Consider the following 56797-nt stretch of genomic DNA (forward strand, 5'->3'; position numbering starts at 1 on the left):
GCCGTATTTGAAAATGGTATTGGCCCGTGACTTGCTAAGGTTATGGGTAACGCCATGAGTTCTTAGACAGGACTAAGCCACAAATCACAAAAGGAGGGTGCTATGAAAACTTTACTTCGAACAGGAATGAGCATGTTAGCGTTGGTTGGAATGTTAATGGTGTCTACCCCCAGCTATGCATTACCAGTGGATGTGACCGTGAGTGCGGGGGACGCGGAAATTGATCCCAATATCCCCGGAGGGTCTTTAACCCTGACGATGGTTGGGTTGCCCACCGTGGCGACGACCGATGCGTTGGTGACGGTGACGGTCCGAGGGGATTTTGATCACTCTTCTGAATTCATCGATTTATCTGTGGATGGGCTTTCTGGTGGTCGATGGCTGGACAACAATGATGGCAATGACATTATTGACGGTCCAGTTGGGGATGTCGGCGGTTTATATACGTTGATTACGGGGACGGCGACCATTTCAATGGCCTTGCTGAACCCGGAATTGGCCGATGGTACATTGAATTTCCTCTTTGATTATCCTCTCAATATTCACGATTTTGGATCAGGCGACTTTGCCTCCGTGCGTATTCAATATGAAACGGTGGATGTGGCCCCGGTTCCGGAACCCAGCACGCTGTTGCTCTTGGGCACCGGCTTAGCGGGGGTAGTAGCCTGGCGCAAGAAACAAGCCCACGCCTAATCTCTGAAGTTTGATATGTTGAAAAAACACCAGGCTGTTCTGGCCTGGTGTTTTTTTGTATTCTAAATAAAAATAGATTCCCGATGACAAATTTCAGGGATGACGGAGTGAAGATCGGAAGGAATTTTTTTTAATTCGGATTTTTTGCCTCTTCCTACCCTAGAACAATGTGTAGATAAATGGTGCGACTGCTGATCCTTCGGTAAATACAATTAAGCTCCCAAGAAGCACCAAGAAGGTGATGATGGGGAGGAGCCAAAATTTTTTCCGTTCTCTTAAAAATTCCCAAAGTTCTTTCGCGAAGTCGAGCATGATGTTTCCTCTAAATATAGTGACGGACCCTGTGTTTGGTCATCTCTGCAATGGGTCCGAGGGGTTCTTCTTAGTTTAATATTGTTTTTTCATATGCTCCCCCTGCCTTGTTTGGCGCGGGGATCGATACGTGGTTTGATCGGGTTTAAGTTTTCGTTGAAGCGAATCTTTCCCCATCATTCGCCGAAAAAGGCCAATAGGGGTAAAGACCAAAAAGTATCCAATGCTCAAAATGATACGCGTGTTGATGAACCCGAGTGCATGGCCGACTTTCATCCAGCCCACAAAAAGTGGTCGTAACACAATGGGGACGATCCCCCCAGCCAAAATTAATAGGCAGCCGAGAGCAATGGCCCACATGCGAATCGGTTCTTGCCGAATGATCAGTGGCCAGAGAGCAATGAGTGTGAATATGCCACCGACCAGAAAGCCAAATGAACGAAGCTGTTTGGGTTGAACTTCGGGTGGATCATGAGAGAGTGTTTGGGTTGCCATATCCGTAATTGCCGATGATCAATCTAAAGCGAATTCTTCCTTCCAGTCGGTTTCTTCTTCCCAGGGTTTTTGGTCTGATTTAAACAGCACGCAATTTTCTAGGACCAGGAGGTCCATTTCCGTTCGCATAAAGCAGCGGAAGGCATCCTCCGGGGAGCAGACGATGGGTTCTCCTCTCACGTTGAACGAGGTATTGACGAGAACGGGACATCCTGTTTGTTTTTCAAAGTTTTGGAGGAGCCGATAGTAACGCGGGTTGGTTTCCTCGTGAACGGTTTGGACCCGCGCAGAATAATCCAAATGCGTAACTGCCGGGATGTCGGATCGTGCCTGATTTAGGAGGTCGATTCCCCAAAGGTTGTCAGGGTTTGGACCCTGGGGGATGCGTCGATGTTTAACGACAGGGGCCACGATGAGCATGTAGGGGCTGTCTGAGTCGAGTTCAAAATAGTCAGTGACGCGTTCTCGCAGGACCGCTGGGGCAAATGGGCGGAAGGATTCCCGATACTTAATCTTAAGATTCATGTTGGATTGCATTTTGGGATTTCGGGGATCACCCAAAATACTGCGTCCACCAAGGGCCCGAGGGCCAAATTCCATGCGTCCTTGAAACCATCCGATTATTTTGCCTTCGGCCAGGGCTTTTGCGACGACGTCGAAAAACTCGCTGTCGGAATATCGGGTGTAAACTGCATCAACGGTGTTCAGGTATTGTTCGATGTCTTCGTTTGAGCACGCCGGCCCAAGATAGGAGCCTTGCATCGCATCTTTTGATGGATGACAGGTGCGTGGATGGTCAAGCATGTGATGATAGACTTGTAAGGCTGCGCCCACGGCCCCGCCCGCATCTCCGGCGGCGGGTTGAATCCAAATTCCTTTGAAGGGGCCTTCCCGCAGGAGACGCCCATTGCCGACGCAGTTCAAGGCCACTCCGCCGGCCATGCATAGATAGTCCATACCAGTTTCGCGATGAACGGTTCGGCCAAGTTGGAGCATGACTTCTTCGGTGACCTCCTGAACGGATCGTGCTAGGTCCATTTCACGTTGCGTGAGCGTGGACTCAGGTGTGCGAGGGGGACCACCAAAGAGGTCGTCAAACTTTGAATTCGTCATGGTTAATCCGGTGCAGAAGTTGAAGTATTCCATGTTGAGCCGGAAGGTACCATCAGGTTTGATGTCGATGAGATGGTCCTTAATCAATTTTGTATAGGTTGGTTGGCCATAAGGGGCGAGTCCCATGACCTTATATTCGCCGGAGTTGACCCTAAATCCTGTGTAATAGGTGAATGCAGAGTATAAGAGGCCGAGAGAATGCGGGAACGGGATTTCCCATTGTGGCGTGATGGAATTCTTGTTGCCCGTCCACACAGAGGTAGTGGCCCATTCACCGACGCCATCCATACAGAGAATGGCCGCTTGTTCGTAGGGAGAGGGATAAAAGGCAGAGGCGGCATGCGACTCATGGTGTTCAGGAAATGACAAGGGTGGAATTGGTCCTGGGCCTTTTAAGGATTCCAAGTTCTCAAATTGCTTCGTGAGTCGGTTTTTGAGGAATAGTTTTTCTTTGAGCCATACCGGCATAGCTTGCCAAAAAGATATCAGGCCCTTGGGTGCATATGAGAGATAGGTTTCAAGAAGTCGTTCAAATTTTAAAAACGGTTTTTCATAAAATGCGATGGTCTCGAGATCGCTTAGGGTAATTTTTCCTTCTTTGAGGCAATACGTGATGGCGTGAATGGGGAAACGGGCATCATGTTTTTTGCGGGAAAATCGTTCTTCTTGGGCCGCGGCAATGATGTGTCCGTTTTTAATCAAACAGGCGGCGCTATCGTGATAAAAGCCAGAGATGCCTAGGATCCAAATATCGCTTTTGGTGTTCGCTTGGGCTTTTTTGGTTGAATCTAGCTGAGAGTGTATTGAGTTCATGGAATAAGTCGGAATTGTTCTTGTGAAAGGATTTGGCCCTCTAGCGAGCACCTCCTAAGTGCCTTAATCCAAACAAATATTATTTTCGTAACCTCAGGCATTATGAACAATTCATGAAAACCACTAAATACGTATTTTGGGTAACTTTTCTACAAAAGTCATTACATTTCTTCAGAAGGATGGCTGGTGAGCTGAACACTGGCAAGGAATTAAGTTTTTAATTTGGATTCAAATTGTTTCCGGAATTTGGCGATTTTTGGGCCAATGAGGTACGAGCAATAGGGCTGCATGGGATTCCGCACAAAATATTCCTGGTGATAATCCTCTCCCATGTAGAAGGGTTGTGCGGGAGAGACTTCCGTGACTATGGGCGCATCAAACAGGTTGTCGGCAGTGAGGGATGAGATTACCGCTTTCGCCGTTTTTTCTTGTTCCGGTGAATGATAGAAAACAACAGATCGATATTGAGTCCCGACGTCGTTACCCTGACGATTCAATGTGGTCGGATCGTGAAGCGAAAAAAATACTTGGAGAATATCTCGAAATGAAATGATGGAAGGATCGAAGGTGACCTGTACCACTTCCGCATGTCCTGTGACTCCGGTGCAGACAGCTTCATATGATGGATTGGGGTGTTTCCCGCCCATATAGCCAGACTCTACAGACTCCACACCCTTCAACATGTCAAACGCGGCCTCTATGCACCAAAAACATCCGGCTCCGAGTGTGGCTATTTCTTTTCCGGACGGTGGGGATGAGGGAGAATCGGTCATTTCTGCTCCTTCCAATATTCAAGTTCTGATATCAGAAAAATGGGTACTACCTTATATCATTTCACCCAAATCTCTGTCACTGTTTAAGGATTTCCATTTCTGAAGGCAATAGATCTTCATGTATCTAGATGGGTTATAAGATGGTGGTTGTCGGAATTTGAAAAATTTTCTTATGGTGGCGGAGGGACAAATAGGTTACAGTGGGGACCATTGATCCACGGAGCCTGTGATTTGCATTCCCATTTTCTGCAATAAAAAAAGGAAACCCATTATTGTGAGTGACCGCTCCAGTCCATCCTGGTATGACGTCATTGTGGTAGGTATGGGGCCGGCTGGAGCCTCGACTGCCCATGAATTAAGCCAGGCTGGCCTGTCGGTGTTGGGCTTAGAGAAGCAAACCCATCCACGATATAAGGTCTGTGGTGGGGCATTGTCCGCTCGAATTGATCATATCTTGCCTCCCGAATTTAAAGACGTTGTTGAAGAGTCGGTGCATCGTTTGCAATTTAGCTATAGTCCCGAAGAGTCCTACTTTGTTGAATCGCCTGAACCATTTGCCTTTATGGTCATGCGGTCGCGATTTGATAAATGGCTGATGACTCGTGCGCAACGGAGTGGGACAGAGGTGCATGAGGCCGAAGCGGTCAAAACTTTGCAGCCACTTTCCGATGGTGTCGAGGTGACTACCACCAAAGGGCGTTATTTGGGGCGAGTGGTCGTGGGGGCGGATGGAGCCATGAGTGTGGTGGCTCAGCAATTATTTGCCGGTCGCGGCCTACGAAACATTCCGGCTTTAGAAAGCGAAATTTTTGGCGTGTCTGAAATCCGGGAGCCGTTGCTCTCCCAAAACCCAGGGTTGAAGTTAGCGGTGATCAGTCTCAATGCAGCCAAAAAGGGCTATGGATGGATATTTCCAAAACGCGATGGTCTTTCCATCGGTGTTGGAGAGTTCGTGAGAGGCGATAGTCGACCCAAACGGAGTTTTCAACAATTTTCTGAAGAGGAACCTTCACTTGCTGGGTTGACGATTCCTGCACCCGTAGGCCACCCGATCCCCGTGTATAATCGGCATCCTGGAGTGAAGGGGAATAAATGGAATGGGGGTCTAGTGCACGATCGAGCTGTCCTTGTAGGAGATGCTGGGCATTTGGTTGATCCCTTGTTAGGGGAGGGCATTTTGTATGCCGTGCGGTCCGGGCAATTGGCCGGTGCCAGCATCGTGAAATTTTTGCAAGGGGAGCAAGGTACGCTTGAAGATTACGAGCATGCCATTCTTCGGGAATTTGCAGAGGAGTTTCGTATTGCCTCGAAGTTGAATCGAGTGGTCTATGGACTGCCACGATCATGGCATCGATGGTTAGGGCGAACGTTTCCAGTTCCTTATCAACAAGTATTGCATCGGTATTGTCAATTACTTCAAGGACGTGAAACCTATCAAACGTTGTGGGCGCGTGCGATGCACAAGATTAATCCCTTTGGGCGAGCTGCCGCCGAAATGGAAATGCCCTAACCGGAAAATCGATCCTAATATCCAGTATTTCCTCAGGACCTCTCCTGCCTTTCCATTGAATTCCCAACCATAAAAGTTGCTTAATTGTTCACTCGCCTTTTCATTCATGGTTCTATCTTCGGACATCTGTCGTTATTCACCTCGCGAAGTTATTGACTTTACGCTTGGCTCTAGAGATGATGCGGCCCTTCCCATTTTGATCAGATTTTAAGGGGTGATGGAAGACAATGGAGTCACGGCTTCTCCGGGTCTACAAAAGTGTCGTCATTGATAGGCCTATCATTTCCATAGGCATTCTTTTCCTCCTCGTCGGGTTTTTTGCCGTGCAAGGCCAAAACCTCAAACTTGATGCGTCAGCGGAGTCGATTGTCCTGGAAAACGATCAGGATTTGAAATATTACCGTGCCAGTCGTGAAGTCTATGGGTCTGATGACTTTTTGATTATTACCTACACACCGCCTGGTGACCTGTTTTCGCCGGAATCTCTGGCAGGCTTGAAGGCATTGCGAGATGATCTTGCCAAATTGGACAAGGTGAAAACGGTTCTCTCAATTTTAGACGTGCCCTTGGTGAACAGTCCAAAAGTGACCATCGCTGAATTGACGGATGAGGGGGGCGTAAGAACGTTAGAATCGCCAGGAGTGGATGTTGCCCTTGCCCGTAAAGAATTTTTAGAGAGTCCCATTTACCAGAATAATCTCGTGAGCCTCGATGGAAAGACCACGGCGATTCAGGTCATTTTTAAAGAAGATCTGAAATATTCCTCCTTACTCAAGCGACGAAATCAGTTGCGTGAACAAGCTGCGGCAGGCGAGCTCTCAGCGGAAGAATCAGGTGCGCTTGAGTCGGCGATTCAAGAGTTTAATGCCTACCATGCGCACTTTGTGGAGGCGGGGAGGGAGGATATCCGGATCATTAGAGGGATTTTGGAAAAGCACCGACAGAGCGCCGCCCTCTTTCTGGGTGGCGTGCGGATGATTACTTCCGACATGATCAGTTTTATTCAGAACGATATTGCCGTATTCGGCGTGGGAGTGATTGCCTTTCTGATAGCGGCTTTAACATATTTTTTTCGAAAGGTGCGCTGGGTATTGTTGCCGCTGTCGTGTTGTTTGTTGTCCGTAAGTGTAATGGTCGGATTCCTGGGTTTCATGGATTGGCGTGTAACCGTGATTTCGTCAAATTTTATTTCACTCCTCCTGATCATCACCATGTCTCTAACCATTCATCTGATTGTGCGGTACCGCATTATCGATGAAGAACACCCGTCCAGTGATCAGAAGGTGTTGGTGTTCGAGACGATGAGAGATATGTTCAAACCCTGTTTTTATACGGCCATTACCACGATCGTGGCCTTTTGCTCCCTGATCGTCAGCGGTATCCGGCCGGTAATAGATTTTGGGTGGATGATGACCATTGGGATTACCTTCGCTTTCATTCTGAACTTTATCTATGTCCCTGCGGTCATGGTATTGCTTCGTCCGGAAAAGAGCATCGTACGTCCCGATGCCACGCGGTCTTTTACGATGTCAGTGGCAAATTTCACATTGCGCAATACCACTGCGATCTCCCTGGTGTCGGTAATTGTGGCCATCATCGGAGGGATTGGGATCACGATGCTCAAGGTAGAAAACCGGTTTATCGATCATTTCAAAAGTACCACAGAAATTTATCAGGGCATGGAATTGATTGATACTAAATTAGGGGGAACCATTCCACTCGAATTTATTCTCGATGCCGATAAGGAGTTCCTGTTCTCTGAGGAAATACCCGCGGACCAGGCCGATCCATTTGAGGATCCCTTTGGCGATGAGGGATCAACGGAAGAAGTGACCTATTGGTTTAACGGAGATAGGCTTAACCTGATCGAGAAAATCCATGATTATTTGGATAGCCTTCCTGAGGTGGGAAAAGTCTTGTCCATCGCTACAGGTATGAAAGTGTTTAAGCAACTCAATGACGGCCGAATGCCGGAAGATTATGAGTTGGCCCTTTTGCGGAAATATGTTCCGGAAAAAGTCAAGGAAGCGTTGATTGATCCATATCTTCGGGAAGATGGGAATCAGGTTCGGATTACGATGAGGCTTATCGAATCGACTCCTGAACTTAAGCGAAAGGAATTAATCGACGGCATTCGCGCCTACTTGGTAAATGATGTGAAGCTTGAGGCGCAAGCGGTGCATTCTACAGGGATGGCGGTGCTCTACAACAACTTGCTTCAAAGTTTATTTAAATCTCAGATTCTTACCCTGGGTGTGGTGTTTGTCAGTATTCTCTTGATGTTTGTGGTTCTTTTTCGTAGCGTGGCCCTTTCAATTTTGGCGATATTACCGAACATGTTGGCTGCCTGTTCTGTCCTGGGTTTGATGGGATGGGTGGGCATTCCCCTTGATATCATGACCATTACGATTGCCGCGATAACCGTCGGTATCGCCGTCGATCATGCCATCCATTACATTCATCGATTCCAAGTGGAATTCGGAAAACATGGAAATTATCGAGAAACGATACTGGCCTGTCATGGGAGTATCGGTCGAGCCATTTACTATACTGCGCTTACCATCACCGTTGGATTTAGTATTCTGGCGTTTTCCAGTTTTATTCCCACCATCTACTTTGGTTTGCTGACCGGCTTTGCCATGATGATTGCCCTTCTGAGCAACCTTACCCTTCTTGCGGCCCTGCTCATGGTCTTTAAACCCTTGGGCGCAGAAGTTTCACCGGAAATGGTTCGGACCTAATCTAGAATTCTCATTCCTGAAAAGCCCAAGCCCAGCGATCACTTATTCTCCCTTCTGCTTTATGACCTCGACTTCCAACGTAATGTGCACCTCATCGCCGACCATAAGGCCGCCGTTGTCGAGCAGCTTGCTGAATTTCATCCCGAAATCCTGACGATTGATCGTTCCTTCACCGGAAAACCCTGCCCGTGTGTTGCCCCAGGGATCTTTCGCCACACCATTGAATGTTCCGACCAGCGTGATCTCCTTGGTAATGCCACGAATCGTGAGATCCCCGAGCGCCGTGTAGGTGTCGCCGGTTTTTTTATAGCTCTTCAGGGTATAGGTCATGGTGGGGAAGGTGTTGGTGTCGAAAAAGTCCGGGCTTTTCAAGTGCCCATCGCGCTTCTCATGATCTGTAAACACGGAATTTGTTTGGATCGTAGCTTGAATGGTTTTAAATTGTTGGGCCTCCGCATCCATTTCCACCACGCCAGAATAGTCCAAAAACTTCCCCTTGGTTTTGGAAACCACCATATGCTTTACCCAAAAGCCAATGGTCGTATGGTCTTTGTCCAGATTCCATTTGGCCATTTCAGCAAGTGCTTGTGTCGCCGGGGCGACAAAGAGTAAAGCCATCGCAATGACGAATGGCGTAAAAAGATTGAAGCGTTTCATGGTAAAACCTCCGTGAAGATTTAGGTCGGAAAATTGGATGACTGGTGTTGTTTCGCGAATGGCTGTGTTCTTGAGTATTAACGTGTATCCAAAAAAAATTAGACACCTTCTCATTTTTTCAACCATTCATCAATATTGGGAATGAGTTCCTCCTTTGGGAGGTACCCATGAGCAAGGACGGTCGGGGTGTCTTCGTCCATGGCCAACAGCGACGGAAAACCGCTAATTCCGAGTTGACGGCATCTATCAAACTCTTGCCAGACCTTCCGTCTCATTTCCGAATTATGAAAAGATTCACTGAAGAGGCTAGGTGCTATTCCATGAGTCTCGGCTAAATTTTTGAGCACGCCTTCTTTCGTCACATCATGTTTCTCTACATAAAAGGCGTGTTGAATGGCTCGGAAATATGGGAAGACCTTTGTGGGGTTCAAGGTCCGTACCACGACGACGGCCCGTGAGGCAGGTTCGGTATCGTAAGTAAAGTCGGGGTCCATCTGAAACTCGAAATTAAAAAGCTGTTTTGTTCGTTGGTGGACAGCCCGCCAGTGGGCCAGAACATAGTCGCGCCGATGTTCATCAAATCGTTCTGTATTACCGGGTCGTAAGCCACCAACAAGCAATTCAATAGGCATCTGGTCTTGGTATTGCTGTCGAACGGTTTCCATCACCGAAGAAAATCCCCAACACCAGGAGCACATGGGGTCGGCGATATAGAGAAGGATTTTTGTTGCGGTGGCGTCATGGAGGGTGTTCAAGACTTGTTGGTGATGAGCACGTGTTCTTTCGAATTGGGCACGGCATGAATCTCGCTATGGCCAAAGCCGGTGTTTCTAAACATCTCATCCAACTCTTTGAACGTATAGGCATCGCCAGCTGGAGTGGTAGCAAGCATGACCAAGGCAAAATCGGCAGAGGCTGGAGAAATGCGGTCCTCATTCGGAACAAACTCTAACGTGATAACGCGTCCATTGGTGGCCAGGGCTCGATGGACCTTGCGGAGAAGAGATTCACAAGTAGGAACATCGAAGTGATGTAGAAAGTTTGTGAGAAGCACAATGTCGTAGCCTTTGCCATAATCCACGTCGAAGGCGCTTCCAGGAATAGTATGATAGCGGCTTTCAATCGCGGCGGCCTTGGCGGTTTCTCGTGCTACGGTCAATACATTAGGCCAATCAACGGCCGTGACCTCAGCCTTGGGAAATCATTTTGCGATTTCCACACCGAACACGCCATGTCCCGCGGCAATATCCAAGACCTTTTTAATCGTCCCACTTGACGCTTGAAGGTGATCCGCAATCCAATGAGCCGGCCCTATCATCATTGGTACCATGGCTCGCGCGAAGGTGACCCATTCAGGATGCTCTTCCGCGGTGGTGCCTTTGTCATCTAAGGTCGTGCCGCCTTTACGGATGGCGTCGGTCAGGTTCCGGAAACCCTCAAACAGCGGAGGAGAGAGAATAAACTCTAGTGTGCCGCCCACATAAGTTGGGGATGTTTTCACCAAAAAGAGCTCGGAGTCTTGAGTCAACTGATAGGAGTCGCCGAATTTCGTAAGAAATCCCAGCATCACCAAATATTCTGCCAACATTCGCATCCCGCGTTCTGAGGCCTGACATCGTGAGGTGAGGCGCGATGGCGTGTGATAGCCTTCTTTAAGAGCCGTAAAGATCTCCAAATCTATGGCTGCTTTGATGGCGGCTGTTCGCTGAATGGAGAAGGCGGTATCAAAAAATAATTTCGGGGAAGGAGAAATCGATGATGTCATGAGCTTTGCCTTTTGAATAAGTTGCATGAAAGGATCATATGAATTTGTCTTTCTATTCGGCCAATAGGAATTGGCATGTTCCTACCAACCCGTCTTGCAAATTTTGAGCTTGGTCTGGAGCGTATTCTACAATCACCTGTTCCTGTTGGGTTGGCGAGATCTTGGGATTACGGAGGATCCAGTCTTTGGCATTGAGGTCCTGGATGAGGGCAATGTTGGGAAGCGCGTCTCCTTTGAAATAGGTTTGCGTGACGAACTCTGGATGACCCTTTGCTTGGATTGAAAAATGCAGATGGGGGGGGCGATACCAATCATCGGCAGCAGGGTAAAAACTTGGCAAAATGGTTTTGAAAAGAAAATAGCCCTGTTCATCAGTGACGGTTTTGCCCCAATATTGAAAGTAGTCGTCTTGGACACGCTCGATTAATTTTCCTGTTTTCGGGTGTGGAAAGTGTTGCGGAGAGGAAACATCCCCTTTGTGATTGTAGCGTCCGGAAAAATTCGCCTGCCATAAAAGCACGGTGGCTCCAGGGATGGTTTGGCAGACCTTGGAATCGGAGGTTCCGCCACTTAAGACTTGCCCGCGGAAGTAGATAATTTGCCCTTGGGCTTTTCCTGGCTTTCCTTTAATGAAGGTCAGGTCATTGTCGTTGGATAAAATTAGCGGGAGGCTCTCATCATCTTCTTCGCGAATGGGAAAGGAGACGACCTGATCGTAGGGAAAAAATGGACCACGAGTCTGCGGTGGCGTGGTAACTGATGGGCAAAGTGCCGCCAGACTTATGCCCGATGTGGCGAGTAACCCAAGCGTTCCTGCGCTGACTTGCAGGAGCTGTCGACGGGTGAGTTGGTGAATGCCTTCAGTGGTGTCTGAGGAAAGGTGATTGTGTGGCATGGTCTGTTGCATGGTGGTCACCTCCTGCCCGATTGTACCAGATGTTTTCTTGATAACGCGGCTTGCCTGAGCGAGAGATCTAGTTTAGTGAGCCAGAAGCGTTAGACGATCTTTCCCATTTGTCCGCTCCGATAGTCAGAAAACGCTTGCTGAAGTTCTTCTTTGGTGTTCATAACAAACGGTCCATATCGCGCGATGGGTTCCCTGTGTGGTATTCCCCCTAGCACCAAACACCGTGCCGCCGTGGGTTCTTGTGAATCAACGGTGAGATGAAGTGCCGTCCCGGTGCCTAAGACCGCTAATTGGCCGTCTTCTACTTCTTGTTGATCCTTTCCAATCAGCAGCTTCCCAGAAAAAACATAGACACCGACGTTGTGATCGGAGCTGATCTCGATGGAGGCTTTCCCGCCCGGTTGGATGGTCCAGTCATGATAGACAATGGACGTATGCGTATCGATGATGGCTTCGGCACCAAGTGCTCGGCCAGCGATGATTCGGACATGGGCCAGGCCATCGGGAGTGATCGCAGTGGGTATGTTGGTCTGTGTGACTTCTTGATAACGGGGTGAGGTCATTTTTAATCGTGCTGGCAGATTTACCCAAATTTGAAAGCCGTGCATGGAACCGCCTTGGTCGAGCATGGCTGGAGATGGCATTTCTGAATGAATGACGCCGGCCCCCGCGGTCATCCATTGTACATCTCCCGGTTTCAACACGCCTTGATGTCCCACAGAATCTTTGTGTTCCATCTCGCCTTGTAAAAGATAGGTCACCGTTTCAAAACCACGGTGCGGGTGGTCTGGTGCGCCGACGGCTTTTCCCGGTGCATAAGTGACCGGTCCCATTTCATCGATCAGGAGAAACGGATCGAGTTGGTCAAGTTCCCCCGAAGGCAGTGGCCGCCGCACGACAAATCCACCACCTTCTGTTTGGCGATGCGCCGTAATGATGTTTTTTATGCCTCGTGATGTATTTTGCATATGAGGGGTTCCTTTGTCTGCCAGAAGAAGTAGGGCCGAATCCTTTCAAGAGATTGTTTTTGATGTTCCAGGTCTTTCGACTCGGAGTGATATGGATAACGAGAGGGGCGTTGTTTTCTGCCAGATCAGGATTCGTAGACCTTTATGGCGTGTTCGAGAGCGGTAAGCCCTAGGCTCCAATTATAGCGGGCCAAACGTTTTTCATTGGCCGAAGCGGCCATGAAGATCATCAGGCTCCACCCATCCCATTCATCATTGTGATATCGGGTCGGCTGAATTTCTAAGCGAATATTCATGTGTAGTCGTTGCCCAAGTTTGTTGGTGGTGTGTTGTAAATGATGATCCATTTGTTGCTGAATTTCTTGGGCGAATTCCCTGATGGACTCTTTGGTATTGAGGGTAATTTCGGCAAAACACACAGTGACAAAAGAGGTAAGGACGATTTGTCGTTCTACCGCTTCTGCCCAAGTAAATGCTTGGTCGGCCGCCAGGCTCATGAAGGGCGAGGTTGGGGAATTTATGATCTTCAGGAGGCTTTGTGTTTCTGGCCATCCGACGCAGGAGGAAAGAACAGGAATCCATTCAGGATGCGCCTTCACGTCAACATAACTGGCCTCGGGTGTTCCCTCGCTATTGGGCGATCCAAATGGGACATGAAACGTTTCTGCTTGCTCTGCGATGTATATGCCCATGATACGCCTACGGTAATTTAGGCTGGAAAAGTTTGGCTATTGTTATTGGTGCTCAAGATAGTTGACGACAAGAATGACGTGTTTCTCCGGGGAAGGTCAAGAGGAAAGAAATGAAGTATTGAAATAAATTTAATATTACCGAACGGTCCCCCTCTTTCGGGTGAGTCATCAAAGCACAGCTATAAATATTCCAGCTTGGAAAGGTTACCCCTTGGCGGCGGCGCTGGCGTTGGCCGCGCGAGTTATAGCCTGATGGCGTCGGCGTTCGTTATCGGTGAGGTATCGTTTGCGAAGGCGGATATGTTTGGGGGTGACTTCGACGAGTTCATCATCCTCGATGAATTCCAAGGCAAATTCTAAGGTCATTTCGCGTGGAGGCGTCAGATGGATGGCTTCATCTGACCCGGCCGCCCGGATATTGGTAAGTTTCTTTTCTCGGATGGCATTGACCACCAGATCCTGCCCTTTATTGTTCACACCAAGGATCATACCCTCATAAAGCGGATCACCTGGATGGATGAAAATTTCTCCGCGATCCTGTAAGCCCCATAATGCATAGGCCACGGAACTCCCGGGCCCTTGGGAAATTTGGACACCGGTTGGACGCCGAGGCACTTCGCCTTTGAAGGGCTGATATTCGAGGAAGATTTGTGACATGACTCCGGTGCCTCGTGTCATCATCAGGAGTTCATTGCGAAATCCGAGCAAGGCACGTGAGGCAATATGAAATTCCATGCGAATGGTTCCAACAGAGGTCATTTGCATGTCTTTCATGTCGGCGCGGCGATTCCCTAGGGATTCAATCACCGCACCCTGATAACCAGAATCGACTTCAATGACCACTTCTTCGATGGGTTCAAGTAAATCACCATCGACTTCTTTGAAAATGACCTTGGGGGGGGAGACTTCCAATTCATAGCCTTCACGACGCATGGTTTCAATTAAAATCGCCAAATGGAGTTCGCCACGACCAGACACTTTAAACCGTTCCCCGCCATCCGCTTCTTCCACTTTAATTCCTACGTTCATCATGGCTTCATGTGCTAAACGCTCCCGAATGTGTCGCGAGGTCAGAAATCGTCCTCCATCCCTTCCAGACAACGGGCTGGTGTTATGCGAAAAATTCATGGAAATAGTCGGCTCGTCAACATTGACCGTTGGTAAGGCCACAGGGTTGACAGGAGAAGCAATGGTTTCTCCCACCCGAACCTCCGGGACTCCTGCGATGGAGATAATATCACCGGCAAGGGCTTCTTGACGTTCTACGCGAGCGAGGCCCTGGTATGCGAGAATTTTGGTCACCTTACTGCGAATGTGATTCCCTTCCCGCGTGATTAAAACCACGGGATCTCCTGTTTTGACCGACCCATGCACAATGCGTCCCACGGCGATGCGGCCAATATAGGAATCATAATCCAAAATCGTGACCAGCATTTGAAAGGGCTGATCCAGATCTGCCACAGGTGGCAACACGCGATGGATAATCGTGTCGAGGAGGGGTTTCATGTCGCGGTTATCGTCCGATAAATCAAGGGTTGTGCGTCCTTCTTTACCCGAGGCAAAAACGATAGGAAAGTCGAGCTGTTCGTCAGTGGCATTCAGTTCGCAAAACAGGTCGAAGGTTTGATTGACTACGGCGTCGGGTTGGGCATTGGGTCGATCAATTTTGTTGATCACGACGATTGGTTTGAGATGAAGTTCGAGGGACTTTTTGAGCACGAACTTCGTTTGGGGCATGGGGCCTTCAAAAGCGTCCACTAACAGAACGACTCCGTCCACTAATCGGAGAATGCGTTCGACTTCGCTGCCGAAGTCTGCATGTCCCGGAGTATCAACAAGGTTTATAAGAATATCCTTGTATCGCATGGAGGCGTTCTTGGAAAAAATCGTGATCCCCCGCTCTTTTTCAAGAGGGTTGGAATCCATGATGACGGTTTCGCCATCCTTAAAGATATGTGCCCCAGTTTGTTTGAGTAACGCATCGACGATGGTGGTTTTGCCATGATCGACATGGGCGATGATGGCAACATTGCGAACGTCTTTTCTTCGTTTTTGATTCGGCATATCGAGGCCTTTTTCCTATTTCATCACAGGATAATTAGCACGGACCCGTCCATGCCAAACTGGGCTAAGAATCTCGAAGTCTGCCGAAGATACTTCAGCGAAGACACCGACAAAAACTGTCGGTGGAAGGCGGGTTCCGTACGAGAGGGTTCACTCAATCCAAGATGCTAACTCAAGGACGCGAAGAATGCAACTGATTTCACTACTGGTTAACCAAGGTTATTGGCAGAAGTCGGCATTTTTCTTGACTGTGTGCCGCTGGTTTTTTTAGTATGTTCTTGAGGATCCTATTCCAAATGAAACTTCTCCGCCATCAATTCTTTAGCCTAAGTCTACTGGCTTGTTTGTTGGTAGTTGGGATTCTGCTCCCAAGTCAAATTACTGCTCACTCTCTTCACCATGCTCATCACCAAGCGGCAACCCATGCCAGTGTCATTTGTTCTTGGATGTGTGCGGCTGGCCAAGTAGTTGAAAGCACGAATCTTTTTCTCGAATCTCCAGCCTTCTCCATGCAGGATCTGGAGATTTTGCCCATCTCTTCAATACGCTCCACACCCCTGCTCCTTTTCTTTAAGCGTGGCCCTCCCATCCTCTCTATCTAACCCCTATTTCCAGTTTTTAGACAGCGCCTTAACTTAAAGATCGCGTTCGATTGATTGAGCGCGAATCTTTATTGCATACCTTGGAAAAGCATGTGCGATCAATGGTTGGGCCGTGTCAAGTTTTCTATAATTTTGTCTATCCAGGTTAGAAAAGAGGTTGAGTAATGTTTGATGGCTTCAATAGTTTTCCGGTTGGTCAAAAACGTATTCTCGGTTGGATGATTATTGGCATACTAATGTTTCCCGGCATGCTAGGTCAGGCCCATGCTGCGTTGCTGGAAGGGGTAATGTCAGAGTGGGAAGAACTTATCGCTGGAAAAGTTGCTGAAAAAGGCGAAAAACTTGTCACCGGGAATTTTTATACAGCTGAAAAGCCGAATGCCCATGGTCCGATCGGCATGATGGGCGAGCATACCCATGACAAAGGCGAATTCATGTTTTCCTATCGATATATGCACATGTTCATGGAAGGGACAAGGAATGGCACCAATAGCATTTCAAATGCACAGGCGCGAGCGTTAGTACCAACTCCAGGCCCACCAGCGGTTGTTCCAACGTCCATGCTTATGGAAATGCATATGTTTGGATTTATGTATGGATTGAATGATACCGTGACCCTTACTGCAATGGTTCCTTACCTTCGGAATACTATGAACCATGAAGCCGGGGCTACGTTTGCGACAAAGTTTACCACACGTTCCGAAGGTATTGGGGATATTCGGTTTGGAAGTCTTTGGCGTCTCTGGGCAGTTGAAGCCCCAAGTATTGGGGCCCATCGATTTCACGCAAACTTTGCGGTAAGTGTTCCGACTGGAGATACAGAGCCGCGAGACAAGACACCGGTCAGTAATCCATTTGCAACGTTTAGACTCCCGTTTCCAATGCACCTTGGCTCGGGAACCTACGATTTGTATCCAGGGTTCACCTATGGTGGTGAAAAGGGAAGATCCTCATGGGGGTTTCAAAGCATTGGGACCATTCGACTTGGGAAAAATGCCCAAGGGTTTGCCAGGGGCGATGCGATTCAAGTCACTGCTTTTGGAGCATATGAAATTATAAAAAAATGGTTAAGTGGGTCGGTGCGTTTTGATTTTAACCATTGGGACGATCATAGAGGGACCGACCCTGGCATTACTGGACAGGCTGGACCGCCCGTTCAGACTGCTATTCCCACCAGGTTAGGAGGGGAACGACTTGATGTATTAGGCGGGATCAATCTTCTCTTGCCAGAATTTATGGGATTTGAGACTCGGCTGGCTGTAGAAGGTGGTGTGCCTATTTATCAATGGTTACAAGGACAGCTTGAGACGGACTCAATCGTGACATTTGGGTGGCAAGGGGTTTACTAGGCACCACCTATTTCATGGAGGTATTGGAATGAAAACAAGCTGGGACATATTGAGAAAAGCCCTCGTTTGTGCGGGGGTGGCATCCATTGTTTTTTTGTGGTCAAGTATGGGGTTGTCCTATGATGTGATAGATGTACACCATGGGGCGATGATTGGGGGAACCGTGGAATTTCACGGAACGCCACCATCCCCACTCGTTTTTGAGGTCAACAAAGAGCCGGATGTCTGTGGGGAAATCCGAAGTCTCACGAAGGTGGACGTTCACCAGGGTCGTTTACGTGGCGCGGTGATTATATTGGAGGGCGTAGAACAGGGTAAGGCGTTCGAATCCCAAACGCTAACCGCGATGGCTCCGGGCGAGGGAGAATTTCGGTATGCCTCAGGTACCCGCCTGGATTTAAACGTACGCTTGAAAAATTGTAACTTTGGTCCCTTCACTGGCGTGGTCATGGCTGATCAAGTCGTCCAGTTTTCTAATCATGATCCTATAAAGCACACCTTGCACACCTATGTGCTGAAAGGAAAAAAAGCCAATATTCTCCGAACTTTGAACACCCAAAATCTTGCTCCGCAATCAGACCTAGAGCAGACGTTTACACCAAAAAAACTAAAACATGGTCGCGTGGTTGCCTTAACTTGTGACCGCCACGATTTTATGGAAAATTGGATGTATGTGGTGGAGTCGCCCTATTTTGCGATTTCTGATGAGGCAGGGAATTTCTCTATCGATCAGGTCCCGCAAGGCCAATATGACTTGGTGGCTTGGCACCCTGTGTTAGGAAGCCAACGGCAAATAGTCAATGTTGATGAGAATGGGACTCTAAGGGTGAATTTTGAATTTAAGAAATAAGGGTTAATTTAGAGATGAGACTGAGTATCGTGGGTTTCTCTTGACCCATCCCCAGCACTAGTCTCCGCCTGCGAAGGCGTCTTCGTCGAATTCTGGAATGAGCGATTCTTCAACTCCGAGCCCGCCTTGAAACGATTCTCGAATATCCAAAATTTGATTCAAGATTACAGACCCCTCCAGGGTCTTGCCAAACCGTTTTAGAAACTGGTTGCAGAGATGGAGCCCTTTTTTAAAATGACGAGAAATGGTTTCTTCGGTCACTTGTTGCCATGTGATATAAATCAAAAATTCTTGAAACCCTAGAGCATCGGGCAATTGCTCACCAATTTCTTGGAGACGTTCATAGGCCTGCTTAGCCTCAGATCCAGCGTCAGAGGAAAAGGTTTCTTCCGTCTCAGTGATTTCCTCCTCAAAGTGACCTAACTCTCCATCAGCTTGGGCTCGTTGTAAGGCCTGTTGCGCTGCAATGGCAGGATCAAAATTCATGGTTCTCCATTAGGAACAATTTGAGTCATTATCAAAACTGACAGTCTCCTACTGTATCATCTTGCTCAATGTCTTGGATATAGCCTATACACTACAAGACGTCTGAAGAGAGGAAATTTCATGCCTGCGCTTATTCATTGTCAACAAATATCCAAATCCTTTGGGGTGAAGCAATTATTCTCCAACCTCACAATCGGTATTGAGGAGAAAGATCGTTTGGGAATTGTAGGCCCGAATGGCGCTGGAAAGTCTACTTTGCTTAAGATCATGGCGGGGTTGGAGACGGTGGATGAGGGAAACCTCACACGCCGCCAGCATCTTCGAGTCGCCTATGTGCCGCAAGAGGCAGAATTCACCGCGAATGCCACAGTGACAGAGGTGATTGAACAGGCAGGTGTGGCCTCGGGGTTGCCGTTCGAGGAATGCGTGATTCGTACTCAGGAGGTGTTGGGACGAACAGGGTTTGCCCATGGGGGGCTCCTTGTCGGGCCACTCTCCGGAGGATGGAAAAAACGACTGGCTATTGCCTGCGGGTGGGTGCAGTCGCCGGATGTGATGCTCCTGGATGAGCCTACGAATCATCTAGATTTTGACGGCCTGTCATGGCTCGAATCCTTGATGGCACAAACCTCATGGCCTTGGGTGATGGTAAGCCATGATCGATGGTTGTTGGATCAAGCGGCGAATAAGGTGGCTGAAATTAATAGCCGCTATCCCGAGGGGCTCTTCCAAATTCAAGGAACGTATAGGGAATTTTTGGCTCAGCGAGAAGCCTATCAAGAGTCCCAAATGCAACAGGCCCAAGCCCTGGCCGGAAAAGTGCGACGTGAGGAAGAGTGGCTTCGTCGCGGACCCAAGGCCCGAACCACCAAAGCGAAGTATCGGGTGGACACGGCTCATGCTCTGCAAGCAGAACTCGCGGAGACTAAGGCCAGGTTACGACAAGAACATACGGACATCGACTTTGTAGGTTCTGGAAGAAAAACCAAACAGTTGGTGGTGGCTGAACATCTTGATAAGGCCTATAAATCGAATATCCTCTTCCAAGATTTTGAGTTGATCTTGTCTCCCGGAATGGCGGTCGGGCTTCTCGGGCATAATGGTTCCGGGAAATCCACGTTGCTCAAGTTGTTGGCCAAAGCCATTGAACCGGATCGCGGACGAGTGACCCATGCGGATGTATTGCAACTGGTCTATTTCGATCAGCATCGTGAACAGCTCGATCCCAAAGAGACTCTGCGAAAGACGTTGTCGGATACCGGTCATACGGTCATGTATCGCGATCGTACCGTCCATCTTGCCGCATGGGCTAAGCGTTTCCGTTTCCAACCTGAACAGCTGGATTTGCCCATTGAACTGCTTTCCGGTGGGGAAAAGGCCCGAGCCTTGATTGCTCGACTGATGTTGCAGCCTGCAGATGTATTGATTGTCGACGAACCGACCAATGATTTGGATATTCCTACCCGTGAAGTGCTGGAAGAAAGTTTGCAGGAATTTCCAGGTGCCTTGGTGTTGGTCACGCATGATCGGTATATGTTGAACCGTGTGTGTACTCAATTTGTGGGGCTTGATGGGCAGGGAGGACATGGCCTGTTCGCCGAATACCAGCAATGGGAACGATGGCTTCGTCGCCAAATGCAAAGTTCTGAGCATTCTCAAGAGCAATCCCGCTCCACCAATGCCCGTTCAAAACGCTCTCAGAAAAAAACATTTACCTATAAAGAACGACAAGAATATGATTCGTTGGAAGACACGATCCTTCAAGCGGAATCCTCGGTTGAGAAGTACCAGGCTCAACTTGAAGATCCGGCGGTCGTGGCGGATCATATTCGCTTGCAAGAGGCCTTTGACGCGCTGCAGCAGGCCAAGCACCGCGTGGAGCAGCTGTATGCCCGTTGGAGTGAGTTGGAAGCCAAGTTGCAAGGTGGACAAGTGTAAATCCTTCCGTGAATTTTTCTCCTGGTCACTCCTACGTGCGCCCCTAGAAAAAATTAATTTTCAGATTTTGATCCGTTATGGTATCATGAGCCTCATGAAAAATAGGAAGCTTGCCATAGTTTTTTTCTGGTGTCTGTTTACTCTGGGTTGTGCAACGGGGCCGACTCCAATCCCTGAAGCGCTTGCTCCCGAAATTGACAGAAGCCTGTCTTTTACTGAACTTCTCGAAAATACTGATTCCCATGTCGGAAAAGTTGTGGTGTTGGGTGGACAAGTTCTTCAAGCCAAGCGGCTTGCCGATGCCACACGTATCGAAGTCTTACAATTGCCCTTGAAAGATTCGGAAAGGCCAGCCTCACAACGAACTACTTCTCAAGGACGATTTCTCGCCTATGAGCAACAATTCCTCGACCCCGCAACTTTGGCCGATCAACCCCGCGTGACTATTGTAGGAGAGGTCACGGGGCTGGCCACGGCAAACCTTGATGAAACGGAATACCGTTATCCTACAATTGCCATCAAACACATGCATGTATGGGAAACCCCAAGGGAAGAATCACAGTCCGGCTTCGGTATTGGGGTAGGTCTTGGAGGGGGCGGTGGTGGCTTTGGCGGCGGTATTGGTATTGGAACCGGATTCTAATATTAGTGACATGCCTTCTTTTTACTAGGCTTCGGCAGTTTTTCCTCTCTCAGATTTTTTCCATTCATCCTAATTCTTACAGCTCAATGTTCTGAATATTTTGGTGTGACGTCGCGCGAATGGAGGATGACCCCTTCGTTCGTAAAAGGCAGGGGGATGTCCTGTAGATGAAGAATGCCTTCTATTTGGTATGTAAGGTCCTTACCAGACGTGAGATGAAGAAGTTGACTCAATACCTCAAGTGTCGAGGTTGTGGTGTCGACCGTCAAAATGGCATCTCCCAGTCGTGGAATGGTGACGGCCTGACTCGCTAATCCTCTGGCAAGTTTTTTATTGTTGAGACGGAGAGTGAAGTCCAATCCCGTGACATCTAAATCAAAGTTATTAGGGTTTCGGACGCGTAAATCAATCTGGACTCGTTGCTCAAAAATCGTGCCTCCCAGTGGTTTGATGTTGGCGACTAATACCTCTGGAGCTTCGGCCTGCATGAGAAGTGTGGCGCAACCTGAGGTGAAAAGGAGAAAGGTGGCGAGGAGCATATTCGGACTTAGCTTTTTCATGCCCACGATCATACTGTTGAAATGCCTAGACGACAAGAAGAATTGAGGGGTGTCGAATTTAGGGAACAGTTGTTGTGGGAAACCGGGCAGATTATTTTTCGAATGATTGCGGATATTGAATGAAGGTTTGCCACACGTCTTCGATGCATTTAAGAATTAACAGCCAATCCTGGCAATTCTCGGGTTTCTTAAAGAAAAAACACGTTCGATCAAAGGAATAAGCTTCCACGGTATCTTTATCGTCTTCGGATTGTGTAAGGACGACCAGGGGAATGCTGGCCAGAGCCTGATCACTTTTAATGGCATTCAGCAATTCTCGCCCAGGCATTCCCGGCACATTCAAATTTAGAAAGATGACATCCGGTTTTGGAGCGTCGAGATAGGGATATTCTTGATGGAGAAAGGCTAGAGCATGATCCCCATCTTCAGCTTGTTCAATATTCACTGAAATGATTTGTCCGACTGTGATGGCTTCGTTGAGGCACTCAACTTCGTAACGGTCTTCCTCGACCATGAGAATGTTGATGTCACGTTTCATGGCGATATCACCAATTGCATCTATTTGCCGTCGTCAAGGTTAGGCACTTCTTGCTCGATAGTATTTTCGGTAGGCGTGTTTTTTACATGAAATATGGTTTCATCAAAAAGAAATAAACCCAAATGAGAGGAAAAAGCACCAACTGGTGCCTAGGTTGATAAGACCGTACCTCTGGAAATTTTTGAAATAAAAGCCAAGATCAAAAAGAAAGGATACTCCCAGTGCAGACGGAAATTTTTCAATCGTTGAAATATTGTCGAACTCTTCCTTCGATTCCGGTGTTGGCGATACAAATCCTTTCTCTATGCCAAGATCCCAAGGCTGACTCCAAAAAAATGGCTGCATTAATTAGCCACGATCCGGCGTTTTCGGCCAAATTGCTCAGTTTAGCCAATTCAGGATTTTATGCACGGATACAACATCAGGTGACGAGTCTGACGCAAGGCGTGACTCTTTTGGGGCGAGAAGCGGTGGCCGTTCTCGCCTTTAGCTTTTCTTTATATCGAAATTTGCGTGGGGGTGAATTTGGCGCCTTTGATCACCAGCGGTTTTGGCGACGGTCGATTCTGGCCAGTATTGCGGGTCGGGCTCTAGCGAAACATACCTCCTTTGAAAATTATGAAGAGGTGTTTTTAGGGGCACTACTCCAAGACATTGGGATGTTAGCCTTAAGCGTGGTTTCACCGGATCTTTACCCTAAGGTTATCGCTGAGGCGGCTCATTGCCATCCTCGTTTGCAAGCCCTGGAAATTGAGCAATTTGGCGCAGACCATGCCGAAGTGGGAGCCTGGTTGGCGAAAGAGTGGCAATTGCCAGAGGTTTATCAAAAGGCCATAAGTGGAAGCCATCAATACCCTGGAGGAGAATTATCATGCCTCCAAGCTGAATGTGTAAAATATGTGGCGTTGTCTGGTGTCTTTGCCGATATCTGGTGTTGGTCGGATACTGAAAAGGCGGTGTGTGAAGCCATGGCAGCAATCACTGCCCTTTTAGATGAAGATGCCAATCTGTTGAATCCCATCTTGACGGAAATTGTCGAGAACATTCCGTTGATCTCGGCACTTTTTGAAATTGATCTTGGTGCTCCGGTCGAAGTGCAGCAGACATTTGAGCAGGCCCAAAAAATCCTTCTCAGTGAAAGCGTGGTTGAGTGCTGATTATGGGGTCTTAGTAATACGCCTCTCCATTGTGTTTTTCATTGATCCACTGATCACATTTCTAACCACATAATATTAAATCAAAAACTAAAAGGGAGGCCTGATCCAGATCGGGCCTCCCTTTTAGTTTCAATGTCGAACAATAGTGTCCGCGATTATGTAGGGTGGTAGGCGGTAGCTGTGGAAATATGCTATGGTGGCCTACAAAAATTTTTTGACATGAAAAGGAGATCTCATGGTCACTGTTAAGCCCTTTCGACCCCTGAGGCCAAAACCTGAATTTGCTTCACGGGTTGCCGCACCACCCTATGATGTTGTGTCTCTGGAAGAGGCGCGTAAGGTCGCCGAAGGGAACCCACATTGTTTTCTTCGCGTTGGACGAGCCGAGCTAGAGCTTGCTGATGACGTCGATCCTTATTCGGATGAGGTATATCGGCATGGCGCGGCGAATCTTCAAGGATTCATTGAAAGTGGTGTGATGTTGCAGGAACGACAGTCAATATTTGGGGTGTACCGCCAACGTTGGGGCAACCATGAACAAACTGGATTAGTCGCTCTGGCGTCGGTGGAGGATTACGATCGTGGCATTATCAAGAAGCATGAACTTACGCGTCCGGTGAAAGAAAATGATCGGGTACGAATTATTGAGACGCACGACTCCCAATCTGGGCCCGTCTTGTTGTTTTTTCGGCGTACGCCAACATTTCAGTCGTGGCTTAACGATGTCACAGGGACGACACCAGACTCACAATTCACCGCCGAGGATGGGGTGGAACATACGGTTTGGAGTCTACGAGACCAAGGGGCCATTCAAAAAATCGTGAAAGATTTTCAAGACGTTGAGTCGTTATACATTGCGGATGGTCATCATCGATCGGCTGCGGCGAGTCGAGTGCGAGCTGTACGGGCGAAAAGTGGTTCGAGCTCATCAACTCATTCTGAAGAAGGGTTTTTGTCCGTGATCTTTCCCCATGATGAATTGCAAATTCTTCCATATAATCGTGTCGTGCGAGATTTAAACGGCCATTCCACTCAACAATTTATGGCGGCGTTGGGTACGCACTATGATTTGAAAGCAACATCAAGTCCGGGGAAGCCTCCTGAAGCAGGGTTCGATGTGTATGTCGATGGACAATGGCATCGGGCTACACCAAAACTGACACTTGAGCAACGTGCGCAGATGACGAAAAATCCCGTCAGCGCTTTAGCCGTGTCTGTGCTCACGGAACGGGTGCTGAATCCAATCCTAGGCATACAAGATCAACGCTCCGATTCTCGGATCGACTTTGTGGGCGGTGTGCGTCCGCCCAAAGAATTAGCGGCAAAGGTCGATGGGGGAGAATGGGCTGTCGCGTTTTGGTTGTATCCTACCACGGTCGAGGAGTTGATCGCGGTGTCCGATGCCGACCGTATTATGCCGCCGAAGAGTACATGGTTTGAGCCAAAACTCCGCGATGGTCTGTTTGTGCATATGTTAGGAGAAAAGTAGTCTTTGCCCTCGAAAGGTAGGATTTATTTCTCATCACGGTGCACGGTCGAAGGGGAAAATGCCGGGATGCAAACGGTGACATATTCTGCTCCTTCGGTCTTGCAGGCACTATATTTCACCCATTCTCCAGGATGACAAATGGCAGCCTGGCCTGCTCGTACAAGCATCACACCATCCTTGTGTTCCACTTGTAACATGCCCTTAAGAATGACTTTGGTCTCAGTAAATTCAGGGCATTGCCCTACTTCCGACCAGCCTGGCGGACAGACAATCCTGGCAATGCTGACCTGATCTGTCTTGGTGGCCACCCGTCCTGAATACTCCTCGATCAGTTTGGGGTTTTGACCTGCAGGTGGAATGATGGACGGTTGCTCGACAAGATGTGGCATACACCGTTACTTTCTCTCAGAGTCTCGAATTGGAGATTGAGTGGGAATTTACATTTCGTGAAGTTTGGCCAGTTCGCTTGTCGCAAAATGGAGAATCTTCTCGGCGTCTTCAACCATGCCATCAGTAATGTTCATGCCCAAAGCGAGGTCATCGTCATCCAAAGTATCCACTAGCCCCTGCGCTTGAAGCAAACTGACGTCCCAAAACACGAGGCCAATGTTTTTTCGTTCACCATTAAGAATCGCGGTGGCGGTAATATTGTCGCCGTGTTCAGTTGGGGTGCTGACAAACGAAAGCTCAACATCAGAGCTTTTCACATGTTGGATAAACTCTGCAAAAACCTTGATGCGTTGGAGACTTGCTGGATCCATTGCCATATGACGTTTCTCCTACTTTTCATTACTTGGTTCAAGGGAGCAAAAATGAAATGAAAATAATATGATAAGACTGCCAGGCATGCCGAAAATATTCAACCCAGGTTAGGCCATAACATAGAATGCACCTAAAAGCCTTTGAGGAAGTTAAAAGTATGGAAAAGTCAGAACGGGAGTACTAGCACAGTGATTGGAGAAACATTCAGGTCCTGGTAATCTTGGCTAAAATGGCTAAAACTATTCGAATGGAATGGTTGAGATTTTTCAATATTTTCTAGGGCTTGACAGTTTCAGTGAATAGGATCAAGCTACCTCTCATCAGGGCATTTCTTTTAGCCTTTTCCAGGAATCATTTCTTTCGTCCTTCTTTTCAGATCGATTGAAACAATTGAGTGTGGGTGGGGAGTGATAACCATATTGGTGAATTGCTCCTGGCGTCGGCAAACACAGGATTGGTGTTCCGATGTTGTGTTTCGTGTATTGCTCTAAGTTCCCTGTTACATCAAATAACAAAAAATTTACCCTCCAAGGAAGGAGTACTCTTATGAATAAAACATTTTTTGTGGTTGCGTTGAGTATGTTGGTAGGTTTGTCTGTGAGTGGTTGCGATTCCGGTAAGGGGTCTGATGCGTCCAAATCAGAACCCGCCGTCATGAGTGAAGCGGAACCTTCAATGGAAGCCCCTGGTGAACCGGCTATGGAAGAGGCACTTGACGCTTCAGGGCCCATGGCTCTTTCTGCACCCGATGGCGTTGCTGGGGCAGATGACAACAATGAGGGAATATCTCATTTTCAACAAGGCCATTTTGATGTAGCCCAAGAGCATTTCCAAAAAGCTGTTTCGGCCAATTCCAATCTAGCCGAAGCGCATTATAATTTGGCATTAACGCTCGATAAACTTGGTAACCACGGAGAAGCCGCCAACCATTTCAAAACAGCGTTAGATCTCGCTCCCGATAATCCCAGTATTAAGGACTCTGCGATTTTACAAGCCCATGTGAAGGGGTAAAGGTTAGGTCGTTTCCAATCTAACACAACCAAATTTGACATGAAAAAAGGAGGCGGGATTCGTCCTACCTCCTTTTTTTGTCATTCCCTCAATCGAAAATTGTTACCTGACGTGTTCAACTAATGCTGCCAACATTACTGACAGGTTCAGATTTGCTTCACTGCATTTTTTTGGACAAGTTTCTGTGAAGGTCGTGTGCGCTGAGTTTTGGTGGAGTGCGTGGTTGGGGTAATAAGTTTTGGTCCGGTGCTGGACATACTTACGGCTTGGCGTCGGATTTCCTCCATGGCATTAGGGGTTGGCTTGGTTGGCGCTTCTAAAACCAAAGAAAGACGGGACATTTTGGGACGGGTCCGTTTCTTTTTTTGGGGACGAACACTACCTGGCCATAACCGAGAAAAATTCATGGTCGCTTCCTTTGTTTATGCTGTTCGATTATCAGTGATTACTGGATGACGGGGGTTCACCGTTGTTGAGAAGGACCGTGCCAAATTAGGTACGGTGGTTTTTTGATCCCCTCCGTGAGGGTGGGGTACAGGCGTTGAGCGGACCGAAATGCAAAGTCCTGGGCTTCCATGGAAGAGATTCCGGACATGTGAGCCGATACGGAATCAATTTCCCAGTTATTGTTGTCCCTGGTTCGAATCACGAATAGCTCGCACTCAAATCTTCCCTCTCCAGAATGCTGAGTGCTGACGACCAATTGTGAGCCGTCGGAAAACGTGAGAAGGGGATCGAGGTTGATTCTGGCCATAGAATTTTCCTTGTCATCACTCCCAAGAGGCTATGTGGAGGTCCTCAGACGGAGGGAATGGTAAACGATGACGGCTTACTCGGTCCTCGGCATAACGCGATATGGTTGCCTGGAAAAAAGGTGTAGGGGTACGGGAACACCAAATCCACCATGCCCATGTTGAATACGAGAATATTACGGAGAAAGGTAGGAAGGTCAGGCGACTTCTTACGTAAAGCCAAAGTAGCAGCTAATTGATGGCGCGTCAACGTAGATTCCAGGTGGATAAATAAGAATGTTGGTTAGGGCTGGGGCCCGGTAACCATTTGGTTCATTTCTTACCCGTTGGGGTTGGTTGAATCAAGTTAGGTGGGCGTTGGTTAGCGAGGTCAGCGTAGAAATCCTGGCCTTCGTGGTTGATGACGATGAAGGCAGGAAAGTCTTCGACTTCAATTTTCCACACGGCTTCCATGCCAAGGTCTTCATACTCCAGGACTTCGACTTTTTTGATGCTGTGTTCGGCCAGGCGGGCGGCAGGACCGCCGATCGAGCCGAGATAAAATCCGCCATACCTCCCACAGGCTTCGCGCACTTGTTTCGAACGATTCCCTTTGGCAAGCATAATCATGCTGCCTCCTGCGGCTTGAAATTGATCGACATACGAATCCATGCGTCCCGCAGTGGTGGGACCGAAGGACCCGGATGCATGGCCTTTGGGTTTTTTTGCGGGACCGGCGTAATAGACCGGATGGTCTTTGAGGTATTGGGGAAGACCCTCTCCAGAATCCAAACGCTCTTTGAGTTTTGCATGTGCGATGTCTCTGGCCACGACCACTGGTCCGGTGAGTGACACTCGGGTGGCGATTGGGTGTTTTCGAAGTTCAGCAAGAATGGCTGGCATGGGTTGATTGAGATCGATCTTGACGACGTCTCCATCGAGGTCTTTTTCGGTGATCTCTGGAAGATATTGCGCGGGATTAGTTTCGAGTTGTTCGAGGAAGACCCCGTCCTTGGTGATCTTGCCGATGATTTGTCGGTCGGCCGAGCAGGACACTCCCAACCCCACAGGGCAAGACGCTCCGTGTCGAGGTAGGCGGATAACGCGTACATCGTGGGCAAAGTATTTCCCGCCAAATTGTGCCCCTATGCCGGTTTCAGCGCATAGTTCCAAGATCTCTTTTTCCAGTGCGGTGTCCCGGAAGGCTCGGCCTTGGGGATTTCCGGTGGTTGGTAAATCATCGAGATCGTGACAGCTTGCCAGCTTCACGGTTTTCAAGGTGAACTCTGCAGACAGGCCGCCGATGACCAGCGCCAGATGGTACGGCGGGCAGGCGGAGGTGCCAAGAGTACGAATTTTTTCGGAAACGAAATTGAGCAGGGACTTTGGATTCAGCAGAGCCTTCGTCTCTTGATAGAGAAATGTTTTGTTTGCCGAACCCCCGCCCTTGGCGATAAGCAGAAATCGGTATTCGTTTCCAGGTTTTGCATAGAGATCAATCTGCGCGGGCAGATTTGTGCCAGTGTTCTTTTCGGTATACATGTCGAGGGGCGCCATCTGGGAATAACGCAGGTTGCGTTGATCGTAGGCTTCGTAAATGCCACGGGAGAGCGCTTCGGCATCATCACCGGTGGTGAAGACCTGTTGACCCTTATACCCGAGGGCAATGGCGGTGCCGGTGTCTTGGCACCCTGGGAGTACTCGTCCGGCCGCGATGTTGGCGTTCTTGAGGAGCTCCATGGCCACGAAACGATCATTATGAGACGCTTCGGGGTCGTCTAGAATATTAGCCAATTGCTTGAGGTGACTTGGTCGTAATAAATGCGCGATGTCATCCATGGCTTCGCGGGCGAGGAGAGTAAGGGCTTGAGGATCCACTCGCACAATCTCTTGTCCCTCGAACATGGTGGTGGAAACATAGTCGGACGTCAGTTTGCGATACGGTGTGGTATCGGTCCTGTGTTCAAAGATCTCCTGATACTGAAACTCGGCCATGGTGCGTATTCCTTTATGTTTCGTGGTTTGCGTTCGATGCTTGCTCCTTTCCAATGTGTTGGCTGAAGGAGTCACAATCTGTGAAGGGGGCTTGGATTTCCCCAGTTTCTGTGTCCGATCTTGCCATACTTTTGGTTTGGAATGCACCTAGTGATGAGCAGAGTGGAGGGATCAAGGCAAACTTTCTGGATCTGGTATACTGCTTGAAGGAAAGGAATTGACATCCAATGGTTTTCACATTCATGGAGGAATTTATGCATCACAGGATTTTTGGTACAGGAAGATCTGGGGAAACTCTGAAATCGTTTATGGGTGCGCTGGCCTTGACCGTGTGTAGTCTGGTTTTGGTAGCTGCGGGATGGGCAGGTGAAGGTGGGCACAAACATGATCATAGTCCGGATAAACAAATAGCCAAATTGACCAAAAGGTTAGGACTTTCCGATGCCCAGCAGGCAAAAATTAAACCGATACTTGAAGACAAGGCTAAAAAACTTGACGCCCTATACACCAGGAAATGAAATCCATTCGCAAAAATACTGCGGTTCGGATTGAAGCGGAATTAACTCCGGATCAAGTTCAGGCATTTAAGGAACATCGGGAGAAGCGAAAAGAAGCCAAAGAAAAATATCAAGAAAAACATAGAAAAGGGCATAAAGGGGAAAAGCATAAGGATCGCCATCATGAAGACGGTCATCACGAGAGTAAAGGGGAATAGATCAAGAAATTCTCCCCCCTCCTGATTCTATTATCTTGATAACGCTGAGTGTCATCCTGACTGAAGCGAAGGATCTGCTTCGAACGAAGGGTCTTTTGTCCGTGAACGAGAGGTTTTTCGCCGGTTGGCTCAGGATGACAGGGGTAAGGGAGGTCATGCCCAGCCATATAAAAAATCTCCGACGTAAGAAAACTACCAACCCTTCCGACTGACCCACCCTGAGGTATGTTGAAGAAGTGCGTTGGGGGGCCCTCTACCTATTCCTTCCATGATTAAGGTGAATGAGAAAAAGCGGTTCCTAATAAATAGGTCAGCTTAAAAAACCTTATCGCCGAAATGTGACAAGACAGACTGGACGACGTATAATTCCCACACTTATGAGTGTGAGCACGACATCCATTCCGGCTCCTCCTGATCCCATGTTAATCGCGACGACTTTGCAAACCCGTTTAGGTGTTCCCTTTAAATTAGCAAGCATGGAACCGTTGGCTGGCGATGCGTCGAACCGTCGCTATTTTCGGTTGCATGTAGAGGGGGAAGGATCTCCTTCTTTGATTCTCATGCAGTTGGCAGACCCGGAAGGATTCAAGGCTTCCGAAGAGGCCGTGAGTGGGGCGGGAACTGTTATTCATGAGCTACCGTTTTTGAACGTGTTACGGCCATTGGCGCAATCCGGCATCTCGGTTCCCAGGCTTTATTTTTTCGATGACACTGCCGGGCTTGTGTATTTGGAGGATTTGGGAGATACCACATTATTTCAGGCAATTCTCGAAGGAGGGGAGGCGGCGATTCGGCGGTATTATCCCCATGCCATTGATACCCTTATTCGCATGCACGTGTCCCTCAAACCTCAAGCTGCGGATCCTTGCCTGGCGTTTTCCCGGGGCTTTGATGTGGCGTTGCTCATGTGGGAATTCGAACATTTTATGGAATATGGAGTGTGGGTGCGACAAGGGAAGAAACCGATTTGTGCGGATCATGAGAAGGTCTGTCGTGAGACGTTCAACGCCATGGCCGAATATCTCGCAGATCAACCCAAGGTGTTTACTCATCGTGATTATCATTCCCGGAATTTGATGGTGCATGGCGATCAACTGGGGGTGATAGATTTTCAAGATGCGCTATTAGGACCCGCGACATATGACCTGGCGTCCTTATTGCGAGATTCCTACATGGCTTTGGATGATGCCTTCATTGATGAGATGATTCTTCGCTATCGGGAAGGGATGTGTGCCGAGTTGGATCTTGCCACGCAAGACGACATGCTTCTGACTGATCCTGTGGCGTTTCGCCGACTATTTGATTGGACGAGTATTCAACGTAATCTCAAAGCCGCAGGTCGTTTTGTGTATATCGATCAGGTCAAGGGAAATCCAAAATTTCTTTCGGACATTCCCCGCACATTGGGATATGTCCGTCGAAATTTGGAACGCTATCCTGAGCTGGAACCATTGCGTCTTGCACTCACCCCCTATGTGAAAGAATGGCAGTAGGTTCTCTCCCATGAAGGCCATGGTCCTAGCCGCCGGGTTGGGGACCCGGTTACGTCCTCTCACGAATTCCCTTCCAAAGCCGCTGCTCTCCTTGGGGCCCCATCCGCTGTTGGTCTGGAATCTGTTGCTTCTGCGCAAGCATGGCATCGCAGATGTCATCATGAATCTCCATTACCTTGGTGAACAAATTCAACATGCTATTGGGGATGGGAGTCAATGGGGACTAAAGGTAACTTATTCCTTCGAGCCAGTGTTGTTGGGGACGGGAGGTGGGGTGAAACAGGCGGAACCCTTTTTTGAAGGCGAACCGTTCTTAGTGATTAATGGGGATACGATTTTTGATCTTAATTTGTCTGCGGTGATTGCTCATCATCGTGAGGCCGAGGCGATTGCGACCATGGTGCTCCGTGATGATCCCGATGTGGATCAATGGGGGGTGATTGAAACGGATGCTCAGGGACAGGTGTTGAGGATTAATGGGAATGGGCGACCTGCGAGCCAGGATGGGGAGTACGTCGTTCGACGTATGTTTGCAGGAATCCATGTGGTTGATCCTTTTCTTTTACGCCATGTTCCCGAAGGTGTTCCTTACTCTATAATTGATGCCTATGTGTTGTGGCTGGAACGGGGAGCCTCAGTCTCCAGCTATCTTTTGACTGGCTATTGGTCGGATGTCGGCACTCCTCAACGTTATGCCCAGGTTCAACAAGATTTCGATTTCGGCCGTATTCGTCTCCCTGCATAAGATATTTTTCTTGGTGTGTGGCCTATTGACGACTTGAGCAGGATTTGTGTCAAAATGGCCACAAACCCTTTGGTGTATGCGATCTTATGAGCAACCCTCAACAATCTCGACGTTCCTCCCCTCAACGCGCTACTCATACGAGGGAGCTCACCAAACGGCTTCGCCGCGTACAAGCACAACTTCAAAAGCTCGTTCATTCTCCTGAAGGGATTTCCCCCACTACTGCCCAAGACTTGTCTCAGGAACTGGATACCGTCGCCACTGCGTTGCAACGGGGAGGGATGATACCTCCAGCCTCAAAAAATCAAGACACGTCTTCATTTGGGGCTGTGGGTGGTTCGAAAGGACTTGTGAGGCCGCATATGCCTGACCCCTTTCTACAAATCGATAGTCATTTTGTGACTGATGCCAGCGGGATAATTCAACTTGCCGATCATTCCGCTACGCTATTGTTGGCCTTACCCTCGAACAAACTCACTGGTCAAAACCTTTTAGATCTACTGGCCCCCAACGACCGGTTTGTTCTTCTCCAGCACCTGCGGAAACTTGAGGATGGAGAACCAGGCTTGGAATGGGAAATGACTTTGGCTCCAGCCGGAGGTCATCCGTTTGATGCATTTCTTACCATCTCTGCCTTACGCAATCCTGACGGCGTCCTATCTTCTGTCCATTGGTTGATTCGTAATATTTCAGCACAGAAACGGATGATGGGTAGCGACGAGTTAACTCAAGCATTGGGCGAGCATGTATTGGAAGGCGTGACCTTGCCAGAAATTCTCTCGCACTTATGCCAGCATTTTGTGCAAGTGTTTGCCTATCCCTTGGTCTGGGTTGCCTTAAAGGAACTGGATGGGGAGGTGACGTTGGCCGCCCAAGCGGGGAGTCATTCTTCGGTTATCGGGAATGTGGACTTTGAATTATCCGCTGCGGACGTAACTTGTGTGAAGGCCGTCATGGCTTCCCAGGTATCACACGGGTTCCAAGTAAGCGATTCGGAATGGCCTCACAAAGGGTTTGGCCAACGATACGGGTTAAAAGCTAGTTTGTTTGTGCCGCTTTGCGCACGGGGGCAGGTATTAGGTGTGTTGGCCGTGGGGGCTTCTCGTGAGGATGCGTTTGATGTGTCTACGGGACAATGGTTAGAAAAGTTGGCTAGTCAGGTCTCAGTGAGTCTCTTACTTGTAAAGGAATATGAACATTTGCGTGTGCGTGGGGCGGCCATTGCTTCGGCTGAACATGCGGTTTTTATTACTGATCCCAAAGGGCGGATCGAATGGGTCAATGATGCCTATACCCGGTTGACGGGATATGGGGCGGCCGAGCTTATCGGGACGATTCCTCAAGTGTTGAAGTCGAGCAGGCTTCGTACGACTATGCGGAAAGCTCACCGGCATTCGACTCCTGGAAAACTCTGGCGTCATGAGTTAGTGGATGAACGAAAGGATGGTCGGTCCTTTATGGTGGAGCTTGTCTTTACTCCCTTGCGAAACGATCAAGGCAAGATCACGCACTTTGTGGCGATTCATCAAGATATTACTCTGCGTAAAGAAACGGAAGCGAAGTTTTTCCATTTAGCTCATCATGATCCTCTGACGGATTTGCCAAATCGCACGATGTTTTTCGATCGCCTTAAGCAGGCGTTGGGGCAGGCGAGACGTCATGATCGTGCTGTGGGCGTTATGTTTTTAGATCTCGACCGATTTAAATTCGTCAACGATGAATTTGGGCATGAGATGGGTGATGAGTTGCTTCGAACTGTCGCGGGCCGTCTCACTCAATGCGTGCGAGCGACGGACACAGTGGCCAGATTGAGTGGCGACGAGTTTACAATTCTTTTGCAGGATTTGGAACGTGATCAGGATGCTGGCCATGTGGCGCAGAAAATTTTAGAGACTCTGGCTCAGCCCCTTGAGGTTGGTGGGCAGGTGATTTTGGTGCATGCGAGTATTGGGATTGCCCTGTTTCCCTTTGATGCGAAAGATCCCGATCTTCTGATTGCTCAGGCTGACCGAGGCATGTATCGCGCCAAGGAAAAAGGGGGGCATTGCTACCAATTTGTATCCGAAGAATTGAATTCACAAGCCTTCGAACGGTTAATGTTGGAAAAGAGTTTGCAGACGGCTTGGCAGCAAGAGGAATTTACGTTGCATTTTCAACCAGAAGTGGATGTCCGCACCGGGAATCTTCTGGGAATGGAGGCGTTGCTTCGATGGCAGCACCCGGAATTGGGGTTGGTGTTTCCTCATCAATTTCTTTCTTTGGCCAAGGAATCCAGCTTTTTTTCATCGCTTCAGGAATGGGTGCTTCGAAAGGCTTGCGAGCAAAATCAACAGTGGAAAACTCTTGGCTTGCCTACCGGGCCAATTACAGTGAATCTCTCTGTGAGTCAAGATGATCCAGATGTTGTAATTGAAACGATTAAACGCGCGCTTCATCAGACGGGTTATGATCCCAAGGGACTTGCGATTGAAATTTCCCAGACGACGGTCATGGGAGATCAGGAGGGAGTCTCACGCTTGGTGGAAAAAGCGGCAGATTTGGGTATTGCCTGTGTCCTTGATGATGTAGAAGATAGCGAATCTCTTTCTCGTCTTCTCAAGCGGGTTCCGTTTCGACGTTTGAAATTAGCCTCCTCTTTGGTCTTTGACTTGCCCAGTTCTTCCCATGCGGTTGATGGCGTTCAGCAATGCCTTGGGGTAGCAAGAGCCGCCCATTTAGACATCACGGCTAAGGGAGTGGAATCAGCCGGACAAGTCACCTTCTTGCGTGAGCATGGATGCCATCATCTTCAAGGGTATTTGTGTTCGCGTCCCTTGCCCGCCAACGAAATGACCACGTTGCTTCGTGGTTGGTGGGCTTCGGAATTTTAATTTTCCCCGGTATTGTCCCCCCGTTGGAAAAATGTCACGAGTGTTGGAAATTTGCCTCAACATTCTATGGGTGTAGGAAAAACCATACTTTCTCCACCTCTTCACTCATCTTGTCTGGATAAATGTACTACCACCCATATTTTGTGGGCACCTTCCCTTTTCTTCATCAATATTCAAATAATCAAGTGTTAATCAAAAAAATTGGTTCTGAATTTGCATTACCCTTATGAAAGGGGCACATCAGACACTTGGTTCAATTGGGTGAGGGGCACTCAAAAGTCACCGGAATATAACTAACGTAGCTGTTAATAATGAGAGGTGTATGATTATGAAGCAGATGTTGAAACGGATTGGTATCCTACTCCTAGGGATCAGCCTCCTGGGATTAACCTCTGGTTGTGGGAAAAAAATGGTGAGGGGCTCGGCTGGGAAAGATCACAGGCTTGCCCGTGCGTCCTTAAAAGATTCCCCGCACACGTTGGGTAGTTTGGCGGGGCTTGATCGAGATTATCAGATGAAGGATTTTGATCTTGAGTCTGAAAATGCCGGTGGCATGCATACATCTCTTTCCCATAGCGTTACGGGGAAGAATTCTTTTGCTGGGGACGATGGCTTGGAATTGTTTGAGGAGTCTGCGGATGGGGCGATCCTGACGACCCCGGCAACAGGTTCCACTGGGTTTTATGATGCACCTTATGCTTCCTCAGGTGGCCCCTTATCAGACGGAAGTATTGGCAATAATTTGCAAGGCGGGGCACGGGGAGAGGCGTCCCAAAAAGGCGTGACGTTTTCAAAAGGTCTTCGAGATATTTACTTTCAATTTGATAGTTGGCGGCTTACAGAAGATGCGCGTCGTACTCTTGAAGCCAATGCGCAATGGTTAAAGGCTCACCCTCACGAGCGAATTATGATTGAAGGGCATTGTGATGAGCGTGGTACGCAGGCTTACAATTATGTTCTTGGTGAAAAACGTGCCACGATGGTTCATCAATATTTAGGGTTTCTCGGCGTGGATCATCGCCAGTTGGTTGTCACCTCATTTGGCAAAGATAAACCAAAGTGTCATTCCTTTTCTGAAGCCTGTTTCCAAGAAAATCGCCGAGCCCATTTTGGATCGGATATGAATATGGCTAGGCATTAACACGCACTTGTTCGATATAAGCTATGTTGTGAATTGTCAGTTTATAGCACATACTTAAAGAAGAATTATCCCATAAGGCATGAAGGGCGTAGCTCCCTTTTGGCACTCATCAGAGTTGTGGTGCTTTATTTTCTTTTACCAGACAACACCATAGCATTGTTTCTATGAATAGGATACGATAAGCCAATATTAAATTCTTCATATTGTTCAACATGTTGGCCTGTTACTATGTTTTGCCCAAGGCTTTCATTTGTTGAGTCCTATTACCGGCAGAGCCTACCAACTCGGAGTTTACCTAGTAAGACTTTTTGAGTTCTTCCTTCCTCTTGTTCTGAACCCTACGGGTTCATGTTCCTCTGGTCTTGTCTTTGGGCTTACCGTATTTATTCTTTTCATTCTTTCTGCCACTTGCCCCTTTTACACAGTTTTTTCTCGTTGATGATCCAAAGGTATTCGCTGAAATTTTTTTAAATATATAGAAGAAATAACTGAACTCTGGTTGCAAGTTTAAGCCGTAACGGAGAGAAGCATTCAAAAAGATCAAAGAAAGCAATTTTTAATATCGTTTAAGGCATAAATTTTATCTGCCGAAAATGTAGACACGCGTATGTTTATGCCTCGCTGTGGTAGGGCTTAGATTTCTTCCAAAGTAGGAGTGGCAAATATGACGATTGTAATTTTATTTCTCTGTGCTGCTGTGCTGATTTTTCCACTACAGGCTCATGCCTATGTCGGGCCAGGGTTAGGCTTGGGAGTGATAGGTGTGGTACTTGGCGTTTTGTTTTCAGTGCTTTTAGGCCTGCTTGGAATTTTTTGGTATCCGCTCAAACGAATGTTTTGGAAAAGCTCTACTAAAAGAGCCTAGTCATGCCAAAAATACAATCCATTTTTGCAGCAATTCCTATGGTGATAGGTGCTGTCATCGTGACGGAATTGTTTTTCTATGTCCAAGTTAATCATTACGTCCAGGCAGTGAAGGGTACAGCTTTAAAGGCGTTTGCCGTATTATCAACATCGAAAATCTCAGATCATTGGAAAGAAAAAATTCTTCCCTATTATGCGGCAAAAATATTGGCTGCAACCATAAAAGTTTTTTATTGTCTTGGATTGTTGGTGGTATCATTTTGTGTCGTCTATGGTTTAATCGGCCTTGTAGTGTTTGAGAGCTTGCCGGAAGGGTTGGAAAATTTATATAGACTTGATATGCAAATTATCGTGATTGCCATTAGTATGATTTATGGATTATTCCGGATCAGATTGACTTATGGCTGAATATACTTTTGCGACAAAAACATTACATCATCTGGTTCTGGATAATCCCCTCATAAAGAAGGTTGGGTTTGATATAGATTGTGTATTTAGCAGGCTTCGATATACTCATGTTCAAGCTCCCCCTCCAGTATTTATTGCCGGCTTGGCACGCGCGGGAACGACGATTCTCCTTGAAGCCCTTTATTCAACCCGTCAATTTACAACATTGACGTATCGGGACATGCCTTTTGTAACGTCCCCACTCATCTGGAGAGCATTGACCGCAAGCTATCGTCATTCAGCTGAAAAATTAGAAAGGGCACATGGCGATGGTTTGTATGTCAATTTTGATAGCCCTGAAGCATTTGAAGAAGTGTTCTGGATGACATTTACTGGACAGAAGTATGTACAAGAGAAGTGGATTGAACCGCAGTTTATCGATGAAGAAGTGGTAGAAAATTATCGAAGATTCGTGGCGAATATTATTGCGAAAAGTGAAGGAAGCCGCTCGACTAGGTATTTGGCAAAAAATAACAATAATGTCTTGCGGATTAACAGTCTGAAAGAAGCGTTTCCTGAGTCTATTATCATCGTGCCGTTTAGAAATCCCTTTGATCATTCACGGTCTCTTTTAGCTCAACATCAGCAATTTCGAAAAATCCATTCAGAAGATACCTTTTCTTTGCAATATATGAATTGGTTAGGGCATTTCGAATTTGGAGAAAATTTTAAACCCTTCAGGGTGAGTGATGAAGCTTTGCCTGGGCATAAGGATGAGCTCGACCAACTGAATTACTGGCTTCGATACTGGAAATGTGTTTATGAGTATTTGATTCAACACCATGCCTCGAATGTTGTTTTTTTTGACTATGATGAATTTTGCCTGGATCCAAGTAACTGCTTTGATAGGTTAGGTCGGGTTTTGTCTTTAGATCCTATCCTGTTGAAACCGTTTTGTTCTCAGGTAAGGAATGACACAAGACGGGGTTCTTTGCCCGTAGGGATTCGAACCTTAGATGCTCAAACGGAAAAAGTGTACAAGACTTTAAAGGGTCTTTCCGTGCATGTGAATTCGAAATTTGAATACAGCTGTGCTGATCGTTGAAGTTCATGGCAACTGCTCAGCCTGAGAGTTTCCTTTCAAAAATAACATTCCTCATTTGTTCAATGGTAATATTTTGTTTTAGAGTATAGTATTTCACTGTTAGTCTATGTGTTTATGAGATTGCCGGGTTTGATCATTTTAGTCTGGTGCGAAAATATGAGAACCGCATGGTAGTTCCTTCGTTTTCTTGTCGAAATTTGTTAATGAGTGGAAAAAATGTCTCGAGGTTGGGGTTGTATTTGGTCTTTTGTGTTTTGTTTATCTTTTCTTTCGACTTGGCTTTTGGATCTGAAAAGAGACCAGCACCAAAAGAAACTTTGCTTGGTATTAAGGAACTTTTTGTACTGGTAAATATTGGATTGTCTAGAAGTGGACCCACCCAAACGAAACTGCAAGACCTTGTTGAACAAAAAGTCTCAAGTTTAGGTTTGGTCGTGCACTCAAAAGATGAGTATGAGGAAGAGAGTTTAATTCCATCTCTCCACATAAATGTTGCTATCATAAAAGGAGAGAACAACTTCCATACTTTCTTTGTAACGATTAAACTTTACCAGATAGTGAGCCTCGAACAAGAAGGAAAAGTTAGTAATCCTTCTGCGGTCACTTGGGAAGTCGCTTCCATGGGTGTTGGCGGTATTGAGAGTATCCAAGAAAAAGTTGAGGATTTAAGTGAAGTTTTTTTGATGGACTATCGAGCAGTCAATTAGCATGAAGGGTTTTATTATATGGACCATTGGGTTTTGAGGTTAGGGTCCATAGCTTTACCAAGATTACGAGACGATTCCTCTTCCTGGAAAAAGGTTTGGATCATGGCTGCTGGAATGTAATTGTGTGCTACAAGGTGTTCAAGGATTTTAGTGACATTGGATATTGGTAGAATGTTGTCAGTTTGCACTGTAATGTCTGGGCTAATTGGAGGTTCGTACGGATCCGAAATCCCTGTAAAATTTTCGATTTCACCTCTGGATGCTTTTGCATAGAGCCCTTTGACGTCCCGTTTCATACAGACCTGGAGTGGACATTCCACATAGACTTCAAGAAAATTGCCAATTTCAGCTTTGGCGCGTTCGCGGGATTCTCGATAGGGGGAAATAGCCGCGACGATTGCAATTGCACCAACTCGAGTTAATAGTTTAGAAACAAAAGCAATTCGCCGAATGTTTTCATCTCTGTCCTCTTTTGTAAACCCAAGCCCCTTTGTCAAACGCTGTCGGACTTCATCTCCATCCAGGATCTCAACTGGCAATCCAGCTTCATCCAAGATTTCATGAAGCACTCGAGCCAACGTGCTTTTTCCCGCACTTGGTAGTCCAGTAAACCAAATGGTAAAGCCAGTGTTTTTCATCCTGGGACTCCCTCATTTTTCTTTCATAATCTTTTGGTCAATGGTTGTCAATTTTCTTATTCTAAAAAAAAGATACTCCAACTAATAATTTAATCGGGGTAATATAGCCCTTGCTTGAATTAGTTTTGGCCATATATTTTTGGAGTTATCTAACTTTCCTCCTTACCGTTAATAAGTTCCTTGCAGGAATGGGGGGAATTCTCATGGTGAAGTGGCAATTGGTCGGGGTTTTGTATTGTTGATACAAGATTTGCTCTTTTGGTGTTAGAGGATATGGTGGTATCCAGTTGTTTTCTAAGACATGCTGCTAGGGCCTGACCAGATACAGTTTCTGAAAGATCTCTGGTTTCCCAAGGGTCTTTTCGGAGGTCATAGATTTCTTCTTTTCCATCACCTCTAAGAATATAATGCAAATCTTGAATGACCATTGATTTCATGTCTCCTTTGGAAACCGGATGCCATTCAGGTAGATACATGGCATAGCGAAGTTCTGATAGGATGGGGTCCGTTATGGGAGGAAAATCTTTTTGAATGCTTTTATCATTCCAATAACGAGCAAGTGAATATCCAGGAAAAGTCTGATCGGTACCAGGATTCTGAAGATTGGTTAAATCAGCAATGGTTGCTGGCAAGTCACGAAGCGAAACCCATTCAGTTACTATTTTTCCTCTTGGAACTTTGGGAGGGAATGAGATAATCAGTGGGACGTTGAGGGATGGACCATAGAGAGAATGTCCATGGCTCGGGATTCCATGCTCAGAAAATTCCTCTCCATGATCCGATGTAATGATGACGATAGTATTTTCCAGGATGCCGTCAGATCGAAGCTGATCAAGAAGTTCTCCAATCTGAAAATCTAAAAAGGCAATGGCCCCGTCATATAAATTTTGAAGTCTTTCAGCTTCAGCCGGGGTGTAATTTTTCCAAAGGTCTGCAAAAGGCAATGTGTCGACGTCCTTTCCGAACATTCCCTTGTAGGGGGCTGGCGGTAGATAGGGTTCATGTGCATCAAAATAATTTAAGAAGGCAAAGAAAGGTCGGCCCTCCTCTTTTGCTTGTGGTAGCCAGTCGAGGAAAGCGCGATTAATGTCAGGAGCTTTTTTTCTATTTAACAGTTCGTAATAAGTGAACCATCGTTCGTTGGGTATGCCGAAAATGCTACGTATGAGTGATGCGCTGACGGCAAGTTCTCCAAGAGAGAATTCAAAGTCTTCATAGTGAATGAATCCACGATTGATTCCATAGACATAACTACAGTATTCAAGGTTAGCCACGAATCCGGCGGTGAGATACCCTGCGTTTCGGAGCTCTTCGGCCAAGGTGGGATAAGTGGCGTCAAGGGGAACCCGCCAATTCGTTGAGAGTTCATGCCCGTGATACCCCGTAAACATACTTCCATGAGATGGAAGGGTCCAGGGTGCCGTGCTTAAAGCCTGATCGAATCGGGCTCCTGTTGCTGCAAAATCTTTGAGTCTTGGGGTTGTTTCTCGATCATAGCCATATAGACTTAAGCTTTGGGCGCGGACAGTATCCAGAACAATGAATAAAACATTCGGGGTTTGTTGCGACACTGGAGCGGGCAGGGTTTTTATGGCTTGGTATTCTATTATCATTTGTCCGCTTGTGAGTGACACGGCAATTAGGAACTCAATCACAAGGAAAATAATTGAAGTTTTTTTCAACATTAAAAGAAACTGTTGTACGTCTAAAAATATTATTCGGGAAATGAATATGGTTGGTCCGAGGCCGACCACTAGAGCTAACCAATGATTTAGGGGGAATAACATGAGGAGAAGACTTAGTGACCAAAGAAAGGTGAATAGAACAATACTTGAACGGACCGATATCGTTTCTGCCTTGAAGGAATTTATCAGTACAAAGAGCAGCCCGAAGGCAGCGAAAATCAGCATGTTCGCCAATGGAGACATCCAAACGAAATGTGGACTGTGAATGATATGGATCCCGTGAAACAGGTATTTTTTTATTGCGTAAATTGCTATCTCACCTGTACCGGCAAGAAAACCCGCCCATATTCCAATGAGGACGTGGATAAAAGGTGAAGAGGGAAACAGGGTTTGTGGCTGCTCTTTGTTAAGCATTGTAGGTTCTTGGGGAAATAGAGTGACGAAAGAATCGGCTTAAAGTTTGAGTTTTTTAAAAATGTTTTCAGGTATTAACTTTATTATGGTCATAATCGGCCACCAGAACCCTGGAGTATATACCACGTTTTTATTTTTCAAAATGGCCTGGTATATCTGATTTCCTATCCTAGCTGGGCTTGCAAAGAGTCCATTTTTTTTCAAATGGGCTGTCATTGGAGTATCGACAAATCCCGGTTTAATTGTCACCACAGAAACTCCAAAAGGCGCTAGTCGATTTCGAAGACCTTGAAGAAAAAGAGTCACGGCCCCCTTGCCGGTGCCATAGATATAATTACTCTGTCGTCCCCGGTCTCCTGCCACAGAAGAAATTACCGCGATGCAACCCTTTCGACGTTGTTCGAAGTAGTTTGCAAGATGGGTTAAAAGGGAGAGAGTACTTAAACAATTGGTATTAAACTCCTTGATCAATGCCGGCGTGTTGTTTTGGCATTCATTTTGGTCGCTGAGGGTGCCATGAGCGATGAGAACGATATCGATTTCGGATAGGTTTGCATTTGCGATATCAATCAGTTGTTGGTGTAGTTCGAAAAGATTTAGATCCATTGGGAATTCTTCTGCCCGTCGTGCTCCCCTGACAAGTAAATCTGCTGCAACCACGTCGAGTTTTTCCTTGTTCCGTGCTACTAGGAAGAACTCTGCACCGTCTGAAGCAAAAAGCTTTGCCGTTTCGTGAGCAATCGCAGAAGTGGCGCCTAAAATGAGAATTTTCATGGGTTGCCTCATGTAGTTATGGCATTGAAATAAGTGTATTTTCTGATTTCGAAAGTGGGTCTAATAGCCTTCCGCTCGGTTCCTCCATCAAGCAATGAGAAATATGGGATGTGGTGACTCGTCGCCAGAAACTGGAAGAAAATTTCGGATCCATGAATTGAATTAGTGTCTCCCATTGCGGGAAAAAACGTTGAAAATTTGAGGCAGACATTCTTGCGTCCTTGGCTGGATATACGGCCCCACCGTATTGCAGGACAATTTCATCCAGGGAGGCAAGTAAATCCAGTGTGCGTGCTCCCTGAAATGCAAAATCCAAGGCCAGTGTCGTTCCAGGTCTTGGAAAGGAGAGAAGACCAGGCGAAGAGATTGACCCAAATTGTTTGAGAACTGCCAAAAAAGACCCTTGGCCAGAATTTTTTATTTTAGCTAGTAGAGCATAAATTCCTTCTTTTTGATGCTCGGGTGGAATGACGCATTGGTGTTGGAGAAATCCGAAAGTCCCATAAAGACGGTTCCAGTTGAGGATTGAATCTAAGGGGTAAAAAAATTGCTCATATGTTTCATTCTTTAACCCAGAAGAAAAAGGCCTCGAATGGTAGTACAAAGCATTAAATAATTTAAGGGCAGCTGGATTTAAGAAACAGGATGGAAAATTACATGGAACCTGTAGGTATTTGCGTGATTTTGGTGTGTGGGTTGGTGAATTCGCAGCATTTCCATGGTTACCTCGTATAAATATCCCTCTTCCCAAATTATTTTCTGGGGCAAAGCAATCGATCCAAGCAACTGTGTATTCAAAATCTTTTTCGGAAGAAGATGACAGCAGGAAAAACTCTTCAAGATGAGAAAACTTTAAACGCTCAGCTAAAATCCAGGGACTACGAATGTGAGTTAATTGTATTTCAGCCCGCAAAATTAATCCGGTAAGGCCCAATCCTCCGACCGTAGCGCGAAACCATTCGGGGTTTTCAGTGCGCGAACAGTACATTCGCGTACCATCGGAACGAAGTATTTCCATACTATTCACATGGCACCCAAATGTCCCAGAGCGATGATGGTTTTTCCCATGGACATCATTTGCAATCGCTCCTCCAATGGATACGAATTGCGTCCCCGGAGTGACCGGTATGAACCATCCATGTGGGATCACAACCTTGAGGATTTCTTGAAGGCTGACCCCAGACTCGCATTGAAGGATGCCGGTTGAGGCGTCAAAGGAAAGCAATCGATTAAGCGAAATTGTGTCAAGGAGAATTCCACCCTCGTTCAAGCAACTGTCCCCATAACTTCTTCCGTAAGCATGGGGAAGCACACTCGACTCCAAAGTCTCAAATTGTGGAGTCTCATGGGCCCAGAGAATGGGGTGGACCTGCTGTCGCTGGGTCTTTGGGTAGCAGCCCCATGATTGATATCGAGCCATGGTTGATTTCAATAATGAATGTTTTTAAATGGCTAATACAGCCAAGATTACTGCCCCCGCTCCTACTGCATAACTGCTTGGGTCTTTCAGGGCAATCATAAGTGGATCATCATCTAAACTTCCTCGGTGAGCCAGAAGCCATGTTCGACTGACCCAATACAGAAGTAAGGGGCAAATGAACCATAAGAAGTTTGGATTTGCGTATATAGTGGAGACCTCTGGACTATTGATGTAAAGAGCAAGGACTAGAACTGACATGTAGCCGCTTATCGTTCCCATTGTTGCAAGGATTTCTTTGTCGGCCCCTACATAGGCCCTGCGTTCAATGCCTTGAAAATTCTCCACTTTTCGAAGTCGTATTTCGGCGTAACGTTTCCCAAATGCTAGGCTGAGAAAGAAAAATATGGAAAAAGCTAATAGCCATGCTGAAATAGGAACGGAAACGGCAGCGCCTCCTGCGATAATGCGTACGGTATAAAATCCGGCGAGTGTTAGAACGTCAAGAATGGCGATTTTCTTAAGATAGGTGGAATAGATCACGGTCGTTATTGCGTATCCGCCCAAAAGGAGAGAGAACAGTGGCGGGAGTGCGAGTAAAGAAATGGAAAAAGCAAAACAAAGAAGCACAGGTTGAAGCCAGAGCCCCATTTTTATTGAAAGGGCTCCTGAAGCAAAGGGGCGCGATTGCTTTTTGGGATGTCGTCTGTCCGCAGGAAGGTCAAGTAAGTCGTTAAAAATGTATAGTCCTGAAGCACAAAAACTAAAAGCAACAAATGCCAGAGAGGCCTGGAAAAGTTGTTCAAAATGAAAGAGATGATGTGCTGTGGCGACAGGGAAAAAAAGTAGAATGTTTTTAACCCATTGATGAACTCGTAAAGCCTTTAATATGAGAGAAAATGTAGGAGTCTTGCCTTGATAAAAAACCTTGATAGAGCCGTATTTTGGGGTGGTATGTAGTAATTGGTCGTGTGATTGAACCAATGTCACTGTTTGGGCTGCTTCAAAATTCTGACGTTCGGATTGGCCAGGAGTGATATGCTCGAGGCCATTTGGGTCAAATCGTGTTTCAGTTGTCTGTTGATGTCGTCGGTGAGAGAGATATTGAAGGTCACTTCTGAGTACGACTTGTGAAAATAGTTTGAGATGTGTTGAGACTGCATGAGCAATATCCAAATTCCATCCGGTAATCAACACTAAATCTCGGCCTTGTGTGGCCTCTTCGCGGAGATATCCTATGACATTTTGGCGGAATGGAAGGTTGGATGCATCAAGGTGGACCTTCTTGGCAATCTCTTGATGAACATGTCGGAACCCTCGAAATGTCCAAATCAGGATTTGAAAAATGGAAAAAGGATTCTTTTTGAGCAGCAGTAACAGAGACTCTAAAAACGTGTTTGTTGCAAGGAGAGAGTCATCTAACTCTATGTAGAGCTTATGGGTATCCTTGCCAATAGGAGAGGACTCCTTCTTTTCAAATGATGGTTCAAGAGTTGTCGTAGTCATATCGCATTCCTCTCGATGGAACCAGCTTCCTGGCAATCTAATTGCTTAGAGTTTCTATGAAGAATGCTTGACAATAATCCCATCTCAGGTATGGACCCCGATAGCGAGTTAAACTCTTTTTGTTCTGGGTAGTTGGGTTCTGTTTGAGTGGAAGTTTCGATGTGCCAATCAAGTAGAAGCGTCGCCCAAACTGCCAGGGTGCACCAACAATAAATAGACCCTATGGTAATCGTTGCCCAAGCGGCGGGTTGGAATAAAACTGTAAATTGTAGGGGAAGTATGAATCCCACTGCAGCAAACGCAACCAATCCGTTTCTTGCCTCTACTTGATATGTGATGGCAGGAAGAGGAGTTCCCTGTAAAGTTTTTCCACGTTGGTAAATTATGGCCGTGAGTGGACCAAGGGGAAAGAATAAATAATAAATCCATCCTAGCGGGGAAATTAGAATGGCCGAGATTAGTAATAAGGCAAATGCCCTATCTACGGAATACTTTGATTGATCTTTATATATAATGAAGAATGTGCTTGTTGCGATGAGGCCTGATAACGCCAACCATAAAAAGTTTACGGTATTTGAGGAATCGAATGCCAAAGCAAAACTCGGGTTTTCCTGAAATATCCGACTAAGTAGCCCGTGAAGCGAAGCATTCATGGACGCCCATGACCAATCTACCAATCTGAGTTTTTCGATCCACTGCCAATATATCTCTTGCCCAAGTACCAAAATCCCAGTGATGTAGGAAACTATGCAAATAAAAAGGAGGTTGGCGAAGGCTTTATATTCTTTCTTTATTAGGAAATATGGAGCAAAGATGAGCAGAAAGGGTTTAATGGCACAGGCCAACCCTAATGAAAGTCCTGCTTTTGCCCATTGGGTGTTTCTTGCTTGAATCCAACTTATTGTTATGGGGAAAAGTAAAAGGAATGACAGTTGTCCCGTTAAAAAAAATGCCCCTGTCCCGCAAAAAGCTAAAAATCCAATAAACAAAACACGGCTTTGTCTTGGGGTAGGGGTCATATGCAATTCTTTTCCAATGAAGTGTAGGCTTGCGACAAGACCTATAAGGTTGAGGATGCCCCAAATGGTTAATGCTATCTCCGGGGCCATGTGCCCAAGAGGGAGAAGTGGTAGGTGAAAGTGAGGTGGGTTAAGATTCCAAAATTGTTGGCCAAACTGGGGATTAATCACAATAAATGTACCAGGATTAGGTCCATACATTTCCCCACCCTGTAAATAGGCAACGATGGAGTAGAAAAATTTACCAAAGTCATTCATGTTAAGTTTATCAATCATCAGATAGGTAAGTAGCACGTTCCAGCCTATGATGAGAGTGGCGAGAAATACGAAGCATGGTAGAGATATCCCATTGAAGGTAGGACGTTGAATGATTGATCGAATATTCATACTGGGTATTTTAATTTTATCCATTGGAGATGGAACCTTGCGCCTTAATGGTTGGTCCTGGAACATTGAGGATGACTAATGGTAGATGGTTCCTAGTTTTCATGCTTGTGTCTATAAGGGCTATGCCAATCGTATTCCTTGGTGTGCAGGAATATGATCAAGAAGTGAAAATGATTTATGTAATTCAGAAATGGGATTACCCACTTGTGTGATATGTTCCTCATGTATCGGACCTAACCAATTGGAGGCTTTAGCGAGATACTCGACTCTGTGAGGGTCAATTTTCATTAAACGAGCGCAGGTAGCATCGACTGCAGGAAGGTTGCGACCCATCACAAGGACTCCAGAATGAATAGGTGTGCCCATAATAGGTCCGTCGCCCTCCATTCCCACGATACCATCAACGATGGCAAAGTGGGGTTGTAGGGTCGCATTGATATCCAGAATCGAATTGGTGATGCCAGCCTGATGTAGAACATTTTTGGGCCAGCCGTAGTAAATTCCAGGCATGACTCCAAATAGGTTTTTCATGGATAGTGTGGCGCCGGCCCAATGGTGGGTTTTGAGCTTTGCAATAGATACGATCCAATCAACCGAATCAAACACGCGAGGAAAAGTGAGCCTCTGAAGCTTCGTTTTGTTGCCCAAGTTTGGGGTAGCCCTTCCACTTTCATAATTCAGGTTCAGGAATTGAATTTTGTCCTCGTAAAGGATGTCTCCCAGTCCTGAGGTTTCTATGACATCAAGGGTGTCACGTCGATGACCAGGTCCTTCCCCGACCATAACTTCTAATGCCCCGAATGAAAGAAAAGCCTCGATGGCTCCTCGAACAACTAATGGGTGGGTGTTGATGTGGCTGGCTCCTTGATGTGTTTCAACAAGATTAGGCTTCAAAAGAATACGTTTGCCTTTTATTTCAGAAGGCGTAATTCCCAGCTCCTGAAAGCCAGAGATGATCACCGAGCGAATATCTTCGCTATAAGTACTGGCTTGACCAATGAAAGTTCGAGCTTTAAGTGTTGGTCGATTTATCCATTCAGCGAACGATATCCCAGAAGAAACGAGAAGCCCACCAGCAAGGATCGTGCGAAGGAGTTCCCGTCGTGTCCAGAGGTTAGGATTCAGTGAAGACCAAGACATTAATCAGTTCCTTACATGCTCGCCAAAGTGGCAGTCGAAGTTTGAGAAGAAACCTCAGCGTTGATTAGGTTATTAAGACCGTGGGGAGCGATCAATGGGGCCAATAGCAAACATAAAGACGGTGTATCGTATCCTCCAAATCGTTCTCGATGTTTCCATGTATCGTGAATGCGTGTTGTGGCATCGGGGGGAGTTTCATTCCAAGCGTTAAGACCCAGAAGGCTCCATCCTACTGCAATCGGCGTTCGAAGGCGTGTGAATTCGGTCTGTAAAAATTCAAGACTTTTAGAAATGTGAATCCTGGAAATTCTCCCAGCCAAAGCCGACAGTGCCGCACCCGTATCTTCGGGTGAGGGTTTGAGCTCTTGTTCAAAAACCATTGTATTTCCATAGTTCCACCCCCCATGGGATAATTGACGATCCAAGATCATACTTGTGGCTTCCTTTAATCTGGGATGATCGGAAAAGCCAACATTATGTAAGGCCGTCATGGCCATGGCTGTAGACTCGACCCATGAGTGGGTATGGCCAATCCAGGGCCATCCCTTTAAAGAGGGGTCATGGCCTAAAGGTGTTTCAGGATTTTTTATCCAATGCTCTCCTGAGGAATTTAGTAGAAATTGGATGGCTTTCTCTCGCGACACATGATGGGATTTCGATGTTTCCCAAGCCAAAATTGAAATTGGGGTTGGCCAAAAAGATTCGGGGTGATCGGGAGAAAGACTTACCCGACCGTCTGGCATTTGAAAGGAGGTTAAGTAATCTCGGGAGCGTTGGAGGACTTGTGCGTCGTGTTTAAAGTGACTAAGGATGATGGTGCCCCAGGCCGTAGCATCCGGACGATCCTCACCTTGAGTAGTGAACAGGAACCCTCCGTTAGGACGGATTCGAGTGCGAAGTTCATTGAGAAGAATTTCCACAGAAACTTTCCAGTGCTGGCGTGCCCTTAAGCCCTAGGACAATTGCTTGTATTTTGGATGTAATAGGATCTCATGCGTTAACCATGTCCTTGCCAAACTATTAATGGAGTCAAAAATGGGGGCAAAGAGTGAGCTCTGGCAATGGAATTTTCGGTTTGAATGTGAAAGGACTTTATTTTTAACTGTCAGGGTATTGTTCTCCTAGGGAATCTCGTACTCCAGGTATTGAAATACGTGAAAGGTTTTTTTCAAAGGGAATGAATACTTAATTAAGTTTGGAGGTCATTTGAGTTAAAGAACGCCATGAATTGATAGAGAATTTACAGCAAGAAAACCGGACAAATACATCATTTTTACCTAGGGTGAATGCTAATCAAGGGAAGGCAAAATCAAGCCGATAGGAGTACAGAAGCGAGTGATGTTGAAGCGATTTTCTTGAGCCTGAAAATTTTAATTAAAGCTCTAAGCCTTATCCTTTTATTTGTCTCTTCAAAGATGGTCTAGGTGGGACGCAAGGTTTTAGAAGGGCAAACCGATAGCAGAATTGGATGCATTAGTACGAAATTAATAGTGAATCGAGAACTCCTTCTCGAAATGGCAAACCTGTCGTGAGGCAGGGACGCAAAGCCACGGGTCAGAAGAATTTCAGCTGACAGCCGGGTTGTCGAAGGAAGGGATGCAGTGCCACCCATAGGGATGGAGTTCTCCTGCTTGCTCTAAGAGGAGATTTCTATGACCACTTGGTATTGGTTGCTGCCTGAAGATAATCCATGTGAATCCCACAATAATCAGTGGAAACACTCCTCTTCTCTAAGCTCCATCATTACATCGAAATATTCTGTTTTGAAGCCATGGGTTCTTGTTAAAGGTTCCCAACGGCATTGTGCGCTACTCTCCCAAAAATATTTAAAAACAGGTCCTTTCCTAGAAGTAAATAAACGTAAATCCAATCTTTCAGATTACGGTTCCTTTGGTTTTGGCTGTGGAGTAAGAAGCACTGGCATCGTTCCTCCGCGGGGCCATAAATCCTTTGCTCAGCCAGCCCCTCGGGAAGTGGAACCCCAGTCTAGTAGCAAGCGAGATTTGTGCTGGCAACGTGAACATCTACTATTGACATCAAAACATCTTCCTAGTCGGGCTCCCCTTCCCGATAAAGGCAAACCTGTCGTGAGGCGGGGGCGCAAAGCCACGGATCAGGTCAGCGATCTGAAAGCCGGGTTGCCGGAGGAGGAATAGGAAAAGGGGATAGCCGAGGCTGGTGGAAATACGGGCCACCCCGTTTCGGCAATATTCTTTATTTATCGTGCCCGTGAGGAGATTCGATATGACGAATTCTGTCATGCAGTTTATTCGGGATGAAGAAGGGGCTACCGCTCTTGAGTACGGATTGTTGGCTGCTCTTATTGCTGCCGCGATTGTGACAGCAGTGACTCAATTAGGTACCACGGTGTCTAATACCTTCAACTCCATTGCCAACGATATGGCGGCTGCTACGGCCAGCTAATCTGCAATGTAAGCTCCTTCGGTTGTTCCCCTCTGAGAACCTATCCGATCTTCGCATCGGATAGGTCTCAAAGGGATTACGCAGGGAAGGCTGGGATAAATAGTGGCCTGTATGGATCTACCAACCAGCACACACGACTATAAAAATTTTTGTTCCTTGCCGCCTTTTCGCATGAGGTGCTCCTCCATCCCCATGGATTGGGACCGAGGAAAAAGTCGACTGGGAATATTGAGGGAACCACTATGAACGTGAAGACAACGCAGATCTCACCCTCTCGTGCAATCAAAAGCCAGCGCGGCAACACAACGACTGAAATGGCGATGATGTTGCTCCCATTTGTCATTTTGATAATGGGGGTCATGGAATTCGGCTGGTATTTTCTTCATCAACATACGCTCCAATATGCCACCCGAGAAGGCATGCGTTTGGCATTAGTTGGGGAAGTTTTAAATGATGAAAATGGAAATCCTCAAACTCGAGATGCTTCTATCAGACAGGTCATCCATGAAAAGGGTGAAATTGGGTTAATGAATATTGACCCAGCTGATGACATTTCTATTTGGAAGGCTGGCGCAAACGATGACGAAGAAGGTGGCTTGACATTTGATGAACTCGCCCCAAATGCCGGTAATCCAGCAGATTACATGAGAATCAAGGTTGACTATCAACATCAATTTTTGACACCGCTTATCGGCCAATTTTTCTCAGAATCAGAAGCAATTACTCTGAGAGCTGAAGCGACTTATCGTAACGAAGATTTCACAGTGGAGGGGGTATAAACGCCATGGCTAATCACATCGTTCGAAATCAAAAAGGAATGGCGGCAGTTGAGTTTTCCGTGTTGGTCAGCATTGCCCTCCTCATTATCTTTGTAATCGTGGACTTTGGCACGCTGATACAGGCTCAAGCGGTTGTGACCAATATTACGAGAGAAGGGGGCAGTTTAGCGTCTCGTGACCTAAAAAATGGTTCAGACCTTTTGGACCTCATGGCGGAATCAAGCGCCCCACTTAATTTTACGCAAAATCCAGAATTGTACAAAATATATCTTGCCAAGGCCGACGCTGGCGAAAATGCCAGTAACCCAGACCCAACATGCACGGTGCAAGAACTTGGATCATTAGATGCGATTGCAGGCAATGGCGTCGATTCTCCTGCAAATAGTCCAACCTGCGATTTGCCGCAAAATTTGTACGATCTTTTAAAGTATGACGATAGCGTGGAAGTACAAGCGGCCCCGATTTCCCAGTTTACTATTGTCAAAGTTTATTATGTACATCAACCTGTCACCCCCTTGGAAGAATTTTTTAATGCTTCAGGGCATACCGTGAATAATTATGATCTCTACGATGAGCTGGGCCAATACGGCCAAGATGGTGAGTCGGATGGGATTTTGATTACGAGCAAGGCGGTGTTTTGATCGCTTTTTTGAAGGCGAAAAAGGGTTGGTAACATTGGTAACAATTGAACGCCAGATTTCCCGGGCAGATAGCTACAGACAAATTTTGTCCGTGATGGGGAGCAGTATATGAAACCAATTAAACATTCTTTAGATTTAGATAACTTAGAAAACAGAGATGTAGTTCGCGGTTCGAAACGCCAAAGTAGCAAGCTTCATGTGTCGAATTCGCGAGGAATTTTTGCCCTTGTCACAGCCTTGTCGGTAGTGAGTTTGTTTGCCTTTGTGGCGTTGGGCATTGAGGTAGGTCGATGGTATGTGGTGAGAGCCGAATTATCAAAATCCGTGGATGCCGCAGCCCTGTTGGGTGCAAAAAATTATTCAAATCCCTTTCTTGTGACCGAAGATCTCATGGCCGCAGTAGGGCAAGCGAATTTCAGCCCAGGGCTATTGGGTACGGAGGGCAATCCCCAAATTACAGGGACCAAAGGAGCTGAAGGCAAAGTATTTGTCGAGGGCAGCACGAACGTTTTAAATAAAATCACGCAGGTGGTCGAAATGCAAGACCATATTGCCAAGGGGACCTATGAAAAAACATATATCACGTCATCAGGGGTAGCCCAACAACGGGAAGTAGAAATCATGCTTGTGCTCGATGAATCTGGGTCAATGAGTAGTGCCATGAGTAATTTAAAGACCGCAGCCAAGAGTTTCGTTGATTTTTTTGAGCATACTGATGACACTGACCAGATGGGTCTTATTACATTTGCTTCAGGCGTGGTGGTTGAACGTGCCCTTGGGCCAAATTTTTATGATGATATGACCACGGCCATTGATAATATGTCTGCTAGTGGTGGTACCAATACGGAAGATGCGTTGGATCAGGCCGATGGTCCCTCAGGGTTCACGGATCAAACCGGGATTCCAGGTGACGAAAGAGTCCAACAATTTCTGGTGTTTTTCTCAGATGGTAATCCGACGGCCTTCCGTGGAGATTTTACTCGAAATGGCACTGACTATGATGCCGTGGGGTATGCGGCTAATTGGGATATCAAATTAATGAATCCTAATTCCCAGTTTTCGTATCTCAATGTGAAGCAATATGAAACGGGTGATGGAAAAACCACGGGTTCTACAGTTTGTCAATCAGGGAGCCCGCTTGCTGGATATTCAAACACCAAGTGGCATGTCTTGGATGATCCCACCTATGGGGTGAGCGGATATAGTGACTTTTTAGAAGTCTACTATTCTGACTTATTAGGAACCACCGATCCTGAAAAGTGTAGCCTTAATTGGAATAAGGGAAGGGACTATGTCGAAGCTATTACGAAGCAAATGGCTATTGACCATGCCCAGGAGGTTAAAGACAAAGGCATTAAAATCTATACCGTTGGGCTAGGTAGTGTGGATCAGGACTTCCTATCTCAAATCGCGAGCGGGCCAGGGTTTGAATATTTTGCACCAACCTCTGCCGACTTGAAAAATTTGTTCCAAAAAATTGCCACGAATATCAGGCTGCGCCTAGTTCAGTAATGCCGTTATGGATGTGTGGTGTGGAAGCGTAGTCCCTGTGATTGGAAGTTGGAGGAGGGAATCAGGATGGTACAGATTCTAAAATTTTTGACCGATGAAGAAGGAGCGACAGCATTAGAGTATGGACTTTTGGCAGCCTTGATTGCTGCGGCCATTGTGGCCTCAGTGACAAATCTCGGACAAGTCATCCTTAATGCATTTAATTTTATTACGGCTGCCATGCAAGCGGCTGTTGGTGGTGGGAGTTAACGACTAACCTTCTTGCCATGTGACAGTTTTAAAAAACGGCCGTGCCGGCTCTTTTAGAGTAGTCGGGACGGCTGTTTTTCGTTGTAAGGATATACATGGAAAATATCTGGTTAACTCTATTTGTCATCATGGTGGTTGTCGGGGCTGCCGTGACGGATTTCCGAAAGCAAAAAATTCCAAATATCTTAACGTTCCCTAGTATGGTCGTGGGTATTGCTGGTCACAGCCTTGTTCATGGATGGCAAGGCCTAGGCTTTAGTCTTAGTGGGCTAGGATTAGGACTTATTCTTCTTCTAGGATTCTATGCGATGGGGGGGATGGCAGCAGGTGATGTAAAGTTGATGGCCGCTGTCGGTTCATTTTTAGGCCCTCTAAATATATTTCTAGTTTTCCTCATGACGGCAATTCTCGGAGGGTTTTATTCTCTTGGCATGATGATTCATGTTTTAGGTTTTCGTGGGATGTTGGAACATGTGGGGGGAATGTTCAAAACTTTGTTCCTGACAGGAAGAATTAAGCTGGCGTTTGCAGGAAATGCCGAATCCGAAGTCAAGTTGCGTTATGGACTTGTTATTGCTCTGGGAACGTTAACTTTTCAATTTTGGTTTTGGATTGGTATTGGTTGATCGTCAAACGAATGATCTTTCTGTTTCCAAAAAATTTATTTTCTTAAATGGGTTAAGGAGAAGAAAAAACACTCCGATACATCAGACATGGATTGTTGTATGCCGTTCACTCCTTGAGTAGATTTTTTAATTTGAGAGTGTTTCCGAAAGGCCCTGGTTATGGTTCGAAATCGTTCTCTTCTCTTTTTTGGATTGGCGATTCTTTTGGCCTTTGGAACTTCTATCATGGCCTATAATTGGTTTCAAAACCAAACCCCAGCCCCCCAAGTTAAAAAAATCGTAAAATTTGAGGGAACCCCTATTGTCGTGGCCAGTGCGGACCTTCCGTGGGGTACCCCCTTGACCAAAGAAATGGTTCGAGTTGTGAATTATCCAGCTGAGCATTTGCCAGAGGGAAGATTTGAGAACATTGATATGTTGCCTGGACGGGTAGTGCTCACCCATCTCAAACGGAATGAGCCGATACTGGAATCCAAACTTGCCCCGTTGGATATTAAGAATGGGGGTGTTGGTGGTGTTTTGCATCCTGGGATGCGGGCCATGGCAGTTCGGGTGAATGAAGTTGTGGGTGTCTCAGGATTTTTAAAGCCAGGAGATCGTGTCGATATTATGGTCACTCTCCAAAATCGTGGAAAGAGGGAAAAGATTACCAAAACGGTCTTAGAAAATACCTTGATTTTGGCTGCTGGAACACAAATGGAGCGGAAGGGACCAGGGGAAAAACCAAGGGCAGTGAAAGTTATCACCTTTGAAGTGTCTTTGGAGGAAGCTGAAAAATTAGCGTTAGCTTCCACGGAAGGAAAATTGCGTTTAGCTCTTCGCAGTCCAATTAATACAGAACCCGAGCTGACCAAAGGTGCAACTACACAAAACTTACTGTCCTCTTATCGAGCGGCAAGCCGGGCACCAGTGGCAAAACGGCGAGCCATCTCCCGTGACAAAGTCGAATTGATTAAAGGCACGAACCGAAAATATTTAAGTTTTTGATTAATCAAGCAACCCTGAAAAATGGATGCCCAAATACAGTCTCAAGGCTAATAGATCAAATCAAATAAAAGTTGCATAACCATCATGAGCAATAAATTTTCTGTTTTTAATAGTTCTCTAATACAACCAATTTCTTGTCGGATATCTAAGCTGGCGGTTGTTTTTGTCGTAACGCTTTCCCTGATTTTTGGTACCCCAATTCAGGCTTTATCTGATGGGCTGACACGAGACATCATTCAAACTCCCAATCCTCAAACCTTGTCAGTAGTTGTCGGGAAATCAACCGTTCTCCAAAGCCCTTTGCCCTTAAAACGAGCGTCACTCGCTAATCCGGAAATTGCCGATACATTGGTACTTTCCCCCACCCAATTATATCTCAATGGAAAAACCATTGGATCGACAAATCTCACATTGTGGGGCCGTGATGGAAATGTGTTCGCGGTGTATGATGTTGTGGTTCAGCCAAATATTACGCGCCTGAAAACCCAGATCCATGAATTGTTTCCGGAAGAAAATTCAATAGAGGTACGTGCCTCCCAAGCACATATTACCCTTTCAGGATCTGCTTCAGGTCCGGAGGTGATTACCCAAGTTGTCGGGTTAGCCAACACTTATGCACCTGAAAAAGTGATGAACTTTATGCAGGTTCAAGGAGTGCAGCAAGTCATGTTGGAGGTGAAAGTCGCAGAAATGGCGAAAGGGGTGTTGAAGCGTTTGGGGGTAAACATACTAAATGTTTCAAATCGTACCGAGACCATTGGGTTGCTTGATGATCTTACTTCATTTTCAAGGGATGACCAAACAGGGGCCTTAACGCAGTTGCTCGGAACGAGTGTCGATTTGGCCGTAGGATTTGATCTTGGAAGCGATGTCTTGCTGGTGGCTCTTGCCGCCTTGAAACAGCACAATCTCACAAAAATTTTGGCGGAACCAACACTGGTCTCTCTGAGTGGGCAAG

At 46.8% G+C, this 56797-nt stretch carries 57 protein-coding genes, 1 pseudogene and 2 riboswitches (1 of these 60 cut by a window edge); of the genes and pseudogenes, 29 read left to right on the forward strand and 29 right to left on the reverse strand.

The annotated features are described in order from the left end of the window. Positions 1-102 precede the first annotated feature (102 nt). Positions 103-693 (forward strand): PEP-CTERM sorting domain-containing protein, encoded by a 591-nt coding sequence (locus tag PPG34_RS01215; RefSeq protein ID WP_313831306.1) that lies wholly within the window; start codon positions 103-105, stop codon positions 691-693. A 159-nt stretch (positions 694-852) separates the two neighbouring features. Here the strand turns inward: PPG34_RS01215 and PPG34_RS01220 are convergent, their stop codons facing one another. From PPG34_RS01220 to PPG34_RS18425, 5 genes are all read right to left on the reverse strand, one after another. Then, positions 853-1005, reverse strand: a complete 153-nt coding sequence (locus PPG34_RS01220; RefSeq protein WP_313831307.1) for a DUF5989 family protein — start codon at positions 1003-1005, stop codon at positions 853-855. A gap of 75 nt (positions 1006-1080) precedes the next feature. Beyond that, positions 1081-1500, reverse strand: coding sequence for an SxtJ family membrane protein (locus PPG34_RS01225; protein WP_313831308.1), 420 nt, complete (start codon positions 1498-1500; stop codon positions 1081-1083). An 18-nt stretch (positions 1501-1518) separates the two neighbouring features. Further along, on the reverse strand, positions 1519-3426 hold the full coding sequence (locus PPG34_RS01230; protein WP_313831309.1) for a carbamoyltransferase family protein: 1908 nt from the start codon (positions 3424-3426) through the stop codon (positions 1519-1521). 209 nt (positions 3427-3635) lie between these two features. Then, complete coding sequence (gene msrA, locus PPG34_RS01235) at positions 3636-4199, reverse strand: peptide-methionine (S)-S-oxide reductase MsrA (RefSeq protein WP_313831310.1); 564 nt, start codon at positions 4197-4199, stop codon at positions 3636-3638. A 51-nt stretch (positions 4200-4250) separates the two neighbouring features. Continuing rightward, on the reverse strand, positions 4251-4391 hold the full coding sequence (locus PPG34_RS18425; RefSeq protein WP_478219262.1) for a transposase: 141 nt from the start codon (positions 4389-4391) through the stop codon (positions 4251-4253). Positions 4392-4473: 82 nt separating this feature from the next. On the opposite strand from PPG34_RS18425, the gene PPG34_RS01240 reads away from it, so the two are divergent. Further along, positions 4474-5709, forward strand: a complete 1236-nt coding sequence (locus PPG34_RS01240; RefSeq protein WP_313831311.1) for an NAD(P)/FAD-dependent oxidoreductase — start codon at positions 4474-4476, stop codon at positions 5707-5709. Between the two features lie 227 nt (positions 5710-5936). Next, on the forward strand, positions 5937-8450 hold the full coding sequence (locus tag PPG34_RS01245) for an efflux RND transporter permease subunit (RefSeq protein ID WP_313831312.1): 2514 nt from the start codon (positions 5937-5939) through the stop codon (positions 8448-8450). 42 nt (positions 8451-8492) lie between these two features. Here PPG34_RS01245 and PPG34_RS01250 read toward each other — a convergent pair whose 3' ends face one another. From PPG34_RS01250 to typA, 8 genes and pseudogenes are all read right to left on the reverse strand, one after another. Beyond that, positions 8493-9107, reverse strand: coding sequence for a YceI family protein (locus PPG34_RS01250; protein ID WP_313831313.1), 615 nt, complete (start codon positions 9105-9107; stop codon positions 8493-8495). 110 nt (positions 9108-9217) lie between these two features. After that, the gene (locus tag PPG34_RS01255) at positions 9218-9862 is read right to left on the reverse strand and encodes a DsbA family protein (RefSeq protein WP_313831314.1); all 645 of its coding nucleotides are present in this window, start codon (positions 9860-9862) and stop codon (positions 9218-9220) included. Continuing rightward, positions 9859-10296, reverse strand: a pseudogene (locus PPG34_RS01260) (class I SAM-dependent methyltransferase); the annotation flags it as partial. The gene PPG34_RS01255 and the pseudogene PPG34_RS01260, both read right to left, overlap by 4 nt. Before the next feature lie 12 nt (positions 10297-10308). Next, positions 10309-10899: a methyltransferase family protein gene (locus PPG34_RS01265; protein ID WP_313831315.1), complete on the reverse strand. Its 591-nt coding sequence runs from the start codon at positions 10897-10899 to the stop codon at positions 10309-10311. A gap of 25 nt (positions 10900-10924) precedes the next feature. Next, positions 10925-11779, reverse strand: a complete 855-nt coding sequence (locus tag PPG34_RS01270) for a dioxygenase family protein (protein WP_313831316.1) — start codon at positions 11777-11779, stop codon at positions 10925-10927. A gap of 89 nt (positions 11780-11868) precedes the next feature. Beyond that, the gene (locus PPG34_RS01275) at positions 11869-12747 is read right to left on the reverse strand and encodes a pirin family protein (protein ID WP_313831317.1); all 879 of its coding nucleotides are present in this window, start codon (positions 12745-12747) and stop codon (positions 11869-11871) included. 125 nt (positions 12748-12872) lie between these two features. After that, entirely contained in the window at positions 12873-13439 is a 567-nt protein-coding gene (locus PPG34_RS01280) for a hypothetical protein (protein WP_313831318.1), read from the reverse strand. Positions 13440-13643: 204 nt separating this feature from the next. Next, the gene (typA, locus tag PPG34_RS01285; RefSeq protein WP_313831319.1) at positions 13644-15503 is read right to left on the reverse strand and encodes a translational GTPase TypA; all 1860 of its coding nucleotides are present in this window, start codon (positions 15501-15503) and stop codon (positions 13644-13646) included. A gap of 296 nt (positions 15504-15799) precedes the next feature. On the opposite strand from typA, the gene PPG34_RS01290 reads away from it, so the two are divergent. The 3 genes from PPG34_RS01290 (at position 15800) to PPG34_RS01300 (ending at position 18304) form a co-directional block, all read left to right on the forward strand. Next, complete coding sequence (locus PPG34_RS01290) at positions 15800-16105, forward strand: hypothetical protein (protein ID WP_313831320.1); 306 nt, start codon at positions 15800-15802, stop codon at positions 16103-16105. A 164-nt stretch (positions 16106-16269) separates the two neighbouring features. After that, on the forward strand, positions 16270-17454 hold the full coding sequence (locus tag PPG34_RS01295) for a transporter family protein (protein WP_313831321.1): 1185 nt from the start codon (positions 16270-16272) through the stop codon (positions 17452-17454). Between the two features lie 28 nt (positions 17455-17482). Then, positions 17483-18304, forward strand: coding sequence for a carboxypeptidase-like regulatory domain-containing protein (locus PPG34_RS01300; protein WP_313831322.1), 822 nt, complete (start codon positions 17483-17485; stop codon positions 18302-18304). Positions 18305-18361: 57 nt separating this feature from the next. Here PPG34_RS01300 and PPG34_RS01305 read toward each other — a convergent pair whose 3' ends face one another. Further along, a complete protein-coding gene (locus PPG34_RS01305; protein ID WP_313831323.1) occupies positions 18362-18790 on the reverse strand; it encodes a hypothetical protein in 429 nt (142 codons plus the stop codon). 120 nt (positions 18791-18910) lie between these two features. On the opposite strand from PPG34_RS01305, the gene PPG34_RS01310 reads away from it, so the two are divergent. Together PPG34_RS01310 and PPG34_RS01315 are read left to right on the forward strand one after the other, a co-directional pair. Beyond that, on the forward strand, positions 18911-20728 hold the full coding sequence (locus tag PPG34_RS01310) for an ABC-F family ATP-binding cassette domain-containing protein (RefSeq protein WP_313831324.1): 1818 nt from the start codon (positions 18911-18913) through the stop codon (positions 20726-20728). A gap of 94 nt (positions 20729-20822) precedes the next feature. After that, positions 20823-21371 (forward strand): Slp family lipoprotein, encoded by a 549-nt coding sequence (locus PPG34_RS01315; RefSeq protein ID WP_313831325.1) that lies wholly within the window; start codon positions 20823-20825, stop codon positions 21369-21371. Between the two features lie 83 nt (positions 21372-21454). On the opposite strand, the gene PPG34_RS01320 is transcribed toward PPG34_RS01315, so the two are convergent. Both PPG34_RS01320 and PPG34_RS01325 read right to left on the reverse strand, forming a co-directional pair. After that, a complete protein-coding gene (locus tag PPG34_RS01320) occupies positions 21455-21931 on the reverse strand; it encodes an LEA/WHy family protein (protein ID WP_313831326.1) in 477 nt (158 codons plus the stop codon). 91 nt (positions 21932-22022) lie between these two features. Beyond that, positions 22023-22469 carry a response regulator gene (locus tag PPG34_RS01325; RefSeq protein WP_313831327.1) on the reverse strand — a complete coding sequence of 149 codons (447 nt, stop codon included), beginning with the start codon at positions 22467-22469 and terminating at the stop codon, positions 22023-22025. Positions 22470-22690: 221 nt separating this feature from the next. On the opposite strand from PPG34_RS01325, the gene PPG34_RS01330 reads away from it, so the two are divergent. After that, the gene (locus tag PPG34_RS01330) at positions 22691-23626 is read left to right on the forward strand and encodes an HDOD domain-containing protein (RefSeq protein WP_313831328.1); all 936 of its coding nucleotides are present in this window, start codon (positions 22691-22693) and stop codon (positions 23624-23626) included. Positions 23627-23861: 235 nt separating this feature from the next. Next, the gene (locus PPG34_RS01335) at positions 23862-25115 is read left to right on the forward strand and encodes a DUF1015 domain-containing protein (RefSeq protein WP_313831329.1); all 1254 of its coding nucleotides are present in this window, start codon (positions 23862-23864) and stop codon (positions 25113-25115) included. 23 nt (positions 25116-25138) lie between these two features. Here PPG34_RS01335 and PPG34_RS01340 read toward each other — a convergent pair whose 3' ends face one another. Together PPG34_RS01340 and PPG34_RS01345 are read right to left on the reverse strand one after the other, a co-directional pair. Continuing rightward, the gene (locus tag PPG34_RS01340) at positions 25139-25504 is read right to left on the reverse strand and encodes a cupin domain-containing protein (protein ID WP_313831330.1); all 366 of its coding nucleotides are present in this window, start codon (positions 25502-25504) and stop codon (positions 25139-25141) included. Between the two features lie 48 nt (positions 25505-25552). Next, positions 25553-25882 (reverse strand): hypothetical protein, encoded by a 330-nt coding sequence (locus PPG34_RS01345; RefSeq protein WP_313831331.1) that lies wholly within the window; start codon positions 25880-25882, stop codon positions 25553-25555. Positions 25883-26423: 541 nt separating this feature from the next. Here PPG34_RS01345 and PPG34_RS01350 point away from each other — a divergent pair. Then, positions 26424-26888 (forward strand): tetratricopeptide repeat protein, encoded by a 465-nt coding sequence (locus tag PPG34_RS01350; protein ID WP_313831332.1) that lies wholly within the window; start codon positions 26424-26426, stop codon positions 26886-26888. Positions 26889-27034: 146 nt separating this feature from the next. Here the strand turns inward: PPG34_RS01350 and PPG34_RS01355 are convergent, their stop codons facing one another. From PPG34_RS01355 to PPG34_RS01365, 3 genes are all read right to left on the reverse strand, one after another. After that, positions 27035-27295, reverse strand: a complete 261-nt coding sequence (locus PPG34_RS01355) for a hypothetical protein (RefSeq protein WP_313831333.1) — start codon at positions 27293-27295, stop codon at positions 27035-27037. A gap of 56 nt (positions 27296-27351) precedes the next feature. After that, positions 27352-27642: a hypothetical protein gene (locus PPG34_RS01360; protein ID WP_313831334.1), complete on the reverse strand. Its 291-nt coding sequence runs from the start codon at positions 27640-27642 to the stop codon at positions 27352-27354. 310 nt (positions 27643-27952) lie between these two features. Beyond that, on the reverse strand, positions 27953-29614 hold the full coding sequence (locus tag PPG34_RS01365; protein ID WP_313831335.1) for a fumarate hydratase: 1662 nt from the start codon (positions 29612-29614) through the stop codon (positions 27953-27955). A 254-nt stretch (positions 29615-29868) separates the two neighbouring features. Here PPG34_RS01365 and PPG34_RS01370 point away from each other — a divergent pair, with 254 nt between their 5' ends. From PPG34_RS01370 to PPG34_RS01415, 10 genes are all read left to right on the forward strand, one after another. Beyond that, the gene (locus PPG34_RS01370; protein ID WP_313831336.1) at positions 29869-30132 is read left to right on the forward strand and encodes a hypothetical protein; all 264 of its coding nucleotides are present in this window, start codon (positions 29869-29871) and stop codon (positions 30130-30132) included. Beyond that, complete coding sequence (locus PPG34_RS01375; protein WP_313831337.1) at positions 30129-30329, forward strand: hypothetical protein; 201 nt, start codon at positions 30129-30131, stop codon at positions 30327-30329. Before PPG34_RS01370 ends, PPG34_RS01375 begins: the two co-directional genes overlap by 4 nt. Positions 30330-30706: 377 nt before the next feature. Continuing rightward, positions 30707-31822 (forward strand): aminoglycoside phosphotransferase family protein, encoded by a 1116-nt coding sequence (locus PPG34_RS01380; RefSeq protein ID WP_313831338.1) that lies wholly within the window; start codon positions 30707-30709, stop codon positions 31820-31822. Between the two features lie 10 nt (positions 31823-31832). Continuing rightward, positions 31833-32567: a nucleotidyltransferase family protein gene (locus PPG34_RS01385; RefSeq protein ID WP_313831339.1), complete on the forward strand. Its 735-nt coding sequence runs from the start codon at positions 31833-31835 to the stop codon at positions 32565-32567. Positions 32568-32653: 86 nt separating this feature from the next. Then, positions 32654-35437, forward strand: coding sequence for a bifunctional diguanylate cyclase/phosphodiesterase (locus PPG34_RS01390; protein WP_313831340.1), 2784 nt, complete (start codon positions 32654-32656; stop codon positions 35435-35437). Positions 35438-35759: 322 nt separating this feature from the next. Beyond that, entirely contained in the window at positions 35760-36578 is an 819-nt protein-coding gene (locus tag PPG34_RS01395; RefSeq protein WP_313831341.1) for an OmpA family protein, read from the forward strand. Between the two features lie 664 nt (positions 36579-37242). Further along, positions 37243-37443 carry a hypothetical protein gene (locus PPG34_RS01400; protein WP_313831342.1) on the forward strand — a complete coding sequence of 67 codons (201 nt, stop codon included), beginning with the start codon at positions 37243-37245 and terminating at the stop codon, positions 37441-37443. Between the two features lie 2 nt (positions 37444-37445). Beyond that, positions 37446-37850, forward strand: a complete 405-nt coding sequence (locus tag PPG34_RS01405; RefSeq protein WP_313831343.1) for a hypothetical protein — start codon at positions 37446-37448, stop codon at positions 37848-37850. Further along, a complete protein-coding gene (locus PPG34_RS01410) occupies positions 37843-38934 on the forward strand; it encodes a sulfotransferase (RefSeq protein ID WP_313831344.1) in 1092 nt (363 codons plus the stop codon). Before PPG34_RS01405 ends, PPG34_RS01410 begins: the two co-directional genes overlap by 8 nt. Positions 38935-39101: 167 nt before the next feature. Continuing rightward, on the forward strand, positions 39102-39641 hold the full coding sequence (locus PPG34_RS01415) for a hypothetical protein (protein WP_313831345.1): 540 nt from the start codon (positions 39102-39104) through the stop codon (positions 39639-39641). Between the two features lie 14 nt (positions 39642-39655). Here the strand turns inward: PPG34_RS01415 and cysC are convergent, their stop codons facing one another. From cysC to PPG34_RS01455, 8 genes are all read right to left on the reverse strand, one after another. After that, positions 39656-40279 (reverse strand): adenylyl-sulfate kinase, encoded by a 624-nt coding sequence (cysC, locus tag PPG34_RS01420; RefSeq protein ID WP_313831346.1) that lies wholly within the window; start codon positions 40277-40279, stop codon positions 39656-39658. Between the two features lie 149 nt (positions 40280-40428). Beyond that, entirely contained in the window at positions 40429-41892 is a 1464-nt protein-coding gene (locus PPG34_RS01425) for a sulfatase (protein ID WP_313831347.1), read from the reverse strand. Between the two features lie 525 nt (positions 41893-42417). After that, the gene (locus PPG34_RS01430) at positions 42418-43152 is read right to left on the reverse strand and encodes an SDR family oxidoreductase (RefSeq protein ID WP_313831348.1); all 735 of its coding nucleotides are present in this window, start codon (positions 43150-43152) and stop codon (positions 42418-42420) included. 16 nt (positions 43153-43168) lie between these two features. Beyond that, positions 43169-44572 (reverse strand): FAD-binding oxidoreductase, encoded by a 1404-nt coding sequence (locus PPG34_RS01435; protein WP_313831349.1) that lies wholly within the window; start codon positions 44570-44572, stop codon positions 43169-43171. Positions 44573-44596: 24 nt separating this feature from the next. Beyond that, positions 44597-46075: a UbiA family prenyltransferase gene (locus tag PPG34_RS01440; protein WP_313831350.1), complete on the reverse strand. Its 1479-nt coding sequence runs from the start codon at positions 46073-46075 to the stop codon at positions 44597-44599. Then, a complete protein-coding gene (locus tag PPG34_RS01445) occupies positions 46072-47505 on the reverse strand; it encodes a glycosyltransferase family 87 protein (protein ID WP_313831351.1) in 1434 nt (477 codons plus the stop codon). The genes PPG34_RS01440 and PPG34_RS01445 overlap by 4 nt, the downstream gene beginning before the upstream one ends. A 96-nt stretch (positions 47506-47601) precedes the next feature. Next, complete coding sequence (locus tag PPG34_RS01450) at positions 47602-48621, reverse strand: DUF362 domain-containing protein (RefSeq protein WP_313831352.1); 1020 nt, start codon at positions 48619-48621, stop codon at positions 47602-47604. A gap of 11 nt (positions 48622-48632) precedes the next feature. Next, a complete protein-coding gene (locus tag PPG34_RS01455; RefSeq protein WP_313831353.1) occupies positions 48633-49541 on the reverse strand; it encodes a prenyltransferase/squalene oxidase repeat-containing protein in 909 nt (302 codons plus the stop codon). 586 nt (positions 49542-50127) lie between these two features. Further along, positions 50128-50210, forward strand: a riboswitch (cyclic di-GMP riboswitch). Positions 50211-50686: 476 nt separating this feature from the next. After that, a riboswitch (cyclic di-GMP riboswitch) is annotated at positions 50687-50767 on the forward strand. Positions 50768-50865: 98 nt separating this feature from the next. Between PPG34_RS01455 and PPG34_RS01460 the strand changes: the two genes are divergently transcribed. From PPG34_RS01460 to PPG34_RS01495, 8 genes are all read left to right on the forward strand, one after another. Next, complete coding sequence (locus tag PPG34_RS01460) at positions 50866-51045, forward strand: Flp family type IVb pilin (RefSeq protein WP_313831354.1); 180 nt, start codon at positions 50866-50868, stop codon at positions 51043-51045. 242 nt (positions 51046-51287) lie between these two features. Next, a complete protein-coding gene (locus PPG34_RS01465) occupies positions 51288-51824 on the forward strand; it encodes a TadE/TadG family type IV pilus assembly protein (protein ID WP_313831355.1) in 537 nt (178 codons plus the stop codon). A gap of 5 nt (positions 51825-51829) precedes the next feature. After that, positions 51830-52465, forward strand: coding sequence for a TadE/TadG family type IV pilus assembly protein (locus PPG34_RS01470; protein ID WP_313831356.1), 636 nt, complete (start codon positions 51830-51832; stop codon positions 52463-52465). 108 nt (positions 52466-52573) lie between these two features. Further along, on the forward strand, positions 52574-53977 hold the full coding sequence (locus PPG34_RS01475) for a TadE/TadG family type IV pilus assembly protein (protein WP_313831357.1): 1404 nt from the start codon (positions 52574-52576) through the stop codon (positions 53975-53977). 66 nt (positions 53978-54043) lie between these two features. Next, positions 54044-54226 (forward strand): Flp family type IVb pilin, encoded by a 183-nt coding sequence (locus PPG34_RS01480; RefSeq protein ID WP_313831358.1) that lies wholly within the window; start codon positions 54044-54046, stop codon positions 54224-54226. Positions 54227-54321: 95 nt separating this feature from the next. Next, the gene (locus PPG34_RS01485; protein ID WP_313831359.1) at positions 54322-54852 is read left to right on the forward strand and encodes an A24 family peptidase; all 531 of its coding nucleotides are present in this window, start codon (positions 54322-54324) and stop codon (positions 54850-54852) included. A gap of 159 nt (positions 54853-55011) precedes the next feature. Beyond that, positions 55012-55839: a Flp pilus assembly protein CpaB gene (gene cpaB, locus PPG34_RS01490; protein WP_313831360.1), complete on the forward strand. Its 828-nt coding sequence runs from the start codon at positions 55012-55014 to the stop codon at positions 55837-55839. Positions 55840-55923: 84 nt separating this feature from the next. Beyond that, positions 55924-56797, forward strand: partial view of a type II and III secretion system protein family protein gene (locus tag PPG34_RS01495; RefSeq protein WP_313831361.1) — the 5' portion only. 677 nt of this gene lie beyond the right edge of the window; the window shows 874 of its 1551 coding nt (coding positions 1-874); the start codon lies at positions 55924-55926; the stop codon falls past the right edge of the window.

It is taken from the genome of Candidatus Nitronereus thalassa (assembly GCF_032191465.1).
GTDB classification, from domain to species: domain Bacteria; phylum Nitrospirota; class Nitrospiria; order Nitrospirales; family UBA8639; genus Nitronereus; species Nitronereus thalassa.

Excerpts from the sequence above, each read along its gene's own strand:
- PPG34_RS01430 (WP_313831348.1), bottom strand. The coding sequence starts at position 43,152 with ATGAAAATTCTCATTTTAGGCGCCACTTCTGCGATTGCTCACGAAACG.
- PPG34_RS01460 (WP_313831354.1), top strand. The coding sequence starts at position 50,866 with ATGACGAATTCTGTCATGCAGTTTATTCGGGATGAAGAAGGGGCTACC.
- PPG34_RS01230 (WP_313831309.1), bottom strand. The coding sequence starts at position 3,426 with ATGAACTCAATACACTCTCAGCTAGATTCAACCAAAAAAGCCCAAGCG.
- PPG34_RS01380 (WP_313831338.1), top strand. The coding sequence starts at position 30,707 with ATGAGTGTGAGCACGACATCCATTCCGGCTCCTCCTGATCCCATGTTA.
- PPG34_RS01220 (WP_313831307.1), bottom strand. The coding sequence starts at position 1,005 with ATGCTCGACTTCGCGAAAGAACTTTGGGAATTTTTAAGAGAACGGAAA.
- PPG34_RS01405 (WP_313831343.1), top strand. The coding sequence starts at position 37,446 with ATGCCAAAAATACAATCCATTTTTGCAGCAATTCCTATGGTGATAGGT.
- PPG34_RS01370 (WP_313831336.1), top strand. The coding sequence starts at position 29,869 with ATGCATCACAGGATTTTTGGTACAGGAAGATCTGGGGAAACTCTGAAA.
- PPG34_RS01390 (WP_313831340.1), top strand. The coding sequence starts at position 32,654 with ATGAGCAACCCTCAACAATCTCGACGTTCCTCCCCTCAACGCGCTACT.
- PPG34_RS01365 (WP_313831335.1), bottom strand. The coding sequence starts at position 29,614 with ATGGCCGAGTTTCAGTATCAGGAGATCTTTGAACACAGGACCGATACC.
- PPG34_RS01485 (WP_313831359.1), top strand. The coding sequence starts at position 54,322 with ATGGAAAATATCTGGTTAACTCTATTTGTCATCATGGTGGTTGTCGGG.
- PPG34_RS01295 (WP_313831321.1), top strand. The coding sequence starts at position 16,270 with ATGTTTGATGGCTTCAATAGTTTTCCGGTTGGTCAAAAACGTATTCTC.
- PPG34_RS01300 (WP_313831322.1), top strand. The coding sequence starts at position 17,483 with ATGAAAACAAGCTGGGACATATTGAGAAAAGCCCTCGTTTGTGCGGGG.
- PPG34_RS01385 (WP_313831339.1), top strand. The coding sequence starts at position 31,833 with ATGAAGGCCATGGTCCTAGCCGCCGGGTTGGGGACCCGGTTACGTCCT.
- PPG34_RS01470 (WP_313831356.1), top strand. The coding sequence starts at position 51,830 with ATGGCTAATCACATCGTTCGAAATCAAAAAGGAATGGCGGCAGTTGAG.
- PPG34_RS01475 (WP_313831357.1), top strand. The coding sequence starts at position 52,574 with ATGAAACCAATTAAACATTCTTTAGATTTAGATAACTTAGAAAACAGA.
- PPG34_RS01325 (WP_313831327.1), bottom strand. The coding sequence starts at position 22,469 with ATGAAACGTGACATCAACATTCTCATGGTCGAGGAAGACCGTTACGAA.
- PPG34_RS01345 (WP_313831331.1), bottom strand. The coding sequence starts at position 25,882 with ATGGCAATGGATCCAGCAAGTCTCCAACGCATCAAGGTTTTTGCAGAG.
- PPG34_RS01265 (WP_313831315.1), bottom strand. The coding sequence starts at position 10,899 with ATGCAACTTATTCAAAAGGCAAAGCTCATGACATCATCGATTTCTCCT.
- PPG34_RS01360 (WP_313831334.1), bottom strand. The coding sequence starts at position 27,642 with ATGGCCAGAATCAACCTCGATCCCCTTCTCACGTTTTCCGACGGCTCA.
- PPG34_RS01215 (WP_313831306.1), top strand. The coding sequence starts at position 103 with ATGAAAACTTTACTTCGAACAGGAATGAGCATGTTAGCGTTGGTTGGA.
- PPG34_RS01465 (WP_313831355.1), top strand. The coding sequence starts at position 51,288 with ATGAACGTGAAGACAACGCAGATCTCACCCTCTCGTGCAATCAAAAGC.
- PPG34_RS01225 (WP_313831308.1), bottom strand. The coding sequence starts at position 1,500 with ATGGCAACCCAAACACTCTCTCATGATCCACCCGAAGTTCAACCCAAA.
- msrA (WP_313831310.1), bottom strand. The coding sequence starts at position 4,199 with ATGACCGATTCTCCCTCATCCCCACCGTCCGGAAAAGAAATAGCCACA.
- PPG34_RS01305 (WP_313831323.1), bottom strand. The coding sequence starts at position 18,790 with ATGAATTTTGATCCTGCCATTGCAGCGCAACAGGCCTTACAACGAGCC.
- PPG34_RS01275 (WP_313831317.1), bottom strand. The coding sequence starts at position 12,747 with ATGCAAAATACATCACGAGGCATAAAAAACATCATTACGGCGCATCGC.
- PPG34_RS01340 (WP_313831330.1), bottom strand. The coding sequence starts at position 25,504 with ATGCCACATCTTGTCGAGCAACCGTCCATCATTCCACCTGCAGGTCAA.
- PPG34_RS01280 (WP_313831318.1), bottom strand. The coding sequence starts at position 13,439 with ATGGGCATATACATCGCAGAGCAAGCAGAAACGTTTCATGTCCCATTT.
- typA (WP_313831319.1), bottom strand. The coding sequence starts at position 15,503 with ATGCCGAATCAAAAACGAAGAAAAGACGTTCGCAATGTTGCCATCATC.
- PPG34_RS01250 (WP_313831313.1), bottom strand. The coding sequence starts at position 9,107 with ATGAAACGCTTCAATCTTTTTACGCCATTCGTCATTGCGATGGCTTTA.
- PPG34_RS01350 (WP_313831332.1), top strand. The coding sequence starts at position 26,424 with ATGAATAAAACATTTTTTGTGGTTGCGTTGAGTATGTTGGTAGGTTTG.
- PPG34_RS01435 (WP_313831349.1), bottom strand. The coding sequence starts at position 44,572 with ATGGCTCGATATCAATCATGGGGCTGCTACCCAAAGACCCAGCGACAG.
- PPG34_RS01480 (WP_313831358.1), top strand. The coding sequence starts at position 54,044 with ATGGTACAGATTCTAAAATTTTTGACCGATGAAGAAGGAGCGACAGCA.
- PPG34_RS01440 (WP_313831350.1), bottom strand. The coding sequence starts at position 46,075 with ATGACTACGACAACTCTTGAACCATCATTTGAAAAGAAGGAGTCCTCT.
- PPG34_RS01335 (WP_313831329.1), top strand. The coding sequence starts at position 23,862 with ATGGTCACTGTTAAGCCCTTTCGACCCCTGAGGCCAAAACCTGAATTT.
- PPG34_RS01270 (WP_313831316.1), bottom strand. The coding sequence starts at position 11,779 with ATGCAACAGACCATGCCACACAATCACCTTTCCTCAGACACCACTGAA.
- PPG34_RS01395 (WP_313831341.1), top strand. The coding sequence starts at position 35,760 with ATGATTATGAAGCAGATGTTGAAACGGATTGGTATCCTACTCCTAGGG.
- PPG34_RS01400 (WP_313831342.1), top strand. The coding sequence starts at position 37,243 with ATGACGATTGTAATTTTATTTCTCTGTGCTGCTGTGCTGATTTTTCCA.
- PPG34_RS01320 (WP_313831326.1), bottom strand. The coding sequence starts at position 21,931 with ATGAAAAAGCTAAGTCCGAATATGCTCCTCGCCACCTTTCTCCTTTTC.
- PPG34_RS01355 (WP_313831333.1), bottom strand. The coding sequence starts at position 27,295 with ATGAATTTTTCTCGGTTATGGCCAGGTAGTGTTCGTCCCCAAAAAAAG.
- PPG34_RS01290 (WP_313831320.1), top strand. The coding sequence starts at position 15,800 with ATGAAACTTCTCCGCCATCAATTCTTTAGCCTAAGTCTACTGGCTTGT.
- PPG34_RS01315 (WP_313831325.1), top strand. The coding sequence starts at position 20,823 with ATGAAAAATAGGAAGCTTGCCATAGTTTTTTTCTGGTGTCTGTTTACT.
- PPG34_RS01445 (WP_313831351.1), bottom strand. The coding sequence starts at position 47,505 with ATGGATAAAATTAAAATACCCAGTATGAATATTCGATCAATCATTCAA.
- PPG34_RS01425 (WP_313831347.1), bottom strand. The coding sequence starts at position 41,892 with ATGATAATAGAATACCAAGCCATAAAAACCCTGCCCGCTCCAGTGTCG.
- cysC (WP_313831346.1), bottom strand. The coding sequence starts at position 40,279 with ATGAAAAACACTGGCTTTACCATTTGGTTTACTGGACTACCAAGTGCG.
- cpaB (WP_313831360.1), top strand. The coding sequence starts at position 55,012 with ATGGTTCGAAATCGTTCTCTTCTCTTTTTTGGATTGGCGATTCTTTTG.
- PPG34_RS01450 (WP_313831352.1), bottom strand. The coding sequence starts at position 48,621 with ATGTCTTGGTCTTCACTGAATCCTAACCTCTGGACACGACGGGAACTC.
- PPG34_RS01415 (WP_313831345.1), top strand. The coding sequence starts at position 39,102 with ATGGTAGTTCCTTCGTTTTCTTGTCGAAATTTGTTAATGAGTGGAAAA.
- PPG34_RS01310 (WP_313831324.1), top strand. The coding sequence starts at position 18,911 with ATGCCTGCGCTTATTCATTGTCAACAAATATCCAAATCCTTTGGGGTG.
- PPG34_RS01410 (WP_313831344.1), top strand. The coding sequence starts at position 37,843 with ATGGCTGAATATACTTTTGCGACAAAAACATTACATCATCTGGTTCTG.
- PPG34_RS01375 (WP_313831337.1), top strand. The coding sequence starts at position 30,129 with ATGAAATCCATTCGCAAAAATACTGCGGTTCGGATTGAAGCGGAATTA.
- PPG34_RS01245 (WP_313831312.1), top strand. The coding sequence starts at position 5,937 with ATGGAGTCACGGCTTCTCCGGGTCTACAAAAGTGTCGTCATTGATAGG.